Raw genomic sequence first — 57,140 nt, forward strand, 5'->3', positions numbered from 1 at the left:
GGGAAAACGACGTGGCTGCGGGCGACGGCGTGGGAGATCGACCCGACCGAAGTGATCACGACGATCGAGTCGGACTTCGAGCTGAACATCTTGCAGATGGGCAAACACCCCTACGTCATCGCCTACCAGAAGCGGCTCCCGACAACGATCGACTCGAAGGGCTACACGCCGGGCGAAGCAATGCGCCCGGCAATGCGAACCCGTGCGCATTGGATCATCGTCGGCGAGGTCCGTGGCGGCGAGGGAGCGCCCCTCGTCCGGGCAATGCAGACGGGTCAAGGCGCGATGGGAACCGTGCATGGCGGCGACTCCGAGGATGCGCTCGACAACCTGGTCAACCTGATCGCGTCGGATTCGGGCCAGCACGCCCGTGACGTGAAGACGCAGGTGTACCGGGCCGTAGACATCGTGGTATCGCTCGACGGCTCGAACGCCGAGGGCCGCTACGTGTCCGAGATCGTCGCGCCGTCGGTGGAGAACGCGGGGGAGCGCTACGTGCTTCACCGGATCTTCGGTGAGGTCGATGGCGCGCCGGATGCTCGTGCTCGGGCGCTCAACGAACCCCAGACAGCCATGATGCGCAAGCTCGTTCGCCGATCGCCCGGCTTCTCGAACCAGTGGTGGACCCGCCCCGAAGACACCTACAAGCCACTCGACTTCAGCGGGGCAAGCTGATGTCGGCGCTCCCCATCGCCCTCCTCGCTGGCCTCCTGGCCTGCCTCGGAGTGGGGGCTGTGTACCTCGCGTTCAACCCGCTTCCAATGTCGTCTGGACCGAAGCGTTCGATGTCTGCGAGCGGTCAGCGCGATCTGCTCACCGCCGTCGTGGTTGGTGGTGTAGTGCTGTTCTTGACGCGTTGGCCGACCGCAGCGGTCGCTGTGACTGCGTTCGTCGTGTCGTGGCGGTGGTTGTTCGCGACGTCGGAAACGAAGGTGGAACGGGCGAAGGTCGAAGCGATCGCACAGTGGCTCGAGGACCTCCGTGATGTGGTTCGCCGTTCGAGCGTGGCGATCGAGAAGGCAGTCGAACTCGTCGCCGACGACTTCACCGGCGTCCTTGCCGAGCCGATGAACCGATTCGCTCTGCGGCGCCGGCAAGGGGTCCGTCTTCCCGAGGCGCTCGCAGGGCTCGCCGATGACATTGCCCATCCGACCGCCGATGCTGCCGTTGCAGCAATTGTTCTCGTCGTCGGTGGAGCAGCGGGTGGCGGGCGGATCTACGACACGCTCGATGAACTCTCTGCTGCTGCGCGTGACGAGATGCGTGCTCGCGACGAGATCGACCGAACCCGTCGCATCTTCCAACGTGCGATGCGCCGGCTCGTCTCCCTCACGATCCTGTTCGTTGGTGGCCTCGCCATCTTTGCATCGGATCTGTTGTCGCCCTATCGGACGGTGCCGGGTCAGATCTGGCTGCTGATCCCATGCGGTATGTGGGCGACTTGCCTCGTCTGGTTGCGCCGGCTCACCCGTTACGACCTCGGCGCCCGCTACCGACTCCGCCTCCCCGAGGACGTGACGTCATGAGCATGTGGAACGCCGCCGTCCGCTCTGGCGTCGTCGTACTGCTCGGCCTGTACTCGCTGATCCGAGCAGTTCGCCGACCACGACTCACACTGCGCGCAGTTCGAGCGCGTGTCGAACGACCTCACGGCACGAGGACATCGCAACCGGGGACGGGCAGGGCGATGTCGTCGAGGGTCGGGGGCGCGCTGGCGTCGGGTCCGCTGGGTCGGCTCGTGGACGAACGGCTGGGCAAGTCGCTTCGCCTCGCTGGGCTCACCGTGCCTCACGTGCTCGGTCAAGTCGTGACCGCCGTATTCGTTTCGGCGCTCTCGATGGCGATGCTCGTCTCGTTCCTCGTCGCCACCGGGTCCGTGTCGCCGTCGCCGCTCCTCGGTCTGCTGTGTGTCGGTGTGATTGCATTGTTCGGGTGGCGTGTCATCGCCGACGCCCGATCCCGGGCGATCCGGCGGCAGCGGGCGTTGCGGCGGGTGGTGAACGACTTCGTCCAACTGCTCGCCATCGCGCTGACCACGAACCGTTCGGTCGAAGACTCGATCTTGTTCGCCGCCGACGCTGGAGACGGCGACGGTTTCGAACTGCTCCGCCAAACGATTTCGACCGCACAGCCGATGGGCATCAGCGTGTGGGACGCCCTCACGGCAATGGCGAATACCTACGACCTTCCCGAACTGCACGGGCTCACGACGTCACTGCAACGCCAGGCCGGGGTCGGTGTCTCGGTCGCAGCGACCATCCGGTCCGAGGCGAAGTCGATGCGCGACAAGCAACTCTCCGACCTCAAGGACCGCGCCGACAAGGCCAACTCGAACCTCTCACTTCCGACGATGGGGATGGTGTTCGGAATGGTCATGTTCCTCGCCTACCCGATCATGCGCCAGATCTCTGACGCCTTCGCCTGAACACCCACACCAACAAGGAGAACACCACAATGACCACCAACACCACCCGTCACGCATCGACTGCCATTGCGGTCTGGCTGACCCTCACCTACCAGCACGGCCGAGAACAGGCCGACCACGTCTGGGCTCGCCTCAGCGACGAGTCCGGCGTCGAAGACGCTCCATCGAAGCTGATCTACCTTGCCGTCGCGGTCGCCGTGGCGATCGCTGCCGGCCTCTTCATCATCGGTGTCTTCAACGATGCCCAGACAGGCGTACCCGACCCGGTCGCACCCTCCCCGTGATCGCTCGAAGATGACGACAGCGACGACGAACCGAAACGAGCAATCGGGCCGACCGGTTCCGTCGCGCTTCCGGGGAGATCGGGGAGCGATCGACGGCGGGTTCGAGATCATGTTCGGTTCGGTCGCGATGATCTGCTTCGTCCTGCTCATCGTCGAGTCGGTCAGCTTCTGGCATGCCCGCAACGTGTTCGACGAAGCAGCAGCCGAAGGCGTCCGCGTCGCCGCAGCGTTCGACGGCACCTGTGCGGCAGGCACGTCCACGGCCCAGTCCCTTCTTGATCGACGAGCCGGAGGATGGTCGTCGGGTGTGCAGGTGTTGTGCTCAGAGGCCGACGGAATCGTGACCGTCACCATCAGCGGAACAACCCCCGGCGTGCTGTTCGACAGCGCCGGGTTCCGAGCATCCGTCACCGAGTCAGCACCGAGGGAACAATGAGACGCCAGGCCAACCGACCCGCGCCTCGAGATGCTGGCTTCGTCAACGCCGTCGAGGTCGTCTACCTCGGCATTGCCGCGCTCGTTGCCATCACCTTCCTCGGGTTCATCGGCCGACTCTCTGCAGCCGGCGTCCAAGTCACCAACGCATCACAAGACGCAGCACGCGCCGCGGCCATCGCACGTGACCCAAACGAGGCCCGCACCGCTGCGAACGCCGCAGTGCAACGATCCGGACTGCCTGGTCGGTGCCTCGGCGACCCATCGGCCTCGATGAGTTGGAGCCCCTCCGACCTCGGCACGTGGCAGGGCGGAACCGTCACCGTCACCGTTTCTTGCAACGTCTCCAACCAGGCCCTCACCGGTGTCTGGACCCCTGGCGAGCGAACCGTCACGGTCAGCGATACCCAAGTGGTCGAGAGGTTCCGCAGATAGGGCCATGAGTTCAGCATTTCTGAAGCCTTCGTTGCCGGGAACCCAAGGGTGGGTGGCGGCCTGCGCATGGTGCGGGCGCTGGCGTTCGGCGAACTCGGACGCGAAGGGTTCAGCAGCAGTCGTCGAGGCTGTCGGCGGTGAGTGCTTCGCGTCCTTCGAGGCCGAGGAATACGACGACGCCGAGTGCTGCGATGGGGTCGGCCCACCACCATCCGAAGGCTGCGTTGAGCACGAGGCCGCCGAGCACGACTGCGGAGAGCCAGACGCATGCCCAGGTCTGGTTGCTGTCGGCTTCGGCGGCTTTGCTGGCGAGCGCGATCGCCACACGCTTTTTGCGGCGGGCGAGGATCGGCATGACCATCAGCGAGGTGGCGGTGAGCGCGATGCCGATGATCGAGGTGTCGGGTTCGTTGTTGTCGACGAGCGCGTTGATCGCGTCGTAGGCCACGAACGCTGCGAGCAGCAAGAAGCTGACGCCGATCACGCGGGTTGCGATGTGTTCGACTCGTTCGGCGCGCTCGGGGTTGCGTCGTTCGACATTGAGACGCCAGAGCAGGACGCTTGCCGAGATCGATTCGACGGCGCTGTCGAGGCCGAACCCGATCAGTGCTTGGCTATTGGCGAGCGTTGCTGCGGTGATCGCGACGATGCCTTCGGTGACGTTCCACGCAATGGTGAAGATCGCGAGTCGTTGCGCGATGACGAGCAGTCGGGAGCGCTCGGCGGTGTCAGCGATGACGTGAGTAGCGGTGGGCTGGTCCATGGGTCAGTTGGTGCATGTGCCGTCGAGTTGGAGCCGGGCGAGGATTCGCAGGGCGTCACCGAGTTGTGGGTCGGCGTGGGTGTAACGGACGTGGCGCCCCTCGTTGGTCGCGGTGACGAGGCCGCACTCGCGCAAACAGGTGAGGTGGTTGGACAGGTTCGCCCGGCTGGTGTCGAGACGTTCCGCAAGCTGTGCGGGGTAGCCGGGTTCGTCGAGCAGGGCGATGAGGATCTGGCGGCGGGTCGGGTTCGCCAGGGCCCGGCCGACACGGTCGAGGGTGTCAAGATCAACGGTGCGGGTGAGTGTGTCCACACCTCAACAGTACATGCCCTGCTGTATTGTTGCGACTGCTCAGTTGTCGAGGTCGGGGTGGTTGACGGTGTCGGTGAACTTCGAGGCGGCGGTGATGGAGAGTCCGAAGAGGTCGCAGAGTCGGCGGGTGTCGCCTCCGGTGGCTTCGGCTTCGTGGAGGATTCGGTCGCGGCGGAGTGCGTTGACGCCGCCTGGGTAGTCGACGGTGGTCTTCATCCAGCGGCCGCCGACGGGTTCGAGGCGTTGGTGGTTGCGGAAGTGGATGAACAGGTGCGGGTTGATCGCTCTGGGCCAGCGTCGGGCTCGGTCGGCGAGGTAGGCGTCGATGCGCCCATGGACGGGTGCAGCGAGGGGGATGGTGCGAGTGCCGATGTGAAGTCGGCGGTCGTAGAGATCGATCAGTCGAATGTTGCGGAGCTGGCCAGTGTTGAGGCCGTGGTAGATCGCGAGCGCAGCGACGGCGGCGCGAGCCGAGTTGGGGTCGTTGAGCGCAGCGTCGATGAGGGCGAGGTCGGCGGGCGTTTTGGGTTTGTCGGTGTCGGCCCCGGTGGAGATCCGGGCGGTCGGGTTGACGAACACGAGACGGCGGGCTTTGAGGACTCCGAACAGGCTGCGCAACGCGAGACCGGTGCCGTGCCGGTTGATGCCCTCGACAGCGAGCGCAACGATCACGTCGTCGCGGGTGATGGTGCGCAGCGATGTCGTGCCGGTGGCTGCCCATCGGGTGAGGGTGGGGAGGAACCAGCGGGCGTAGAGCCGGATGGTGACCTGGTCACGAGGACGGCGCCGAGGCGCGGTGGTGCTGCCCGCGTGCATGATGTCGAACCACACGCCGATCTCGCTGCGCATCTGATCGGGCAGGTGGTCGACTCGAGTGTCGAGCCAGCCGACGATGGCGGGTGTTCGGTCGTCGTCGAACATGTGGACTTCGTCGAGGAGGTCGCGCACGACTCGGGCGGGCAGGCCGAGTTGTTGGAGCACGGAGATTTCGGTGGCGGTGATCGCAGCGCCGGGGGTGTGTTGGAGATCGAGCAGGATCCGGACCGAGCTGCGCACGTTGGTTTCGTGTTGAGGGTTCCAACGCAGCCGCTCGGCAACCGCGGTGACGTGCTCGCTGAGCGCGGCAGCCAGGACTGGGTCACGGGGCGTGCGCGGTGGCGGGCGACCGTTGCGCAGGTCCGGCGTGTGATCGAACAGGACAAGTTGTTGGTGTGGGACCGGCCGGTCGGGCCAACCAGCGGTGCGTTCAGGGACCGGCGCCGATGGAGGGGCTCGGCCGGCTTTGACCATCTCGGTGAAGACCAGTTGCTGTCCGGTCGAGCGAAGACTCGTTGCTGGGATCTTGAGGCCGTGTGCTGCGCGGTGTGCGGCAAGGTGTCGGTAGCAGCATCGACACAGTCTCTGGCTGTCTCGTGCGAGGTTCCGGTCGCACCCAACGCAGACACCAGTCCGATGGTTCTTTCGGTAGCTGAAGCACGGCCGGCAGACCCAGCGGCCCCGGCGAGTGACGCCCCAGGCGTGGCAGTCGATGCAACTTCCGGGTGGTTGGGGAGCGTCCCGGGCGCACAACACGCACTTGCCGCCAGTGAAGTAGTTGGTGGTCGAGCCGCACCCGTCGCAGGGTGGCTCCGGTTGCGGACCGCCGGGCTGGCACCGGTAGCAGAACAGGGTGCGGCGATGCGCCCGTGGCCGCTCGAGACACGTCGGACACGTCGGTGTCGAACTCACGCGGGTGGAACGGTTCTGTTCCTTCCGTGCCGCGGAACCCTTGCCGACGACGTCTCATTGACCGCTTCTTGGGTGGCGGGTCGTTGGGCGTCGACCTTGTCGGGTTCGCGGATCAGCAAATCCTCGGTGGTGCAGTCCAGGACCGAGCAGATCACGTCGAGGTCGTCGAGTCTGATCGTGGTCGGGTTCCCGGTCCACAACCCCGACATCTTCCCGGCCGAGATATGCAGACCGGCATCGGCGAGCTGGCGGCGCAGTTCGGTCGATTTCCAGATGCCGCGTTCAGCTGCGGTCATGCGCAAGTTCCAACGCATCGCGATCTCCTTCGTGTTGGTTGAGGCGGGTGGTGACCCGCTCGTTGGCCGACGTCCACGCTTGTTCGATGTGGTCGTCGTGGACATGGATGTAGCGGGTGGTCGTGGACAGCCAGCTATGGCCGAGCAGTTCCTGGATTGCCTTCAGGTCGATGCCGCGCTCGTAGAGCGACGACGCACAGAAGTGACGCATCCCGTGCGGCGTGAGCCGGCCGGCCCAGTCCGGCAGCCACGTCTCAACGGCCGCGACGAACCCGGTGCGCAACTGGTTGGTGCCGATCCGACCACAACGCCCCGTGGTCGAATCACGTCGTTCGCTCGGGAACATCGGCGCGGCCGGATCGTCCCAATCGTCGCCGAACTGGTGACGGACATCGTTCATCCACCACTCCATCAGCGCATCGATGCCGTTGATCCCCGGGACCAGTCGAACCTTGGCGCCCTTGCCGTGATGGCCCTTGCCGAACCGGACGTGCAACTTGCCGTGCGGACCCAGGTCGCGTCGCCAGTCACCGATGTCGAGCATCTTGGACTCGTTGATCCGCAACCCGCCCCGCCGCCACAACGACGCCGCCGTGTAGTCGCGTGCCGCCGGCAGATACTTGCGGGCGTGGGGCAACGTTTGAGCCCACGCCGTGAACATCGTGTCGATCTCAGCCGTCGACGGCGGGACACGGATCGAGTCCCGGTCCGATTTGGTCGGCCGGTTGAACTCATCGATCGGCTGCACCACCACGACACCAGCAAGGGCGTGGATGTCGCCCTGATAGCGGGCGATCACGAACTCGAAGAACGACGCCACCATCCACGCCTTCGTCTGCACCGTCGAGCGGGCCTGGCGACGATCGCGTCGCAGCCACGTCAAGAACCGGTCGCCGTCACTCGGTGTCGCGGTCCACATCGGGCGGCCGAGGAAACGGACGAACTCGAACACCGTCGAACGCTGCGACGAGATGTAGTGGTCAGTCACTCCCGACGCGACCGCTGCAAGGCAGAACTGGTCGACGAGTTCCTGCTCGAGATCCTCCAACCCACCCAACGTCTGGAAGCTGCGCTGTGAACCCAACGACCGCACCACCGCCAACCCGCCCGACATCAGCGTTCACGCAACCCGATCGAATATCACAGAAACACGAGAGTAGTCGACAATCCCGAACACTCTTCACAAAAGCTCGGCAGTCTCAGAAGCCTGCCCCGTCCCAGTCCGCCGGTCGATCAGGCGCAACGCGCCCCGACCAACTCAACACATTCCCCACATGAGTTCACGCCGCATCCAGAGTGACCAGGGGTCGGCATCGGTAGGTCTCGTACTGCTTGTCGTGATCGTGATCGCCGGGGCCGGGCTGATCTTTGACGGAGCCCGCTACCTGTCGGCCGAACGACATGCCTCCAATACTGCGGAGGGTGCTGCGCGAGCGGCTGTCGCCACCGGCTCACCGAGCGACGGCCTGCAAGCCGCCGACGCGCGCCAAGCCGCGGTTGCTCATGCCACCGCCCTCGGCGTGCCAGCCGCCGATGTCAGCGTGTCGTTCCCGTCGCGGGACACCGTTGTCGTCACCATCACCGAGCGTCGCTCGACCACCTTCGCGAAGTTCGCCGGCGCATCACAGATCGTCGCCACGGCGGAGGGCCGCGCCCGATTGGAGTTCTCATGAACAACGCTCGACAACTCGTCGCCCGCATCGGCGCTGCGCTCACATTGCTGGTCCTGGTCGTCGTGCCGCCCGTGCTGGTCGTTCGCCTCATCGGTCGACCGTGGCCCGACTGGGCGACGCTGCGCAGCCAGGTCGACGGCGGCCGACTGACCAACGACACCACCATGCGGATTGCCGCTGCCATGTTCATGGTCATCTGGATCTGGGCCATGATCCAGGTCGCCTCCGAAGTGTTCGCCATCCTCCGAACGCGCTCGGTGCCGATCGGCCGAGCCACACATGCCTCGCTGCCGACGCCGACCGGCGGAAACGGTGCCCTGCACCGACTGGTCCGCATCGCACTCCTCGGCTCGGTTACCACCGCTGCCACCGTGTCGAGTTGGTCGAGTGCCGGCATTGCCGCAGCGCCCCCACTCGCGCACCTCACCTACCCACTCGATGCCCCGGCTACAGCACCGGCCGACCCGACAGAGAGCGTCCCGTCCGAATCATCGAGGACAACGATCGTCACGACGGGTCGCGAGACGCCGCTCTCGCTTGCAGTCGACCTCGGCGATGAAACACTTCGCGATGACATTATTGCGATGAACCGGTCGAGTGACTGGTCCGGAGGGGTGTTCCCGGCCGGAACCCGAGTCACCGTGCCCGTCGCCGCAGGTGCGGCAGCCACGGTCTCGACCGTCGCTCCTGGTCTCGTCACCGAGTACGAGGTACAGGCCAACGACGGGATGTGGGATGTCGCCGAAGCCCTCCTTGGCGACGGTTCACTTCACCACGAACTCCGCGAACAACTCATCGGCCAAGAGGTCGCACCCGGCATCACTTTCGATAACGACACCTGGGTCATCCATCCCGGATGGGTGTTCGCCGCGCCAAGCGTCCAGCCGAGCAACGCCGCCCAAATCAGTACGTACACGGTCGTCGACGGTGACACGCTCTCGGGCATCGCCGAGACCCACCTCGGTCACCCGGACCGGTGGACCGAACTGTGGGAACTGAATGCCAACCAACCAATGAACGACGGCCGGACCTTCACCGATCCCAACCTCATCCTTCCCGGATGGAACCTGACCCTCGAAGCCCCGGATGCACCGATGCTCGACGAGCCGACCGTCGCCGAGCAGCCCGCACCGACCTTGCCGACACCGACCCTTGACGAAGTGGAGATCGCAGAATCACCGGTGCCCGGCAATATCGAGACCGTCCCCGAAGTCGCAATGCCGGCGCCTACAAACGTCCCGCCGCGAACGGCGACGCCGGCACCGGCGTCGGTACCCACCGAGGCGACACCTGTTCCGACCAGCAACGTGTCCGAGAACGACGATGAGCCGGCGAGCGAGTTCGGGTCGGTCTTCGCAGACGAGCAGCGATCGGTGTGGCCGACGCTCGCTGCCGGAATGCTCCTCCTCACCGGCCTCGCCGAAACCGCCCGCCGGCTGCGACGCCGACGTATGACGAGCGTTCCCATCGGAGAGCAACTCATCGAGCCGCCACCCGTCTCAGCAGGAACCGAACTCGCCATAGCCAACCGAGAGGACACCGACCGGCTCTCCACGCTGCGGACCCTGCTCCGACAGTTCACGCCCTACGCACGTCAGTACGCCGAACCACCACCGGTAAGGGCCGTGCAACTCGGCACTGACCGCCTCGAACTTCTCTTCACCCAACCCGCCCCGTCACCGCCGAGTGGATGGTCGAGTGTCGACGGCGGCCGGTCGTGGACACATCGGTTCGAACGCGACGCCAGGCAAACATCGCGCCAACTCCTCACGCCGGCACTCGTGACGATCGGTACTCGCAACGACGAGGACGGCCACGAAGTACTGCTCGACCTCGAAACAGCAGCGCGCGTAGCCATCGTCGGTGACCGAGAAGCAGCGCTCGGACTGGCCCGATCGATGGTGCTCGAACTCGCCACCCGACCACTCGGTGTCCCCATCGATGTCTGCCTCGTCGGGTTACACGTTGACTCCACCGACCTGTGCGACCGGGTGTGGACGAACACGACCGTCGAACGCTCAATCTCGGCCGCTCGACAGATGCTCGCACTCCACGGAACTGGCGACGCAGACACGATCATCGCCGCCCGCGCAGAACTCGACGAAGACGACGGTGACCACGACCCCCAGATCTTCATCATCGACGGAGCAGCACTGAGCGACGCCGACCAGGCGTTGCTCAACGGACTCATGACCCTCTGCCGACCATCGTCCGGTAACGCCGTGGTGCTGATCGGAGAACACGCCGACGCCATCGAGCGGATCACCATTGATGGAGAGATCGGATGCTGGGAGCAAGTCGAACTTCGAGTCCCCAACGTCACACTCGAAGCTGCGGCCCAAGCGGCGGTCATGCTCGACTCGGCCGCCCACGGACCCACCGAGCCGCTACCCAGAGCGGCCGCAACCGATACGACCTCGAACGTCGATGCGCTGGCATCCGAGTCGGAGCCGACCGCTCACGTCGGAACAGCCCCATCGATGCCCGGACCAGAACTTGAGAACGAAGAACCGACTGACGACGAGCAATACGAACCGCCGCCCTACGAGGTACTGATCAAGGTCATGGGCACCGTCGAGATCGACGGTGGCGATCGCAAGTTCAGCTCCCAAGAAGTCGAGATGCTCGCGCTGTTCACTTGCCTACGGCACCGGTCGATGCTCACCAAAGACCTCGTCCAAACGAATGTGGGCGACGAGATCAGCGACCGCACCGCCGGCAATCGCGTCTCCGGCCTTCGACGCACGCTCGGCGCCGGACCCGACGGCAACGACCTGCTCTCGAAGGCCCAGGCTGGCCGCTACTCGAACGGCGCCATGCATCTCAGCCCGCTCGTGCTGACCGACTACGACCTCCTCCGGCACCGCTACGACGCATCGCTCGACATGACCTCCTTCGACGCGATCAACGTCCTCCGAGACGGTCTGCCACTCCTTCGTGGTCCGCTGTTCCGGGTTCGATCCGGGTACCGATGGGTCAGCCCGGAAGGGATCACCAGCCAGTTGCAGAGTGGCGTGATCGACTACGCCGCACGCCTGATGGAACTCGCCATGGAAGTCGACGACATCGCTCTCGTCCTCAAAGCCACGAGCATCGCTGGATGCGTGCTCGACGACCCGATGGTTGAACTCCCGATCCGCAACGTCGAGAAGCACTACGCCGACGCCACCGGTAGCCCCGAACTCGCCCAGTCCGTCCTCGCCGCCAAGCACCGGTTCATGGACTACGTCAACAGCGAAGACGCACTTGCCGAGGGGTGATGCTCGAAGATTCCCTCAGCGCCGAGGCGTTAGGCATACGTCATCTCGACGGGAGAGCGATCGACGCCGTATCGCTGTGAGACGTATTCGACTCGGACCGTCTGCTTCGCTCGCGTGAGCGCTACGTAGATCGCCCGGTGGTTGTCGTGATCGATGTTGAGGCGATTGATGATTCCGTCTCGAGTCGCCAGTTCCGACGTGAGAAACAACACAGCGGGCCACTCGAGGCCCTTCGCCTGGTGGACACTGAGTCCCAGAACAGGCGTTTCCCCCGCCGTGGCGAGGCTCTTCAAGCGCTCCATGCATTGGTTTGCGATTCCTCCTGGCTTCTTCCAGCGTCGATTGACAATGGGTTCGAACTCGGCGCGCACGGTGTCCCAGACCTCACCTGGCGAAGTCGAGGGGTCCTTCAAGACAGCGACGACGGTGGCGAGTTGACCTTGGATGTCCTCGGATCCGATTCGGCGCCGAGCCTCGCCCACGCCCGTCGCATCAACGCCGAGCATGTCGTGAACAATTTCGTTGAGAACCAGTACAAAGCAAGATGCTGCCCAGCCGCCATCCATTCTGCTGGGCCGGCCAGCTGGGAGCACCGGCCTGGCGTCATAGGTCCACAGGTCGAGCCAGTCCTGTGCGATCACGACGTCGAACTCGTCGTCGAACCCTGGAGGCTCGACCGTAAACCAATCCCCGTCGAACAGCAGATCTGCGAGATCCCTCATCTCAGCGGTCTCAAATCGACGCGATCCACGCATCGGGAGGCTGACGAAGCTGTGATCTGTGATGAGGTCATTGACCACTTTGGGGGTTGAACCTCGGAACTCGTAGAGCGTCTGCCAAGGGTCGCCGACCATCGTCACCGTGAGTCCAGCTTCGATTGCTCGCTCGACAATGCGAGCGTCGAGGGGGTTCATGTCGAACGCCTCGTCGATGAGAATGTGGCACGCGCCAGCGGCGAGGCACGCCCTCATAGCTCGATTGAACGTCGGGTATCGGGCGTCGTCCAGGGCAGCGGACAGCACGCTCCGAATCTCCGCATGCGTGCAGATCCCGTCGGAAAGTGCTTCGAGGTACTTTTGCTGGTCCGTGAAGCAGGGCGAGGGAGCCGTGATGTTGGATCTCGTCGTGCCGATCGACACCGATCCTTCGTCGTCGAGCGACAGCACACATCGATCCTTGTTCCTCAACCGATTCGTGGAGTCTTCGTGCTGATTCCATGAGTCGCCGATTCGAGTGGGCGCGACTCCGCCAGGCCATTCGACGAGGCCCTCGGCGATGAGGTAGCGCACGAGCCGTCGGTGGAGGTCGTCGAAGGTGTGTATCCCGTTCGGCGTTCGCACTGCTCGATTTCCCCAGCGTCCAGCAACGCGCGTCTCAAGCTCTCGGCGTGCCGAGCGAGCGAAGGTGACGCCGAGGACACCGCGCGGATCATCCGCAAATCGGACGTGGCGGAGATGTCCGAACGCCTCCGTTGCCATGAAGGTCTTCCCCGACCCAGGCCCAGCCCGGACGTACAGCCGAGGGTGGCGGCTCGTGGCAGCACGAAGCTGCTCCGGGGTCATGTCGTGCCGGTTCATGGTTCGTCGTCGAGATCAGAGTCGGGTGGGAGGAAGCCGTCCCAAACGAAGTCGAACAGATCGACGAAATGTGCTGGGACCGTTACGTCGTCGGGATCCGCGGAGATTGCGTCCGCAACCTTCTCTGCGAAGGTGGCCTTCTTTCGTCTGCCTACTTCGCCGAAATACTTGTACACGGCCTCCGCCGTGATCTCATCAGGGTCGACAAGCTCCTCGTCATCGACGTTCATCTCGGCGAGTACATCTGCCACCAACTCTTCGTTGCCGTCGACGAGTGATGGTTCAAGAGTGGGTTCGTTCCAGAAAGCGTCGAAGTGTGCGCTTCGCTTCTTGTCGACCCATGGCGGCTCAGCCTTCTCGTCGCTGTCTCCAAGAACGCCCAGCTTCGTCGAGATCTCTTGTCCTGGCCTGGTGAGGAGTCCAGGCAGCCACGGCCCCACGCGGCTGCCAAGAACCGTGATGGTCAGCGCTTCGATGAAGCGCCGCTTCTGGCGGTCACCGTTCGCCCACACCCGGCCGAACTCTCGAACCAGGAGTGCGTCGGTGATCCCTTCGACGAGCACGACTCGATCGGAGAACAAGCCGGCTGCCCGGGCGACATCGAGATGTCGACGGACTCGATCGAGCTGACTGGCGGGAAGACCGAACGACTTGACCGTACGGGCGACAGGCTGTCCGCCCGAGCGAGTGAACACCACAAGCTCATTCGGGTCGCACGCGGAAACAATCTGATCGGAATGCGTGGTGATGATCACCTGTACCTCCGGACGTTCGTTCACCACCTCTCGGAGGTACTGCACGAGACCGTGCTGCAGCTGAGTGTTCAGGTGCGCTTCGGGCTCCTCCAGGATCACGAGTGCATGGAATTGGCGAGCGAACAGCGTCTCGTCTTCGAGGGAGCGAGCCAGTTCTGCATTCTCCATCTCCTCGCGCCGCTCTTCGTCGTCAATATCGTTGTCGAGATCCGCTTCGTTGTCGGGATCTGACTCATCGCCTGGGTCTTGTTGGTTGGGCGGAGGTGGGACGTGGGTGAGGTCCGGGATTGCTGCGAGCACCACGGCGATCTCCAGCAAGTTTGCGTAGCCGAGTCCTTCGCCCTCGATGCGGTAGGCGTTCGCCCTCGATTCACCGACGGTCGCCATCAGGAAGTCGAATACCCTCGCAAGCAGTGTGTCATCGACTGTGGTGGTTCCCAGATACGGGGTTCGCCCGGCGACGCCCACGGTGAGCTCCTCAAGGTGTTCGGCGACTCGTTCCTCAGCGTCACGCACGGGCCAAGCTCCGGTGAGATTCGCGATTAGGGTTCCGAGCCGGCCTCGAAGCTCGCCGAGGGATCGATCGCCTCGCGTGCGAAGCGCCTGAGACTTGAGCAGCTCGACGATGACGCGAGAATCGCGGCCCGCCAGATCGCGATCCGGATCGCGTGTTGGCGAGAGGTACATCACGGGGAGCTGGCCAGGCGGAATGGGTGAATCGCGGTTGACCTGGATACGCCCCATCGAACTGCTGAGGGCCGTCTGCCAGGTCGGTGCTCCACCGGCTCCCCGGAGGGTGTCTCCGAGGGGTGAGGCTCCAGGCGGCCCGAGTTCGTAAGTGATATCGATTGTCGGCGACGTCACCGACCGTGCCAACGCCGCTGATGACAGCCGACCGAAGTACGGGAACACATCCGGATGCGACATCGCTATCGAGTCAATGATCGTCGACTTTCCATGCGAGTTGCCGCCCGCAAGGACTGCAAATCGGCCCGGTATCACGCATTCGAGCGGTGTGTCTCGTGCAGAGCGATACCCGTGTGTCTCGATTCGCGATAGATGCATTCTGGGTCCCGCTCTCGCCGTTTGGTTGCGGTCTCGAACTCTACGCAGGGGGAGTGCGACGGTCCCGGACCGTCAGAAGAGCGTGCCCTGATCGCCGTCGGGTGGCCCGGTGCGCGGTGGACGGGGGAGTTTGAAGTTGCGGGCGAGTTCGTCGATGGCGGCGGTGAGGTGTTCGGGTCCGGAGTGCCAGGCGTCGTGGTCGATGTAGGCGGTCAGCCAGTTGTTGACTGGCGGTTCGCTGCTTCGGCTTGCTCGGACGAGGGTCGTGTGTGCGGCGGCGATGTCGACCGGGCTGTGGCCGGCGTCGGGGTCGCGGACGGCTTGGTGGATCATGGCGACGGCGGCGCGTATCTCGGGTGTGGTGGGCATGTCAGGGCTGGAAACTGCAGCCGCTGGTCGGCAGGTCGGCGGCGAGCGGGATCGGTGTTCCATGCCAGAGGGCGTCGAGCAGTCGTTGGGGGCAGTGGCGGACGCCGTTGATTCGGAGTTCGAGGTGGAGGTGTGGGGTGCCGGATCGACCCGTGTCGCCGGAGTCGGCGATGTGTTGACCGGGCGCGACGGTGTCGCTCTCGGCGACGTGGGCTCGGCTGTTGTGGCAATACGTATGGCGGAGTCCGTCGGGGTGTTGGATCGTGATTCCGACACCGCATGAGGTGCACGCGGTGGGCGGGTTCGAACCGCCGCATCCGGCTCGCCACCAGTTGCCGGTCCAGGTGCCGACGTTGGCGACCGTGCCACCCGTCATTGCGTAAATCGGCGTGCCGGTCGGGATGAGGAAATCCCATGCCGGGTAGTGGTGGTGTGGGTCGTCGAGGGTGCCTTCGCCGATGACTTCGCGAGGTGCGGGCAGTGCCCAGTCGCCGGTGACGGCGGTGGGCCCGCATGTGATTGCGTTCTCGCCGCTGGCCTCGGCCTTCTCGTTGTGGGTGTCGAGCCAGCGGGTTTGGTACTCGCGGACGGTGAGGGTGTTGCCGGCCGATGGTGCGGGGATGCGATCCATCCAAGAGGGGTCGTCGAGGGCGGCGGGGTAGTACCAGACGATGGGGACGGCATCGACGGAGTTGTCGTTGTCGGCGAGGATCGCAGACACGTTGACGCCAGCAACTTGGTCTTGGATGAAATCGGGCGCTGAAGCGGCGGTGGGGTAGAGGTCGGTGGAGACGTCGGCTTCGTCAGCCCAGTAGCGCCAGGTGCTGTCGATGTACTGGTACGCGCCAGAGGCGCTCGAGCCAGCTGCTTCGATCTGGTAGTCGCCCCCTGATTCGAGGGTGCGGATGGTGTCGAGGATCGTTCCGAGCTGCCCGCACGCATACACGCCGGTCGAGTCGCCGCCGTTGGCGAAGACGAGCGGGATCGACAGGACGAATCCGATGGATCCGAAGATGAGGGCGGCGATGGCTTTCACGTGTGCAACAGGCCCGTGAATCTCCGGATCGTTTCAGGAAGAGTTTGTTGAAACGATCGGCGCGATCTGGGGCCTGTTGGGGTTTGAAGCGGTGCCGCATCGGGCGGCGTCGCCGGAGTCCGTGGAGGATCCCCATGCACAACATCCGCCGTCACCTGCCGTCGTCGGCTGATCCGACCACCGCACGGCCGGTCACGCCGACGCCCGGCGGCCGGCGCACGGGTCCGCTTCGTCGTCGGTTACAGCTCGTTCGTCGCCTCGGGGGTGTCGTCGTCCCAATTGCGACGGCAGCGTTGTTCTCGAAGCCGTCAGGAGTGGTGTTGGCCTCGCCGCTCGATGATGTGTCGCCGACGTCGGAGGGACTGCCGGGCGCCGAGTTGTTCCAGAACATCTTGGGGTGGGCGTTCTGGGTGGCACTGGGCGTGTGCGGCCTCGTGATTCTGTATGGGGCGGCGACGTGGCGGGGGATGAACGGCAATTCGGGTCGAGGTGTCGAGGGCAAGATGTATGTCGCCGCAGGGGCGATCGGCGCAATGGTCATCGGCCTGGCACCGACGATCGTGTCGGTGCTGTTCGATGCCGGCCAGGCCGGGTGATCCGAGATGTCTCGCCCCAAGCTTGCGGCGGCTGCGCTTGTGGGCCTGTTGGTCGCGGTGTGGGCTGTCCGCTCGTTCGTTCTCGGTGAGGGTTCCTCCGATCGGCCCGTCGCCGATCCACCGCCATCGGCCGTGGTCAACACGTCGCCGAGTGAAGGCAATCCCGTCGCTTCGGAGTCGGTCGTTGCGGCGGGGGAGTTGTCCGGGATCCCGGTCGGCTACCCGCAGACGGATCAAGGCGCTACGACCGCTGCGGTCAACTGGGTGGCGTCGTTTCCTCGGTTGATGCGGATGGGTCCGCTGCGGATGTCGAACACGCTCGGTGAACTGATGACCGAATCAGCGGGCCCGGCAGGTGTCGCTGAGGCAGTCGCTGACTACTGGGTGTTGTTCGACGAACTCGGACCAGAGTTCCGAGAGCGGGTGTGGATCGAATCGCCACTGCAGACCGACGTGACCTCAGCGTCGGAGTCGGTTGTCGAGGTGCGGGTGTGGTCCGTCGTGACGACCGGTGATCCGGAGTCGGGTCCGGTCGAGTCGATCTGGCGAACGCATCTGATCACGTTGGAGTGGGAGCGCGACGACTGGCGTGTCGACAACGTCACCGTCATTGAGGGTCCAACGCCCGTGCCGGCCGAGGCGTTGCTGCCGTCAGCGCCGAGCGACTTCGACGACGTCGATTCGTGGACGCCAGCTGTCTTTGCTGACACGACTCGAGGGGAGGGCTGATGGGCATCTTCGGATCGTTGATTGGGTGGATCGCGACGCCGTTCACCGCTGCGGCGGGTTGGGCGTGGGACACCGTGGTCGGTGGCATCACCGACTGGATCATGAAAGGTGTCCTGTCGCTGTTGATGGCGATGTGGAACTTCATGGACACCGCCTCGTCGCCGAGGTTGAAATCGGACTGGTTCTACTGGGCCGAGTCGTCACCATTCCGGATCGCGCTCGGCATCGGGATCGCCATGTCGGGCCTGCTGGTGCTGCTCGCCATCACGCGCGCTGTCGCGGCTGGGTCGCCGGGCGCTGTACTGAAGTCGGTCGGGTACGACCTGCCGCTGGCCGCGCTGTCGATGTTCATGCTGGTCACGATCACCGCTGCAGCAGTCGATGTCGCCGACGCCTTGTCGGACTACATCTGGCAACAGACCCGTGACGACGCCGAGGACGCTCTGGCGGCGCTCGGCGACGTGATGATCGCAGCGTCGGGCAACTGGTTCTTCGTCGGCCCGCTGATCGGCATCGTGATGATCATCGCAATGTTGTTCATGTGGGTCGTGCTGTTCGTACGGGAATCGCTGATCTACCTCGTGGTGATCTACGCGGTGGCGTTCGGCTTGCCGTCGATGATCTTCCCACCGCTGCGCGACACATCGAAGAAGGTCCTCGAACTGCTCGTCGCGCTCGTGATCGCCAAGCCGGTGATGATCCTGGCGATCTCGGTCGGCGTGTCCGCGCTCGGCGGCATCGGCGCGACCGGTGAGCCGAGCGAAGGCGTCGGTGACAACGCGGCAGCGGAGTTGGGGACGTTAATCGTTGGGGTCGTGACGTTCGGGATGGCGGCGTTCATGCCGTTCCTGTTGTTCAAGCTGATGCCCGTCGTCGCTGCCGCTGTCGTAGCGCAGGGCGTCGCGTCGGGTCCGATGCGTGCCGGTCAACAGGGCATGCAAATGCAGTACTACGGATCGAGCACGATGCGCCGACTCGGTGGCTCCAATAGCGGTTCGGCGAGCAAGTCGGGAGCCGGGGCCGCTGGACCGTCGGGTGGCGCCGGGCCGGGTGGCCCCTCTGGTGCGGCTGGTGGTGCTGGCCCGGCGGGTGGCTCCGGTGTCGGCCTCGTGGGCGGTGGTGGCGGTGCGGCAGTCGGCTCGTCTGGGGGAGCGGTGTCGACCGCTGCTGCGGCTCCCGCTGCTGGCCCGCTGGCTCCGGTCGTGGTCGCGGCAGCAGCCGCCAAGGCGGGGGCCGACGCTGTGAAGTCGACTGCCAAGCAATCGGCCGGATCGCTTTCGACCGAACCTGGAGGCTCGACGCCGAGCCTCGACCTGAAGGGAGGCCAGTGATGGCCACGAACGACGAGTCCGTGCGCGGTTACCGGTTCGGCGAACGCCGTCGGTCGGGAATGTTTGGAACGATCCCTCCATCGCTCGCTGGGGTGGGGGCAGTGGCCCTCGGAGCGGCATGGTGTGCCATCGCCGGCTACGTGCCGATGCCGATTGCAGGGGCCGTGATGTTGGTGTGTGGGTGGTTGTGGTTCGGCAAGCTCCACGACCGACCGGCGCACGAGATCCTGCCGGCGCTGGCGACGTGGTGGTGGCGTCGACTGCGGTCTCGCAACCGTTGGTACCGACCAGTGGCACTCATCGTCGATGGCGAGCAGCCGACGGCGCTCCCACCGGTGCTGTCGGGGATCGATCTGTTCGAGTTCGACGTCGACTGGCTGTCGCCCGGAGAGAACGTCCCGATCGGTGTAGTTCGCGATCGTCAGGCAGGCTCGCTCACCGCAGTGCTCAAGGTGTGCGGTGACGGGCAGTTCGCTCTGGTCGACTCCGCAACGCAGAGCATGCGGATCGACGAATGGGGATCGGCGATCGGCGGTTTCGCACGTGAGAACTCGCCCGTTGCTCGGGTGACGTTCCACGACTGGACCTCGCCGGTGCCTATCCGTGACACGGTCGCCCAACTCGAATCACGGTGGTCCGACGAAGCCGAACACCCCGCACGTGAGGGCTACCTGCAGTTGCTGCGGGACACGTCGGCAACCGTCGTCGACCACGAAGTGCTCGTCGAGGTGACCGTCGAGCTCTCCCGACTCTCCAAGCCCAAAGGTGAATCCGTACTCGCTGCCGGACTACGAACCGTGGCCGAGCAAAGCCGGCTGTTCGCTCACCGGTTGAACGGGGCCGGGCTTCGCGTCGAATCGGTGCTGTCCGGCTCGGACCTCGTCACTGCAATGCGGGTCCGTTCCGACCCCTCGGTGGTCGAGCAGTTGGCGACCTTGAAGCGGTCGCTCGCTGCCGCTACCGGAGTATCGGCTCCGACGTTCGGGCCGATGCACGTCGACGACCAACTCGGCCACGTCGCCGTCGATGGAGCGGTGCACCGTTCGTGGTGGTTCGCATCATGGCCACGGCGTGAAGTTCCAGGCTCGTGGCTGGATTCGCTGATGTTCGAGTCGGGCTGCACGCGGTCGTTGACGACGGTATTCGAACCCGTGCCGCCGTCGAAGTCCGATTCCGACGTCGACCGGGAGCGCACCCAACGCGAGGCGAACATGGAGACCCGTCGCCGCAAGGGGTTCATTGTTCGCCGTGCCGATCACAAGGCCATCGGCGAGGTCGAGTCACGCGAGAATGAACTGTCCGCTGGGTTCGTCGAGGTTCGGTACACAGGCCTGCTCACCCTCACAGCCACCACGGTTGACCAGCTCGAAACCCAGGGTGCCGATCTCGAGCAGGCGGCAGCGAACGTCGGTGTCGAGTTACAACCGTTGTGGGGCCGACAGGGTGACGGCTGGGTGTCGTCGCTCCCGCTCGGCCGGAACCTCGCCCGCCGGTTCGGAGAACACTGATGCGCTCGCCGACCGACTGTTTGCGTCGACCCACCGAGACCCATCCCGACATGGGAGGGCCAACGCCTGCAATCCGAGGTACTGACCCGATTTCCCGTTCCGGAAATGGACTTCGGCTTCCTCGTCATCGAGGGACGACGGCACACGCTGCATCGATCTACCCGTTTCACGGTGGGCGGGCGTTGCAGGACACGGCGTCGCCCTATGTCGGGGTGAACGTGACCGACGGGAACAGCGCATGGTCCTACGACCCGTTCGAACTGTACGGGCGCGACCTCGGCGGCGGCGTCGTGCTGACGAACTCGAACATGCTCGTCCTCGGCGAACCCGGCAACGGCAAGTCATCGGCAGTCAAGACGATGCTGTACCGCCAAGCAGCGTTCTACGGGCACCGCAGGTTCTTGTCGATCTCCGATCCGAAAGGCGAGTACGGACCGCTCGCCGCGGCGCTCAACATGCCCGTCGTCAAGCTCTTTCCCGGCGGAGCAGACCGGCTCAACCCACTCGACCCGGGACCCGGCGACCAGTTGCGTTCGCTGATGAACCGCCAGATCCTCGTGACCGGGCTGCTCTCGACCGTGATGAAACGGGATCTCGACCCGATCGAGGAAGCAATTCTCACCACCGCGATCGAGGTCCTCGACGACACCCATGCCTCGTCGCTGATGCCCGCCACATTGGTCGACCTCGCCAACCTGCTCGGCGAACTGCCCGCACGAGTCCGCCACATGGATGAGTTGAAGTTGCTCGACGACAACGACATCGCTCACGCCGTCACCGCGATCCGCCTCGCCCTGTCAAAGCTTCTGCAGAAGTCGTTGCGCGGCATGTTCGACGGCCAATCAACGGTGTCGATCGACCAGATGTCGGGCCAAGGCGTCGTCGTCGACCTCTCCGCCGTGTTCTCGAACCTCGACGCCCTCCCACTCGTGCAGATGGCGACCGCCGCATCGCTCGCCGGGCAGATGGCCGCACTCAAAGACCAGGGTCGGCGCGGCATCCTCGTCGACGACGAGGTCTGGGCGACGATGGCATCAGAACGCGCAGCCAAGACCCTGCAAGAACGGCTAAAGCTCTGCCGGCTCTGGGGATTCTGGAACATCCTCATCACCCACCGCCTCTCCGACCTCCAGGCACAAGCCGACACCGGTACCTCCGCATCCAAGGTTGCCGAAGGACTCCTTGCCGACGTGCAGACCCGTGTCGTGTTTCGCCAGGCCACCGACCAACTCGCTCGCACCGGTGAGTTGTTGCGCATGAACCAGCGCCTCGTCGACCTTCTCCCACGTCTGACCCGTGGCCGCGCTGTGTGGAACGTCGCCGGCCGCGCCGCTGTTGTTCAGCATGTCATCGCAGCCCACGGAGCGGAGCGTGAGATCTGCAATACCGATTCGGCCATGGTGGCATGACCGGTGGCTCGACCTTCCGAATCGACCGGGACGAGTTGCTCGGGCGCGTCGAGTTGACCGAAGTTCTCGATGCGCTGTCGGCGGGCGGATTCGAGCGGCATGGACGAAGGGCATGGCGATGCATCGACCCGGCACACCCAGACGAGAACCCGTCGGTCAAGGTGTCGGTCGACCGGACCGGAACGCAGCGTTGGCGATGCTGGTCGGGCGGGCATGGCGGCACCGCGATCGACGCAGTGATGGTTGCCAAGTCGATGCCGGTCGGCGACGCGATCCGCTGGCTTAACGACCACCACGCACACCTCGACACCATCACCCGCCAACCCGCACCGCCGTCCAAGCCGATTGGTCGGCCGGACCCTGAAGTTGCAAGCTATGTCCACAGAGCCCACCGACTCCTGTGGACAACGGCCGGAGAACCGGTCCGTGACTGGCTTCATCAGCGCGGCCTGGCCGACGACGTCCTCAAGGCGAACGTCGTCGGAGCGGACCCCGGTCGCCGCTACTTGCCACGACCGAAGGGTTTCCCCGGCGGCTCGCCAGCAGCGGTCTACCCGGCACTCGACACGAACGGCGATCCGGTCTACTTCCAAGCACGATTCCTGGACCCACCAGACGGACGACCCAAGTACGACAACCCCGCCCGCCGATGGGCAGCCAACCCGCGCGTGGCCTGGGTGAGCCCGCCCGACGGCGCGACCGAACGCAGTCCGCTCGTGGTCACCGAGGGAATCGCCGACGGACTCATCGCCGCACAAACAGGCTTTGCTGCAGTCGGCGTGCTCGGCTCTCAGTACCCCGACGCCCGAGTCGCCGATGCCATCGCCGAGCACGCTCACGACCGGTCCATCGTCATCTGTTTCGATGCCGACAACGCCGGCCGGCGGGGTGCAGAACGCCTCGCCGAGATCCTCAACGAACGCGGAGTCGCGAACCCCACCGTCATCGAACCACCACCGGAGCAGGACCTGACCGACTGGGCACGACACGACCCCAACTGGGCCGACGCCATCGACCCCCAGATCATCCCGCACCTGGACACCGGCCGCCTTCAACCCGTCGGAGACCTCGGCGTCGGTCTACCCCTTCCAGGATGACTCGAACTCGCGTACGATGGCAGAGACTTCCGAAGACACCCATGAACAGATGGTCGTTGTTCGGCTCGATCGACGACATCGACGAAACGCAAGGAGTCGAAGATGTTGGAACTCTCACGACGCCATCTCAGGACAGCGATCTGGATGGCACTGGAAACGGATCACCCGATCCGGCACCGCTGGCTGCAGGAGCACTCACACTCGGCGTCGATGATGAACCAACTTGTGACCGACGCGACCGACCTCTGGATCGCAGCCGACCAGCAACGCCAAGACCCTTCGACGGCACCCTCGATCTGGACCGCGATCGAACCCGACGAAATCGAAGCAACGGTGATCTCGACCCTGCTCGAAACACCGGACCTCTGGCCGGAACTCGAAACACAATTTCCACGGACCGCGACGACGGAGCAGGCGAGCAGCGGGGTCGAGTCGCCGATCCCGGCTTCCGGCCCGACCCGGCGCGGCTGGCACCAACCGGCCTGACCCAACGCGTCGAACGCAACGTCGCCGTCGTCGAACTCCTAGACCAACTCCGGTCGAGCGGACGCGACATCACCCACGCCGATCGGCAGGTGCTGTCGGGCTGGACCGGATGGGGCGCCGCACCCCGACTGTTCGAACCGGGTGATGAAACGCTCGCCTCGGCACGCAAGCAGCTCGACGAGAAGTTCGACGACCGGGCGTGGGCGGCCGCGGCGCATTCGACGCTCAATGCTCACTTCACCGACCCGAACATCACGGCGGCGATGTGGGATCTCGTCACCGCCACCGGCTTCGAGTCCGGTCGCGTGCTCGAGCCCGGCTGCGGTTCGGGGAACTTCATCGGCACCGCACCCCAAGCGGTGAGAGAAGGTTCGGAGTTCGTCGGGATCGAACTCGAACCGATCACAGCGGCCGTCGCTCAGGCGCTGTACCCGATGGCCGACATCCGGCCCGTCGGCTTCGAGACCGTGCGTGACATCGACGGGTCCTACGACCTGGCGATCGGCAACGTCCCGTTCGGCAAGTACAGCGTCTTCGATCCGCTCCACAATCCGGACCGACTGTCGATCCACAACCACTTCCTCGCCAAGAGCCTCGCCCTCACCAAACCCGGTGGCATCGTCGCCGCGATCACTTCGCGTTACACACTGGACGCCCGCAACCCGGCACCACGACGATTGCTTCAGTCTCACGGAGACCTGATCGCAGCCATCCGTCTCCCGAGCGGCGCGCACCAACGCCTTGCCGGCACCGCAGCGGTCACCGACATCCTTGTCTTCCGGCGGCGAGGCCCGGACGAGACACCGGCCGCTTTCGACTGGGAAACGACTGACGCCGTTCATGTGGTCGACGGTGAGGTCCGTACGAACTCGATCTTCACTTCGCACGGTCGAGGTGTCGTGATCGGCGCGCTCCGATCGGGACGGGGCATGTACGGCAACAATGAACTTCTCGTTGATCAACCCGACGGCGGCTGGCAACCAGCGCTGCAATCAGCCGTCGACCAACTCACCCACACAGTCGACGGCGCGTTCGACCCGACGCCGCCACGCCCGCAGCCTCCACCACCACCCGACATTGCAGGGCACACCCTCGTCGCAGGCGAACTGTTCATCGGTGACACGGGCCGAGTCATGGAGTACCGGCCTTCCGGCCCGACCGCCGTGCCCAGCAAGAACCGCTCGCTTCTTCGCCGGCTCCGCAGCCTCGTCGAACTTCGCGACACAGCCCGCTCCGTGATGGATCTCCAATCGCACGGCACCAGCCCGGGCGCGGTGCTGGCCTGGGAGGACGCCCGAGCCGGCCTCAACGATCGCTACGACAACTACGTCCGGATCTGGGGACCGATCAACGCGTTCACGCTCACCTCGTCGGGTCGCAGGTCGATGTCGAGCCCGCAACGCTTCCGCAAAGACCCCGGATGGGGCCTCGTCTCGGCTCTCGAAGTCTTCGACGACACCTCCAAGACTGCTACCAAGGCTGCAATCTTCGAACAGTGGCTGATCACGCCACAGCGCACACACGCCGGAGCCGAAACATTGCCCGAAGCCCTCGCCACATCGCTCGCGACGCATCGCAGTGTCGACATCGACTTCATTGCCGGGCTTCTCGCCAGCGACGCCGACGACGTGCTCGCCGAGCTACGTCAAGCGGGCCTCATCCACCTGTCCCCACCGAATCCCGAGGACGACGGCGACGTGTGGATCGACGCACAGAGCTACCTCTCCGGCAACGTTCGAACGAAGCTCCGCACCGCTGCGACCGAAGCAGAAACCGACGACAGATATCAGATCAACGTCGAAGCACTGAAGGAAATCGTGCCGGAGTGGATCCCAGCAGAGGCGATCAGCGCCCGGCTCGGTGCAGTGTGGATTGACGAAGACACCGTCCGGCAGTTCCTGGTCGACACACTCGCCGCACCCGACTACGTCAAGGTCGAACACGCCGCCCTCGTGGGGGAGTGGTCCGTGTCTGCCGCATGGTCCGCCCGCTCCGCAGTCGCTGCATCCACCGAGTGGGGAACCAGCGAAGCCGACGCCTACCGGCTCGTCGAGGACGCCCTCAACCTTCGCGCCACGATCCTCTACCGGGAGGACTCAGACGGCAAACGAGTCAAAGCCATCCAGGAGACGATGGCCGCCAACGACAAGAGGACCGAGATCGAGGACCGCTTCGCCGACTGGGTCTGGGAAGACCCCGAACGCGCCGCCCGACTCGAAGCCGTCTTCAACGAACGCTTCAACTCCACCGTCCTGCCGACATGGGACGGCACTCACCTCGGCGAACTCGTCGGCCTCTCCGCCACCTTCCAACCCCACAAGCATCAGACCGACGCCGTCTGGCGAATCATGGGCACCGACTCATCCACACTGCTCCCACACCGGGTCGGGGCCGGCAAGACCGCCGCCATGGTCATCGCCGGACGTCAACTGAAACGAACCGGACAGATCACCAAACCGCTGTACGTCGTGCCGAACCACATGCTCGACCAGTTCTCCCGAGAGTTCTCACAGCTCTACCCGACCGCACGAGTCCTCGTCGCCGGCAAGGACGACCTCGCCCGAGACACCCGCCGCACGTTCGTCGCCCGGTGCGCGACCGGCGATTGGGACGGCGTCGTCATGACCCAATCGACGTTCTCGCGAATCGAGACATCGATCGAGACTCAGACCGACTTCATCCGCGACCAACTCACGATCTTCGACGAAGCCGCCCACCGAGCATCTGAGGGCGACAACCGGGCCGCAGCGAAAGCGATCGAGAAGGCCAAGGCCCGATTGAACTCGTCGCTCGCCACCTTGTTGAACACCGATACCGACGTCCAGTCAGTGACGTTCGAGCAACTCGGCGTCGACTACGTATTCGCCGACGAGGCCCACGCCTACAAGGGGCTGCCGTTCTTCACGAAGCTGCCGATCGGCACGTCATCGTCGAAACGGGCGACCGACATGTGCATGAAGCTCGACTGGCTCCGCTCCCAATACGGGCCCAAGGTCGCCACCTTCGCCACTGGGACACCGATCGCGAACTCGCTCGCCGAGATGTGGGTCATGAAACGATTCCTCGCCCCCGACACCCTCGATGAAATGGAGATGATGTCGTTCGACTCCTGGGCCGGCACGTTCGCCCGCTCCGTCACCAACATGGAACTCGCCCCCGAAGGAGGACGCTTCCGACTCAACACGCGCATCGCAAGCTTCGACAACGTCCCCGAGCTACTCACCATCTTCCGATCCTTCGCCGACTTCCTCCCAGAGAACGCGCTCGACTCACTCAACGTCCCCGACCTACTCGACGGGCAAGCCGAAACCGTGCTCGTCCCCGCCACCGACCAACTCCGCAACCTGATCGCCGAACTCGGCGAACGCGCCGACGACATCCGAGGACGCGGCGTCGACCCGACCGTGGACAACATGCTCAAGGTCTGCAACGACGGCCGACTCGCATCGCTCGACCTGCGTCTCATCGACCGAACCCAACCCGTCGACACCGGCAAAGTCGACCACGTCGCCCAACGAGTCACCGACCTCTGGCAGCAATACCGGAACACCGAGTACCTCGACACCACCGGCGCACCGTCGACCCAGTCGGGCGCGCTGCAGGCCGTGTTCTGTGACAAGGGCACGCCCGGCTCCGCACGCAGCTTCACGGTCTACGACGAACTCAAACGACAACTCGTGCAGCGAGGCATGGATCCGGAGCGGATCGCGTTCATCCATGACGCCAACAGCGATACCGCCAAGGCCCGACTGTTCACCGCCTGCCGAGACGGCGACATCGATGTGATCGTCGGTTCCACCGACAAGATGGGCGTCGGCACCAACATCCAGAACCGGCTCGTCGCACTCCATCACATCGACGCCCCGTGGCGACCCGCCGACATCGAACAACGCGAAGGCCGGGCACTCCGCCAGGGCAACCAGAACCCCGAAGTCCACATCATCCGTTATGTCACCGAAGCCTCCTTCGACCCGTACATGTGGCAGACGCTGGAACGCAAAGCGCGCTTCATCGGCCAAGTCACCCGCACCGGCGAGATCGACCCCACCATGCGCTCGGTCGACGACCTCGACACCGACGTCGTGCTCTCCTACGCAGAACTCAAAGCGATCGCCACCGGCAACCCCCTCGTTCAAAGACACGCCGAAGTCGCATCCGAACACGCCCGCCTCACCCGTCTCGCAGTGAACCATGCGAAGACACAGCGAGAACTCCCGCGCCGAATCGCCAGCCTCCAACGACAGCACACCGAAGCGACCGACCGCATCGAAAGACTCACCGAGATCGACAGTCGACGGCAGATCACCCAAGGCAATGACTTCGCGTACACCGACGCCGACGGCACGGTCCTCGGCGAACGAGCAGACGGCGGGCGACGGCTGCGTGAATGCCTCGTCGCACTGCGTGGAACGCACGACTGGGCACCCGTCGGGACGCTCGGTGGAATGCAACTCACCGGCAGGCAACGACCCTCGCACCTGATTCCCGGGTTCGAGGTATCGATCGACGACACCGGCTTCTCGCCGACCGGATGGAACACGGCCGCACTGTGGGACGCCGCACCTCACACCCTCATGACCACCCTCGAACGGCGCATCGAGAAGATCCCCGAAGAGATCGACGTCTCGAAACAACGTCAAGCGACGTGCGAGGAACAGATCAGCCGGGCTACCGAACTCGTCGGCCACATCTTCCCGCACACCGAGCAGGTCGACACACTCACCGCCGAACTGGAGGCACTCTCGACCGAACTCGCCGGCCTCGACGCTCCGCCCGAACCGCCGCGCCGTCCATCGCCCGATCCGCCGTCGATCGGCCTGTAACCGGGTCCGAGTGATCGCTTCGAAGCAGTCGAGTCAGAGTCTTCGCTGACGACGCAGAAGTTCGTTCAACTCCGGCAGCGCCTCGTTGTCCTTCGCGCGACCCGCGAACTCTTTCGAAGCAACAATGTCGTCCAGCGACGCCAGGAGCACCGACAGTTCGCCGACCTCGTAGCCGACCGCACGAGTCACGAGGTCGGAGTAGCCGTGCCGATCACCGGATCGGTCACGAAGCTCGACCAGGAGATCGAGAGGCCCGGCATCAGTCATCCAAGTCGACGACCCGAAAGCCAACAGTGTCTGAGCGTCGATCGTGACCGGCAACTGGCTTGCTTCCTCGTCAGACATCCCACCGACCCGCAATCGCGCATTCAACTCGACAAGCGCACCCGCCATCCGTCCAAGATTCTCAGTCGTCGTATTCGGAACGCAATCGACGTCGGCTGTCTGTCGCTGAGCGCCGTGCGCCCGAGCGGCAAGTCCTCCGACGAGCAGGTATTCAACCCCGTGGTGGTCGAGCGTTGCCAGGACCCGGTCCGGGTCGAATGCAGTCCCGACCTCGTCAGGCACCGGACGCCGCAGGCGCGCGGCTTGCGTTGATCTCGTCGACGAATGCAATCACCTTCGCCGGCGTGTCGAGCCGGCGGCCGTCCCGCGTAATCGAGACATCGTCGTCCGTGGGCGGCTGGTCGCCGGCGAGGTCGCGGGCACTCTCAGTACTGCCGACGGAATCAATGCTCATGAGAATATCGTACTCGTCGAGCGAACACCGCGGGATGGTGGCTCGTTGAGATCAATATCGAGCGGGCGTCAAAGAGCACCTGCAGCCGACCATGGTCGTCCGATCACCTACATCCTGCCGGGTATGGGCGGCCCACAGCGATGTCGGTCCGAACGTTCTGATCGGGTCTCGAACGGGACTTCGAGAATCGCTCGGTCGATGGGGACTGCGCTCGGAATTCTGGTTGCTGAGGTCGAAGCCTGGCCGAGTCAGTGACTACGTGACGCCCGCTGGAGCAGCATCGCCGATGACCGAGACCCGCTCGCCGTATCGGCTGTATGGGTAGTAGTCCCACACGACGTGATGCTGGGTGCATCGGTTGTCCCACAACGTCAGCGTGTTTGGCCGCCACTGAACCCGACAGTGCAGGCGTGGCATGGTTGCGATGTGAGCGAACAGTGCGTCGAGCACGGCACGGCTCTCCCAGGGCTCCAATTCCTGGATGTGCGAGGTGAACCCGCTGTTGACGTACAGAATCTTTTTGCCCGTCACGGGGTGCACGGCCACAACGGGGTGTTCGTTTCGCGGGTATCCGCCCTCGGGCGGTGTCGATTTGTAGCTGCCGACGTAGGGGATCCCGCCATCGTGCACTGCCGTGAGCCCCTCGAGAAAGGTCTGCATCGCTGGCGAGAGCAGGTCGTAGGCCAGGTACATGTCGGCAAAGAGGGTGTCACCTCCTCCACACTCAGGAGTCTCGGTGATGTAGAGCGCCGACGCGAGAGGAGGGATCGCGTCGCATGTCACGTCGGTGTGCCAGGCGTTTCCCCTGACGTACGGCGAGTCTTTCTTGGTCTCGATTGCCAGGACGGATGGGTCGGCTTGGCTGGCGTTCAACGGGTGAACGTGCAGCGACCCAAAGTGTCGAGCAAAGCCCTTGTGTGCAGTGCGGTCCAGGTGCTGATTGCGAAAGACGAGCACACTCCAGTCTGCGAAAGCCTGGCGCACGTCGCTCAGTTGCTCAGCGGTGAGCGGTCGTGCTAGATCCAAGCCCTCGACCTCGGCCCCCAGGTGTGGCGTGAGCGAGGTGACGTCGAAACTCCCGTAGGCGGCGCCACGCTCGGCCGGGCGACTCTGTTCGTCAACAGACATGTGGGTTCCGTTGCGCTACGAGGGCGGCGCCGATCCGGCCAAACGTTCCCATGGTCATCGTGTAGCCGCTCACTCCGGGAGTCTCTCACCGATACTCCACACCCGCCAGACGTCAACACCGACATACACCGGTCGCACCGTCCGAGAACGAGGGACACCGTGGGCAGCGTGTTCCGAGCAGACTGTGCAGCCGTCGCAGTGTCCGCACCTCGCTGTCGGCTCAGCGGACTGGTCGAGGAGCGATCGACGTGAAGATGTAGTGATGCCCGGGTTGTGTGCCACGCTTCGGTTCATGCTGTGGTCGGTCGTCGAGGAGTTCGTCGAGGGCAAGTCCGTGGAAAGGGCGTGCGAGGACATCATCGTCGTCACGTCAGACTTTGCGGCGGTGATCGATGGCGCCACCGATGAAACCGGAGCGCTGTTCGACGGAAAGAGCGGTGGACTGGTCGCTGCCGAGACACTCGCATCGACGATCGAGGGGCTCGATCAGACTTCGACCGCTCGCGAGTTCGCTGACGAACTCTCGGGCAGTCTGAGGAGAGCAACGGGGACAACCGGGGATGATGTCTCCGCACCGGATCGATGGCCGTCAGCGAGTCTCGTGTGTCTGTCCTTCGCCCGTCGCGAGGTTTGGCGGATCGGCGATTGCAGCTTCTTGGTGGACGGCGAACCCCACCTTGGAACGAAACGCATCGACGACGCCGCGTACGGTTTCCGTGCAGCCATCAACGCAGCGCTGATCGCTGCGGGCACCTCGCTCGATGAGATTGTTCGCACTGATCCCGGAGCCGGATTCGCTCGACCACTCCACGATCTTCAACAACAGCTCTCGAACCTGGAAGGCCCGTGGGGCTTCGGCTGCGTGAACGGGCGAGTTGTCCCCGATCAGTTCGTCGAGGTGTTCCCCGTCGGTCCCGACGTCGATGAGGTCGTGCTCGCCAGCGACGGCTTTCCAGATCTGCGCCCCACGCTCGCGGCGAGCGAAACCCGGTTGCGGGAACTCCTCCAGGTCGACCCTGCCGCGATCGCAGAAATCTGGAGTGTCGGCAAAGCCCTCCGGCCAGGTGCGAACTCCGTCGACGACCGCGCGTACCTCCGGCTCAGCAGCCCTCAGGATTGGGCCTGATGGTGACGGCGACGACCGCAGTATCGAGTGGCATGTTCTGTTCCTTCTGCGGCCAAGCGCTTGCGGACCTTCCTCCGACGCAGTGCCGGCACTGTGGTGAGCACCACTGGAACAATCCAAAGCCCTCAGGCTCTGCGATCGTTGAACGCGACGGTAGGGCACTCCTCGTGAAACGCGCTCGGGAGCCGTGGCGCGAATTCTGGGATGTGCCTGGAGGCTTCTGTGACCCGGCCGAGCACCACGCCGATGCGGCACTTCGCGAGGTGACTGAAGAGACCGGGCTCGTCGCTCTCGAACTCACCGGCTACCTCGGAGCTTGGATGGACGTCTATCCCGATGAGCGAACTGAGCGAGGCGAACGGCCCGTCGAGTCCACTCTCAACCACTACTACGTCGCCCGACAACTCGATGACGGGCCGCTTCAACCCGACGCCGGCGAAGTGCTCGAAGCGCGATACTTCCGAGCTGACGAACTCCCCGACGACATCGCGTTTCCCGACCACATTCGACCAGCGCTACAGGCCTGGATCGAAGGACTCCATCCCGACGCCGAGCAGCGCCGCTGAACCGCAAACGCAGCGCATGTCGCCACGGCGGCCCACCCTCCCAAACCGCTCATCAATCAGGCACGTAGGTACTCGCTCACCTGCACAAGATTGCGCAACCGGGCTGCGGCTCGTGACTGGCTACGTGGGGGCACAACCGGTCGATTGCCAGGTCCTGCGGTCGAGAGACCAGACGAGACCTCGACCGGTGTGGCCGGGCGTAGAGATCGCTCGGCTTTGCTCGCCGATCATCTCGAACCCGACCTTGCCCGGAACGTGAACACTTCCAAGGTTGGCACGGTCCATCCGCACCTGGATCTCGTCAACCCAATCCAAGAACCCAAACGCAACGTCGACGAGCGCGGCTGCTGCCTCCGTGGCGTAGCCGCGACCCTGGCGATCAACGTGGGTCCAGTACCCGATCTCAACCCGACCGGCTGTCTCAGTCCGGTGCAGCCCGCAGCCCCCGACGAGGGCACCACTATCGATCTCGAACAGCGAGAACTGCCAGTCCGTATCGCGATCGAAATCGACCACGCCGGCCTCGAACGCACGCAGCTCTGCGTGTCGGCTCGGTACTCCGTGGGCGGCCCACGGCATCCAGAGCCGAAGCGACTCGATACTCGCTGCGATGGCTGCCATCACGGGATCGAGGTCATCAACGCTCCAGCGACGAAGCTCGAGTCGAGGCGTCCTCAACGACGCAGGCACAGACGACACCGGCACAGTCTCGCGCTCCGAGCCGAGGTTGAAGCGCTCGATTTCGTCACCCAGAACCTCATCACCGAAGCCAAGGACTACGGCAGATTCGATCAAGCGTGCCCGATCAGAATCGCATGATCTGGCCGCACCGGCAGAACGGCTGTCCGGTGTCTATGGTCAGAGGGTTCGACCCATGAGACTGAAGGTCTGTCCGCTGGGTCCGTTGTTTGGGAAGCGGGCGAGGAGCAGGGCGAGGTCGGTGACGTCGTCAGGTCGTTTGAACCAGTCGGATTCTGCGTCAGCCAGTGCGGTGGTGTCCGTGTCGTTGCCTGAATCGCTGGTGTCAACGGGGCCGGGGATCAGTTCGTTCACTGCGATGTTGCTGCTTCGGAGTTCGACTGCGAGTGTCCGGATCAGTGACGCGAGCGCGGCTTTCGCCGCGGCGTAGGGGCCGAGGCCGGGGTGTGCTTGGTAGCCGGTTCCTGAGCCGATGGCGATGATCTTGCCGCCGCGCTCGATGAGGAGGGGAATCGCAGATCGGGCGCAGTCGACGACGCCGAGGAGGTTGACGTTCAGGCAGTGTCGCCAGTCGTCGAGATCGCTCGTCGCGACGGATCTGGGCTCGACGAAGACTCCAGCGTTGAGTACTGCGATGTCGAGGCGTGAGCGGGCGATGTGGTCGAAGCCCGAGCGCACGGAGGTGTGGTCAGCGACATCCATGACCAGAGCTTCGGCCGAACCGCCAGCACTCTTTATCGACGCCACGACGTCACGGAGGAGCTGTTCGTTTCGAGCCGCTGCGATGACGTGTGCGCCGTCTGCTGCATAGGCGGTAGCGATTGCTCGGCCGATTCCACGGCTGGCGCCCGAAACGAATGCGGTCTGGCCATCGAGATCTCCCATCCCGATCACCGTAGGTCTGGGACGTCAACGAGCGATACCTCTGTCAGCATGACCTCTCTTTGATGGGAAGCTGAGCAGGTAATGCACGCTCAAGACCTGACTATTCCGAACTGGATCAGCGGAGGGTGAGATCGCGTGTGCTGGGTCGTCTGACTCCTGAGGCTGCGACCCCCGATGCCACCGTGCTGTTGCAGACGCGGGCGGTACGGGCGTTCGGCGACGGCCTCGTCAGCGTGGTGCTCGCCGCATACCTGACGATGGTCGGGCTGTCGGCGACAGAGATCGGGATCGTCATCGCCGCCACGCTCCTCGGGTCGGCAGCGTTGACGCTCTACGTCGGTCTGCGCGCGAACACATACCGCCGACAACGGCTGCTCCGGTTGATGTCGCTGCTGATGGTCGCAACCGGGATCGGGTTCGCCGTGTTCGTCGACTTCTGGCCACTCGCACTGGTCGGCCTGATCGGAACCCTGAACCCGTCCGGCGGCGACGTCAGCGCGTTCCTCCCCACCGAACAAGCAGTACTGCCGAGCACCGTGCCCGACTCACAGCGAACAGCTCTCTTCGCCAGGTACGGCCTCGTCGGGATCCTCATCGCCGCACTCGGCGCAGGTCTCGCCGGCATCCCCGAAGCGGCGGCCGGGCCTCTCGGGATCAGCGAGGCCACCGCGCTTCGATCGGTGTTTGTCGTCTACGCGGTCCTCGGTGGAATCGTGTTCTTCCGATACCGGCGACTCAGCAACAACATCGAGCGATCCGATGGCGCCCCACCAACCGCACTCGGACCATCACGACGCACCGTCTACCGACTCGCAGCACTGTTCAGCCTCGACTCCTTCGGCGGCGGATTCACCATCACCGCCATCCTCGTCCTCTGGCTGCAACTGCGCTTCGAACTCTCCCTCGCCCTGACCGGCGCCGTGTTCTTCTGGGCGGGGCTCCTCGCCGCCGGATCACAACTCCTCGCGCCGCGCATTGCCCGTCGTATCGGCCTGATCCGCACCATGGCGTTCACGCACCTCCCAGCCAACGCCTTCCTCATCTCAGCTGCCTTCGTGCCCACAGCAGCGCTCGCTGTTGGTTGCCTGCTCGCACGCGCCGCACTGTCGCAGATGGACGTCCCCGCACGCAGCTCCTACGTGATGGCCGTGGTCACCCCCGACGAACGGCCAGCAGCAGCCAGCATCACCAGCGTCCCACGAAGCCTTGCCGCCACACTCCCACCCATCGCAGCCGGATGGATGCTCAGCCAAACCAGCTTCGGCTGGCCCCTCATCGCCGGCGGCATCATCAAGATCATCTACGACCTGCTCCTGCTCGCCCAGTTCCGACACCTCCGACCACCTGAAGAAGCACCAGCATCTCCAACCACCGACTCCGGCGCTCCATAACGTTCGCTCTCCCGGAGGCCCTTGACCGCTGGACAACGGCACGACCGCGAGTGGCAACCCGCGCGATAATGCGTTGGCTCCACCGAATGGCAAGCACCGTCGAGACCGCTCGTCGTGCCGGATAGCGCGTGGGGTAGCGCGGCTTCACGTGATCGTTCTTGAGCGGGTCGGTGCTTCGCCCTGAGATGCGTCGGGCGTGGATGTCGAAGCCTTATGGATCAGGGTCGAGCGAGGTAGGCGGTCTTTGCGTCGGCTGAGAATCCGGACGCTCGACAGAACGCGTGAGTGTTCGGATTGCTCGAGCCGGTGAGCAGCATTGCCTTGTAGCAGCCGGCTTCCCACGCACGAGTGAGCGTTGCGTCCATGATCTTTCGGCCGAGTCCGGTTCCACGGTGAGTCTCGTCGACGACGACGTTCTCGATGACTGCGTATGGTCGTGCTGATCGGGTCAGGTTCGGGATGATGTTCAGGTAGGTGGTCGCCACCACCTGGCCAGAGAGTTCCAGTACCAGTAGGTCGAGCCCGGGCTGTTCGATGATCTGCAGGAAGACAGCTTCGTGGGTGACTGGCGGGTCCGCGGGTTGAAGCTGGGCGTAGAGACGCTTGATGGCGACAAAGTCACTTGGCGAAGCGCTTCGAATCATGGTGAGAGTCTCGCGCTCTCGGGGCCCGGCGATTCGTACGGCCGTAGCATTTGCGCCGTTGCTGCGGTCGGCGCGGTCTCGGCTTGGCCGATGGAACTACCGTGCGGTGATGAGTCATCAGGTGAGGGCGGTGGTGTTCGACTTCGACGGGCTGTTGATGGACACCGAGTCGACCAACATCGCGAGTTGGGAAGCCGAGTGGTCCGAATGGGGCCTGAAACTCGACCGCCGAACGTTCTTCGTGCCGCACGGCGGCGACGTGACCGAGCACCGCTACGAGTTGCTCGCTGCTGCAGTGGGCGACTCATTCGATCGTGTGCTCAGCCACGAACGGCGCACGGCGAGCAGAGACGCGCTGAACGTGGCGCTGCAGCTTTCGGCCGGCATCGACGCCTGGCTGGCCGAGGCAGCCGAGCAGGGGCTGGCGACGGCCGTGGCGTCTTCATCGCCGATCTCCTGGGTCGAACGGCACCTGCGCGGTGTCGGGGCTAGCGACAGATTCGAACTGATCGTCGGTGGCGATCAGGTGCCAGCCCACAAACCAGCGCCCGACATCTACCAACTCGCCGTAGCGAGTCTGGGAGTCGACCCGACGGAGGCTGTCGCTGTCGAGGACACTGCACACGGTGTCGATGCGGCCCAATCGGCGGGTCTGGCATGCGTTGCGATTCCGAACCCGCATGTCGACCCCGAACGCGTTTCGCACGCCGATTTGGTCCTGTCGGGCGCCGACGAGTGCACGTTGACCGAAGCGATACGTCGTTCAACTGAGCGCCAATGACGCCGTCCCGACGAAGGTGGACCACCCCGACCAAGCGGCGCCTCGGACCGCTCGAAGCCGATCAGGTCGTGCGAGACGTCGACGCCTTCGTCGAGGCGATCTTCACTGGCGGCTATCGCTTGGGCTCGACGTCTGACGAATCATTCGGCGGTACCGCGAGCGCCATCCAGTTCTGGGTCGGCCGGAAGCCGGCCGACTCGTGTAGATGCCGGCCCTCATCGGTCGAGTTCAGCGCCAACTTGCTGACGCCAAGTTCTCTGGCACCCTCGAGGCACTGCAACAACAACCGCGCGCCAACGCCTCGTCGCTGTCGATCGGGCCTGACGAACATGTTGATGATGTACTGCGAGACGCGGCGCGCGCTCTGAGTGCCTCGGTGCGAGTGCGCTGAAACGGTCAGTGCTGTAGATTCGGGCGTGAGTCGTGACTGGCGCTGACAGGTGGAACACCACCGTGGAGCGGCTCGCTACAACGCCGTGCGCCTGGGCATTCATCGCTGATCCGAAATGAGGAGCCATGACCGTCCAGGACCAATACGCCGTACCCAGCGCAAACACTCGAGAGGCTGAAGCTTTCCGCGCCGCGCTCGATGTGATTGGAGCAGTTGAGCCGACCGTCGCCGGCTACATCCGAGGCGAGCTGGGCAATCAGCGAAGCCAACTGAAGCTGATCGCGTCCGAGAACTACGCGAGCCCGGCCGTGCTGTTGGCGATGGGCAACTGGTTCTCCGACAAGTACGCGGAGGGAACGCCTGGGCATCGGTTCTACGCCGGATGCGAGTTCGTCGACCACGTCGAGACGCTGGCGGCCGATCACGCCAAGGCACTGTTCAATGCGGACTACGCCTACGTTCAACCGCACTCGGGTATCGACGCCAATCTCGTTGCGTTCTGGTCGGTGCTCGCTCAACGGGTCGAGGCACCGTTCCTTGTCGATCGCGACCTACGCCACGTCAACGATCTCACCGAACAGGAGTGGGAGTCGCTGCGACAGGCCCTTGGGAATCAACGACTCCTGGGAATGAGCCTTGACGCCGGAGGCCACCTCACGCACGGCTTCCGCCCGAACATCTCGGGAAAGATGTTCGACCAACGGAGCTACGGGGTCGACCCCGAGAACGAACGGATCGACTACGACGTCGTCGCATCGCTCGCCCGCGAGTTCAAGCCGCTGATCCTTGTCGCGGGGTACTCGGCGTACCCCCGCAAGGTGAATTTCGCCAAGATGCGCGAGATCGCCGACGAAGTTGGCGCCACCTTGATGGTCGACATGGCCCACTTCGCGGGTCTCGTCGCCGGCAAGGTGTTCACAGGCGACTTCGATCCGATTGCGAACGCCCACATCGTCACCTCGACGACCCACAAGTCGCTCCGCGGTCCTCGCGGCGGCATCGTGCTGACCAACGACGACACACTCCCCGAATTCATCGACAAGGGATGCCCGATGGTCCTCGGCGGGCCCATGAGTCACGTGATGGCCGCCAAAGCGGTCGCATTCGCCGAAGCGCGCCAACCAGAGTTTCGGGACTACGCACAGCGCATCGTCGACAATTCTGAGGCACTTGCCGAGGCGATCGGGAAGCGAGGCGGACGAATCGTCACCGGAGGCACCGAGAACCATCTCGTGCTCGTCGACGTCAGCGGTTTCGGGCTCACCGGACGCCAAGCCGAATCGGCACTCGAACAGTCCGGCGTCATCGTCAACCGGAACTCGATCCCCAACGACCCGAACGGAGCCTGGTACACGTCAGGCATCCGCCTCGGAACCCCCGCCTTGACGACGCTCGGTATGGGCACCGACGACATGGACGAAGTCGCCGACATCATCTGCTCTGTTCTCGACTCGGCCGAGCCCACGACCATCGCATCGGGCACCTCGGCAGGCGAGAACTCGAGAGCAAAGTTCGACTTGTCCGGTGACGTGGAATCGGACGCACGCACACGATCCGCCTCGATCCTCGCCGCCAACCCCCTCTACCCCCAAGTCGGCGCTCTCTAACGGACTTGTCCGGTGCCTCAGGTGCGCAACAGCGCCCTACGCACCGCACCGCTCGCACTGAGCGAGATCGGCGCGTTCGATCGGTGGGGCCCGCTCAGATCGCGCTGCGTGAATTCCCCGAGATGTCATCGATCGCAGGCGTGTTGTCGGCTACTGGTCGCAGTCCTCGCCCCGTCCCATTGATTCGACGATGTCGAGCACGCTTGTGAGCCGATGCAGTGCCGGGATGTCGTGCTCGAACGCCGGGTCGACAAGGAACGCGCTCATGCCGGCTTGGAGCGGGCCGGAGTAGTCGGCTTCGTAACTGTCGCCGACGAACGCGACCTCTGCGGCTGGGCAACCGATCCGGTCGAGCGCGGCCGCGTAGATTGACGGGTGCGGCTTGAGCCGTCCGTGTTCTACCGAAAGCACGACAGCTGAAACGTGACCTTCGATGCCCATCTTGTCGAGCATGTTCGGAACCATGCTGGAATCGTGAGTGTTCGACACGACCGCAATCGTGTACTCCTCGGCGAGATGTCGGATCAGGTCTGACGCGCCGTCGATCGGAGTGATGTGTTGTGCCCACTCGGTCACGAAGCTCTGCCCGAGTGCGACGGCCAGGTCGTGGGAAAGTGGAATCCCGGCTGCAGCGCCGAACGCGTTCGCTGCGTCGGTCATCGAGAACTCCTGCATCGTATGACGGGCTGCTTGTTCGAGCCCGAGCGATGCCGCGTCCCAGATGCGAACGAATCCCTTGTGGTCGCCAGCGAAACCCATCGAACTCGCGAGTTCGTACGTGAGCGGCGAGCCGAGGCGGGATCGGTCCGGCTGGTACTCGACCAGCGTCCCGAAGAAGTCGAACATCAGCGCCCTCATGCGCACCCTCCGGCAGCCCGCAAGCGCAACCCCGGCAACCGGATCTCGAGGTCAACATTCACTTCGCAGATCTTGCCACCATCAGCGAACCCCGCCGGCAATCCACTCGTATCGCTGGTAACCCAACTGCACGTTTGCCGAGCAGTACGGCAGGTACCGATCGGGCAGACCCTTTCGAGAACGTGCAGTACTTGAGGATCGGTGATCCGCCCAAGGTCAGTCGGTGGAGCCCATCGTGAAGTAGGAGTACTCGTGGACCGTGGTGAAGCCTCCCCGTTCGTAGAGGCCCGTGGCTCCGCTGTTGTCGCTCATCACAGCTAGGTACATGTTCTGGGCACGCTGACGAAACGTCTCGTTGCCCAGTTCGTGAAGAACTGCGACGCCGACTCCCTCGCGGCGATGTGCGCGATTGGTGGCCATGCACTGAACTCCGGCCCAACCACGCTCGATCACGATCTGCCCCACGCCAACGACGTCAGAGTCGCGGCGGGCCGCTGCAAAGGCTGCCGGCAGGCCGGGAGCCAGAAGAGAGTCACGACAAACAATTGCGTCCGCATCACTCCGGCCTCGACCTGATTCGATCGACCAGTACGCGTCGAACCACTCTTCGGTGGGCTCCAACGTGATCTCGACGTCGAGCGTTGCGTTGGTTCGTTCGAGCACCTCGCTGGTCGGTGCCTGTTGGACCAAGGTGCGGGCAGACGGGCCGTACCCCCGAGCTCGGAGCTGGGGTACGAGATCCGGGGGTGCCGAAGCGCTACTTACCTGCAGGAGCGGCGCCGCTCCACGGTCGCGGTAGAAGGCTTCAGCGAAGTCAATGAGGTCACTCGTGTCTCCACCGGCATCGAGCGCGAGCACAGAGTTCGCTCGGCGCGTCACACCATCCGCCCACCGGTAACGCCAGCCCCCGACCGTCTCGACAAACAGCGGTCGCCAAGCATTGGCCATGAGTTCATCGAGCACCGCTGCTCCCTCCATCCCGAGATCGTAGGTCCCAACAATCACCCGGTCGTCGGAGCCTTGTGATGATGGCCGGGAACGTGTCGAAAGCGCTCGATATCGTGCGGCCATCAAGGACAGGCCCACCGACCGGCAACCTCGAACGCTACGACAACCGCCGCAACGTCATCACCAGTCTGAATCAGGCACTTATTCGCTACGGGGCTGTCCGAACTCTGCGCTCGCTGAGCCCCATAACAACAGCCCGGGATGACGTCAGAACAACGGCCCGATGTCGAGTGGTGGGGGAGGCGCCTGTTGAGCCCGTGCCGCCGCTGGAGCGGCGCAGAGTTGGCGGTCGGTGACGGCGATCTCGGAAACCGCATCGAGCCAGGCGAGGCCGTCCGGGTCATCGTGGTGTTTGGACCATCCGTTGATGGCGTTCTCGACGTCGGCTTCGTCCTTGAAGACGCCGAGGACGGTGACGGTGCTGGTGCGGTGGTTCACGGTGTGTAGTTCGCCGCTTCCTGTATTCCAGCTCAAGCGCCACCGGTCGACGCTTCCGCGGGACTGCCAGGCGTGTCCGAAGTCGACGTCGATCGCTCGCCGTGATGCGAGATCCATGTGCCGAGCGGTTCGCCGCCACGATCGGGTCGTCTCGGATTCTTCATGAGCTGAGCAATTCGCCCATCGCGGTCGACGTCGGGTGGGTCGAAGCGCAGTGCGTGGCCGAGGGTCTGGGTCCATTGTCGGTCCGCGTACTTCTCGGTCCAGATGACGTCGCCGACGTGGATGCAGTCGCCTCGGGCGGACTCGAAGCCGTCTTCGTAGCCGTCGAACTCTTCGCTGTAGTAGCGCTCGACGGTGGTCTCGTAGCTCTCGTCGGGCCAGTCGAACCAGATCGGTTCGCCAACGTCGGGCATTGCGTTGAGTTCGCTGAGCCGGGATTGACGTTGGAGGAAGGTCCCGGTGTCGATCGCCTGGCCAACGCGTGGGTCGTGCGGCATTGTGGCGTAAATGCCGGCGTGCGCAGAGTTCACGATGTCGTCTTTGGCGAGCCAGGCATCGGGATGCTGGACGACGATCAGTGCCGTCGGTGGTGCCGGGAGTGATCGCAGGTGTTGGGCGTCGATGCGGCTGAGGCGGGTGACGGCGATGGACTCATCGGCGACCTCCGTGAGCGTCGAGGGTGGCGGGCCGGTGCCGGCATCGACGATGACGACGCCAGGTTGCTCGCGGATCCATTCGGCGAGGTCGGCGAGCGGGCCGTCGCCCAGCGCTTGTGGGCCGTCGGGGTCGCCGTATGGGATGAGGGACACGCGTGGGCCGATCTGAACGATTGCGGCAGCGAGCACTTCGGCAGTGGTCCGGCCGGTGGGTTCGTTGAGGTCGACGAGCGTGACGAGTCGTGGGTGTTGGAAGGCGAGCTGGATTGCTGCGACGGTGGTGCCGACGCCACCTCGTGCTCCCCACAGGATGATCGTCTGGCTTGGTGCGTTCGGCATAGTCATGCCGCCTCGTGGCCAACGAGATGCGCAAGTTGGGCGGTCGTGCGGTGAGCGTTGATCCGGAGTGCGTTGCTGCGGGGGACATCGCCGAGGCGATGTTTGAGGAGTTGGTTCCATTGATGGCGCGAGATCTGGCCGGTGTCGACGATGAAGGCCAGTCGTTCGAGTTCGAGTCGGGCGAACACCTGTGATTCGAAGTCCCGGGCGGCGGGATCGATGCGGCTCGCGTCGAGACTGACCACGGTCGGAAGGCCGTCACGTTGGTATCGGCGACAGAGGTTGCGGTGTTCGGGTTCGAGGGAGCGCTTGCTGGACCGCAGGCGGGTGGCGAGATGGGAGATGAGCGCTCGTGGGCAGCCGTTTGACGAGGTCGGCTCGTACTCGGGATCGACTGTCGCGAGCAAGTGCCCGGCGGCGGCCCAGAGCGCAGAGTAGGCGTCGTCTCTGCGCTGGCGTGGCGTGAACGTCGACTCAATTCGTGTGAGCGATGGGAGCAGAGCGATCAGCAGGATGGTGGTGGCGTCGGTGTCATCGTCCTGGTGGCGGGCGATGAGTGCCCGGACGATCGGATTCTGCGCCTCTGTGGGTATGGCGCAGATGTCGAGGATCTCGTCGATTCCCAGACCGGCGAGCGCGGGCTCGGTCGACCAGCGTTGCTTGATTCGGGAGTGGCGGCTGGGTGCGAGACAGCGGTCGTACTGCCGGTCGAGTTGTTCGTGGATGGGGTGGTTGTGCGGGTGGTGGATGGCCATGGCTCGAACTCCTGGTGGACGTGGGTGGATGGGTTCGAGTGCCACGGTGAGCTTGTTCGCTCACGCCAACCCGCACGTCGGGCGTTCCGGCGAAACATCGGCGACTGAGGTGACGAATAGGCGTTGAGCAGGGAGAATGCGCGTTGGCGTGTGTATTGGGCGCAACTTCTTCAGAGAATTTCTCGCACTGTGAGGGTTGGCGTGAACGATGTTCGGCTTCATCGCTGCCATGAGTTCCCAAGCGTCTGTGTCCTCCGCTTCGTCCGGATCGATGTCGCCAATCGAGACCGTGCTGCTCTCGCTGCTCGCAGCTGCAATGGCCGGCGCCGTTGCAGTCTGGGTAGGTGCGACGGTGTCGGCCGTCGTCGTCCGCAACGGAGTGCCGCCGATCGGGCTCGGTGACGCCCTTCGTGCGATCCCGTCGTTGTTCAAGACTCCCGGCGATCCGGCGGCTGCGTGGCCCGCCGAAGTTGGGCCATTGATCGCAGGTCCGGTGGTCTATTGGACAGCGACCCTGCTGGCCGTTGTTCTGTTGGGAGCAATCGCCGTCGGGTTCCGCATGCTGTGGCGATCGTTCTCATCGGGTCGTCGGCGGCTCGGCGTCGATGCGCATGCCCGTTTCGCGACTCGACGAGAACTGCGGCCGTTGATGATTCGAGAGCCGGTTCCTGGTCGATTCGTGCTCGGGGTCTGGGGGAAGTGGCTCCTCGCCACCGAGAACCGCCGGTGGGCGACATCACAACACACCGGTCTCAGGAAGCTGATCGCTCGGGTGACGGGGGAGCTGCGATCAGGTCAGCAGGGAGATGTCACCTCGATCGCGATTGCGGGACCGACTCGATGCGGCAAGACGTCACAGTGTGCGATCCCCGGGCTGCTCGACTGGAGGGGCCCGGCGATCGTGCTCAGCGTCAAACGCGACTTGATGGACGCCACGATCACCCGTCGCCGCGACGTGGGCAGCGTCCGAGTGTTCGACCCCGGCGGCTTCCTCAAGGAGAACCGAGGCGCAGTCCAGATCAAGGAGGTCGAGATCGCGAAGTGGTCGCCGCTGCGATCGGCACACACCGCCACGGGAGCCAAGAAAGCCGGCGAAGCGATGTCGTCATGGACACCGAAGGCCGGCGTCGACGGCGGCATGGACTTCTGGACGACGCAAGGAAAGTTGCTCTTCACCGGACTCCTCGGTGCCGCCGCGTTGTCGGCGCGGCCATCGATGCGCGAGGTCGCCAAGTGGGTCTACGACATGACCCGTCCAGACCCGAACGCCTCCGACACGCCGAGCGGCAAGAAGAAGGAAAAGCCGTGCCCGCCACTCGACCGGTTGAACGCCGCGTTCCAGAACCCGGCAACGAAGGAGGCGGCCGACTCAGGCATTCGGCATCTGCGGTCGATCTGGAACAAGCCCGACGACCGGATCATCGCATCCGTGTACGCAACAGCCCAGACAGTGTGCGACCCGTGGCTGGACCCGAACGTCGCCGCCGCAACGGATCTCACCGACGGCAAGGGCGAGTGGATCGACCTCGACTGGCTGATGGACACCGGCCCCGAGGGCGAGGACGCCAACACCCTCTACCTTCTGGTGAGTCTCGATGACTACAAGCGTCTCGCCCCGGTGCTCGCCGGGCTGCTCTCGGACCTGAAGTCGCAGGCCTACGAGTGGGACATGCAGGGCCGCCCATTCCCGGCGCCGCTGCTGATGCTGATCGACGAGGCCGGCAACATCCCGCTGTCGTGGCTCCCCGAAGTGTCGTCGACATGTGCCGGCATCGGCATCCAGCTCGTCACGGTGTGGCAGTCACTCGCCCAGATCCACGAGGCCTACGGCAAACGCGCCGACATCTTGCTCACCAACCACGCGACCAAGCTGTTCTTCCCTGGAGCGTCGGACGACTCGACCCTCGGGTACGTGTCGAAGATCGTCGGCGACGAAGAGATCGAACGACGCTCATGGTCCAACGACCTCGGCGGTGGGCGACGATCGATCTCAGGCCAACAGAACCGGGAGCCGCTCGTCCCGTACTTCCTGGCTCGCCTCCCCAAGTACGGGTCCGCGCTGTTGATCCACTCGAACCTGCCGCCCGCTCACGTCCAAGGCCGCGAGTGGTGGCGAATCAAGCGACTCGCCGACATGGGGCCACCGACACCGGAACGGTCGACGACGCCCGTCGGCTCGGGTCCGTGGACACCGACCCCTGAACGACCTGTGGAAGTCGTCGCAACTGTCGGCCCAGGCGAGCAAGCAACGCTCTTCGCTGACGACGCCGTGCCCGTCGAGGTGGCGTCATGAAGCGGCAACGAGTCGATCACGCCGCCGTGATCGACGAACTCCACAGCCAGTTGACCGAACAGGTCGGCGCGATGACATCGACCGACGAGTGGCTCGCGTATCTCCAAGCCGCCCGAGCGTTCCATCGCTACTCACCACAGAACCAGATGCTCCTCGCGCTCCAGGGAGCGCAGGGCTACGTCGCCTCGTATCGGAACTGGAACCGCATCCCTGCGACCGACGGCGGAAACTGCCAGGTGGCGAAAGGCCAGAAGGGTCTCGTGATCCTGGCGCCGATGATCTCGAAGTCCGTCGAAGTTGACGATGACACCGGCGAGGAGACCAGCCGAAAGCGACTCCGAGGTTTCCGCACCGTCAAGGTGTTCCACCAGGGCCAGCTCGTGTGGCCACCGGCGATCCCCGAACCGCAGATGCCCGAACTCCTCACCGGTGACAATCGGTGGCAACACGTGTGGGCTGCAGTCGTCGGCCAACTCGAAGACGACGGTTACACCGTCACCCTGCACTCACGGACCCCCGTCGAGAAGTGGAACGGCATGACGACTTGGGGCGAGCGTTCGGTCAAGGTCGCTGACGACCTCGAACCACCGCAACGAATCAAGACGTTGCTGCACGAGTGGGCCCACGTGCAACTCGGACACGAACACCGACTCGGTGCCGAGCGCGACACCAAAGAAGTCGAAGCCGAGTCCGTCGCCTATCTGCTCTCGCAGACGATCGGCCTCGACTCCCAGAGCTACTCGATTCCTTATGTCACCGGTTGGGCTGGTGGTGACGTCGAACTCATCCAGTCCACGGCCGAAGCGGTACTCACGACCACCAAGCGTCTGGTCGACATCCTTGAAACGGACCTCGGTATCGAACTGACCCCCGATGTGCTCGATCACGCCATCCCAGTCGACAACGTCACCGAGCTGAGAGCCGCCGACTCGCACGAGTCGGCCACGCCGCAGGCGGCCGATCCGACAGCGGTCGAGACGGTCGAACAGTCGACACTGGCGCTCACTGGGATGCCGTCCGATCGTGCTGCTCGTCCCGGGCTCGATCCAGCAACAATGACTGATGCCGAGTTCGTGCTGGCCGTCAAGAACCGTCTCGAACCGGAACCCGCTCGCCGGCTCATGGTCGTCGTCTACGAACCGGAAAGCGCAGGCGAGGCCGCTGTGCTGATGGCAGAGGCGGGCATCACCGCGGGCCAGACCGTGCGAGTGCTTCGACACCTCGGCGTCGACGACTCGCGGATTCGAACAGCACTCGCGACACCGATGCCACACGACGCAGAGCAGCCCGAGTTGTGGCCGGCCGCCGCCATCGCCGTTGCATTTGGCGACGAGCGAGCACTGCACGCCGAGTCTCGAATCGTGCGAGCCGAGGACCGGGCGAACCACGACCTCATTGTGCAGACCTACCGCACCGCAGAACCGGCCCGAGTCGCTGCGCTCGCCTACGGCCTCGGCATCGAATGCGACGAAGTCATTCGACTCTGCGCGAACAGCAGACCGGACCCGACCGCCGCGTTCGAGATCGCGATCTCGATGCACCCGGGCGACACGGACGCTGCGACCGCAGTGCTGCGGCGGACATGGCCGAACCCTCCGGGCGGCTGGGACGCCTACCTGCCCGGCCCGCCAACAGTAGCCACGGCCGCGAGTGCCGAGGTCGACGACTACGCATCGACCCAAGCCATCCTCGATGAGTGGTACGGCCTCGACTCCGTTGCCGCCCCAACCCCGACACCGGAACACTCGATCACATGAACGCGACCATCGATGACGGACTGCTGCGGAGCCTCGATCTCTTCGTCGGGACCGTGTACTGGCTCGAGCAACCGATCACGATCGAAGCGGCGCTCGCAGAAGCGATCGAGGACTGGGTTGCTCTGGCGTCGGCGGAGCACAACGACTCGGAGGCGTGGGGCGATTCGGCCATGACCGACTCCGTTGGTGTCCCGCTACTTCAACTCGTCGAAGCGGTCGAGCGTCTCTGTGCCACAGATGGTCGGACTCTGACGGTCGCAACGGCGCTCATGGACGCGCTCGAGGACTGGTGTCGAGATTCGAGCGGACCCGGGCGATAGAGCGTTCGCCGCCGGTACCACCTACTCAGCGGTTGGATGCTGCCTCGCGCCGCACGCGCTGAGTGTCGAGCCGGGGAAAGGCAACGTTCGCCCCCGGCAGATCGAACATGGTGATGACGGCATTGGCGTCTCGGGTATCGACCCAGCCGATCGCCGACAGCGCCGAGCCGAAGGTTGGCGGTACGTGATTGTTGTGCAGCGTCGTCGACCAGTCGGCCAGCAGGGGATCCGTTGGCGCGGTCGGGATCGCGATCGAGACGGATTGTTCTCCACGGAGAGTCGACCGAAGCAGATCGAGATCGAGCGGTTCACTCGGCTCGGCTGCCAAGACCACCGCGAGTGCACAGCCCGAAGCGCTTGCCACCTCTTCGTACTTGCGGGACTTCTCTTTGATCTGCTGGACGGCCTTGCCCGTATCGAACGCACCGCCCACCCCTGGCATTGCGAGCCGAGCTCGCATTCCGACACCAGTCGGCCCGAGGACTCGGAGGCGGTATCCCTCGAACTCGAATCGCAGCCCCTCGGAACGGGGTGCTCGGAGCAGCCATCGCCGTAACTCCTGGCTGAGTCGCTTTGCGGCGGATGGATCGGGAGGTCGAAAGCCTGATCGGGACGGCTCGATCACAAGCGCAACGTCAACAGGGATCTCGGCGATTCGGTCCAAGAGGCCGATCCACCCGCGCCGTCTCTTGGCGTCTCCTTGGCGTGGCTGCTGTGTCCACACTTCGATGATCAGTCCAGGTGAGTCACCTGTGGGACCGACGTACCAGTCGGGCGTGACAGTGTCGAACGGCGTCTCGTAGTGTGGCGTCAGTCCGGCGTCGAGGAGGACGCTCGCAACGCCCAATTCACTGATGGCGGTGATGAAGTGACGGTCCTCTCGAAGTCGCTTGGAGATCGCAGGCTGGCTCGATGATGGAAGTCGGGCAACGGTGTCGTTGACCCATTCCCGCAGGGCCTTGCGGTTCGGTGACGTTGCGACGAAGTGCAGGTCCAGCCGGTGCGAGCGTGGCTTTCCGTCGTACTTCCTCCGCTGGGTGGCAATGAAGTCGTCGTCGAACACATCCACCTCGCGAGGATGCCAGATCGACCGCTCTCGGAGCTCTGGCGCTGCGGACTACCCGGTGCGCTGAACTTCAACTTCAGGATTCGAGGCGGTGTCGAGCTGGTCGCTGAGCCGTCGATACTCCGCCCGATTCGGCCCACCCGCTGGCTCGGGGCCGAGCGGATCTGGACTGACGTGGTGCCTCCGTTCGCGGTATGCGGCGACCTCGTGAATCAGTCGCCGGAGACTTATGGCGTCCAGGCTCGCATCACTCGAGTACTTCGTTCTCAGGAGATTTTCGATCCAGGGCTCGTTGTCGGTGATCGCTGCGTAAGCGAGGTGATTCGATCGCCGGTTGTGTGCGGCGGCGAGCGTTCGGTCGGTGCGTTGGCCCCAGTCCCACATGGCCACGTCGGCTTCTGTGTGTTCGATTCGCGTGTCGAGGTCGTCGAGTCGTTCGTGGAGGCGGGCGATGTGTTGCTCGACGATCTGGGTTGGCATGTCGGGGTCGTCGAGGGTGCTGCGGAGGGCGAGGAGTTGGCGTTCCAGTGGCGCTCGTTGGTCGGTGAGGTGGCGGAGCAGGTGGTGTGGGTTGTGTTGTTCGATGGCTGCTTCGATCTCGCCGATGGTGGCGTCTTCGGGGGTGTCGGCCATGGTCGCTCGTAGCTCGTCGAGAACGGCTTGGACTGTGGGTGCGAGCGGCTCGGGCCAGTGGTGGAGCGCGTCGGCCTGGTCGGAGATTTCGGTGAGTTCGTGGTGTTCGACGACGTGGGGCCAGTGTTCGAGGATCCAGTCCCGGCGCTCCTCTTGGGATGCCGAAGCTGCTCGGAGGGCCTCGGTCTTCTGGTCGATCGTGAGGTTGCTGTGGATGAGCGCGTCGATGACTTTGCGTTGGTCGGGGGGTGCCGTGGCGAACAGGGCGTCGAGTTCTTGGAGGCGTTCTCTGGCAGGCCGGAGGTCGATCGGGTCGGCCTGCTCAACGGATGGTGCTGGGTGGTGTTTAGCGAGCCAGTTTCGGGCCGTGAGTGTCCGGTCCATGTGGTTTCGCCATTCGTCGGCGAGCGCACGGTCTGTTGGGGTGGGTCCGTAGCCGGGTGTGATGGCATCGAGCTGGTGGGTGTCGCGCCAGGCGGCAAGCGAGCGGATCTCGTCGTCGTAGACGGCGGTTCCTGTCGGGTCGGTGGGGCGTTGGCCGAGCCATGTGTTGAGCCACGGTGGTGGTGTTGCTCGGAGCTGGTGGGTGAGCTGTCTGGTGCGATGTTGGATTGCTGATGGGATGATCTCGGGTTCGTCGGGTGCGATGTCGTGGTGGGCGAGGGCGATGTTCCATTCGTCGAGGTCTTGGGCAACTCGCCTCCCCCATTCGTTGAGGAATGCGCCAGCGGCCTCGCCGGCGTCAGCGGCGTCTGGATGATCGATGGGCTTCAGGTTCGACCATGGCATGGTGCGGCTGCGGGTGTGTTTGCCGTCGCTGGTCGTGAATTGGACAGTGGCTGCTCCGGTCGTGTCGTGGAGGTGGGTGATGGTGCCGACGTTGTCCCAGTCGAGTGCGTTGACTCGGCCGCCGACGTGCATCAACGCCCGGTGTGCTGTGGCCCGGGCGAGTGCTCGTGCGGCGTCGGTCGGGTTGGTGTGACCGCTTGTTTCGAGCTGGCGGATCGTGTCTCGGATGTGTTGCTGGCGAGCAGCCAGAGTCGCGAGGTGGTTGTCGTGTGCGGCGGCAGCGATCTCACTGAGGTGCGGTGCTTGGGACGTGGCGAATGATTTGGCTTGGGAGCGTTCGAGGACGTTGAGGAGGTCGTGTTCGGGGTCGTCGGCATATTCGGTGGGCAGTGGGATTGCGTGGTCGGTGTGGGGGCGTTCGCCGATGGTGGCTGCGTCGCGACTGGTGGCGTAGAGGCGGGCGGTGTTGCGGGCGCGGGAGAGGGCGACGTAGCCGGCTTCGCGGTAGAGACCAGCCGGTCCGACGACGAAGATGTCGTCGCAGGTCATGCCTTGGGCCTTGTGGATGGTGGTGGCGTATCCGTGGTCGATGTGGCCGGCTCGGACGTAGGCGCCGGTGAGCCGGATGCGTCGCTGGTTGCCGAGTCGGAGGTCGATCTCTTCAGTGTTGGGGTTGATGGCGTCGATGGTGCCGATCATCCCGTTGTCGACTCGGCAGCGGCGGTGACTGTCAAGGTCGTAGTGCCCGACGTCGTTGCGTCGCAGAACGATGCGATCGCCGACCTGGAACTGGTCGTCGTGAACCTGGAGCGGGGGTCCGGTGAGAGTGCCGGTTTCGGCGGCGTGTTGTCGGGCGAGGGCGTTGAGGGCTCTCGCTTCGGAGCGGGTGCCGGCAAGGAGGTGTGCGTTCGACCCTGAGTTGTGTGCCGCCCACCAGTCGTTGACGGCGCGCCGGTGGAGGTGTTCGCTGGTGTCGGTGAGGGTCACTCGGTCGTGGTTGAAGTAGGTCTTCCATGCGGTGGCGATGTCGCCGTTTCGGAGGTGGTCGAGGGCGTGGTGTTCCCATTCGTGGCGCTGTCGCCGGTTGATCGTGAGGTGTGCTGCCTGGTCGCCGAGTGCGTCGAGAGCAGCGGCGAAGCCCCCGCCTGCGTTGACTTCGGGGAGTTGGTGGTGGTCGCCGACGAGGATGACTTTGGCCCCGACTTTGCGGGCGTCGTTGCAGACGTTCCAGAGGTCGATCGTGCCGGTCATCGCGGCTTCGTCGATCACGATCACGTCGCTCGTCGACAGTGTGTCGAGACAGGAGTTTCGGAATCGTGGAACGGTGTAGGCGTCTATTCCGGCACCGTCGCCGAGTTCGCGTGCGGCTCGCGCTGATGGTGCGACGCCGATCATCCGGTGTCCGGCGGCTTCAAAGATCTGGCGGACAGTGTTCATTGTGTATGTCTTGCCGGTCCCGGCACGACCGACGACCACTTCGATCGGCAAGCCTTGGGTGCAGACGCGCCGGATCGTGTCGGCCTGGTCGAGTCCGAGTGGCCGGTCGATGATGTCGAGCATCGAGTCGGCGAAGGCCGGGTCGATCGCGTGCCGGGGCGTGGGGTGAGGGGCGAACATCGTGGTGAGGTCGGCCTCGATGTCGAGGAGACGTTGTGTCGTCCACCGCTGTTCCCATCCGGCGTCGGCTCGGTCCTCGGTCGGCAGCGGAACGAGTTCTGGAGATGAAAGAACGGTGTCAGTGAGACGCTCGACGAGCCTGGTGTTGCCGTGCTTCGAGAGCTGCGAGGCGACGGCGTTCTGGACGTCGTGTCGGCTCACGACAGCATCAGTTTCGGGCAGACTCCAGGCAACCAATGCGACGAACTCGTCGAGCGTGAGAGTCCGTTCGATGCGCTCGCCGGTCTCGCTATCGAAGGAACGAACAGCGATCCGGGTGTCGGCGGTGAGTGGTTGTTGACGATCGAGCGGGCTGGCGTGGGCGAGCAGCCTGGTGATGTCGGCGGGGGAGTAGTCGACTGTTTCGGCATCGGTTCGCCAGTGCTCGTCGAGGGTGTCGTGGTCGATGTCGAGCTTCTTCGTGCGGGTGGCGAGCATTGCGTCGCGTGCAGCGTCGGGGCCAACGACCCCGAGGCGTGCGAGTTCGTCTTCGATCTCGGTGCGTCGCTTCGAGAAGTGTTTGACGACCCGACGGGGTATGCCCGCAATGTCGGCAACGTGGTTGTTGACCGTGTTCCACTCGACGCCGAGACGGCGGGACAACTCGTTGCGCAGGACGCTCTGGTACAGCGCTCCGGCGGCCAGCTTCGAGCGGTAGAGGGCTTGGCCGTCGAGTGCGGACCACTTGCCATCGGGCCCGCGAGTCAGGTTCGCAACGAGGACATGGGTGTGCAGATGCGGGTCGCCAGCACGGCTCGTTCGGTGCCGGAACCCCGCAGCGATGAACCCGACACCAGGGAGCCGTCGCGTACCGAACTGCTCGAACGGAGCCGCCTTCGACTCACGATTGTTCGACCCGCGACGGACGAAACAGGCTTCACGCTCCAACCAGCGGACGGCTTCTTCGACGGCGATGTTGGTGGCCTCGACGACCTCGGCACGCACGAGCGGATCCCCAAGTGCATAGAGCACACTCACCGACTTCGGAGCGGAGAACGTCAGGTCAAAGCCTGGGACGCGGTTCTTCCACGACTTGACCTGGTCACCGTTCGGGGTCAGGCCGGTCCCGGGGTTGAGGCCAGCAAGGACGGCTCGAAGCTGATCACCGGTGACCTCGTCGTCAAGATCGAGCGCATGGTTGGCGAGTCCGAGCCAGCGGCCACGGGTCTCGCCGGCGCCGGAGTAGTAGTCGTCGATGCCGTCGGCGACCTGGCCGAGGTAGTACTCCTCGGCACCCACACGGAGCTTCCATAGCGACAACATGACAGCCCCAACAGGCCCCGATTCGCGCTAATCGTTTCAACAAGGTTCGGCGCCGAAGCGCCGGTGCAGCACCCCTGGTGCATCTGTGCGACTCCAGATTGCGGGCGGTAAGCGGGTTCTTGTTCGGTTCGGCCGTTCGGCAGCCGTGCGTATTGATGCGGGTCGCAGCCTTCGTTGAAACGATTGGCGAGAAATGGGGCCTGTTGGGGGTGAGTGACCGTCGGCGTTCGGAGTCGGCGGGCTCGACGACAGGAGAACGAGAATGCCGAGACGGAATGAGACGCAGGCAGAACGAGAAGCGCGAGAGCGTGTGAAGCAGCGCTACGAAGTTCAGCTCGCAGCGATCAACGAGTTCTTCACCCGAGAACGGCGTATCGACACGCTGCGAGCTGACGTCGCAACGCTTGAAGCCGAGCAAGGGGAAGCAGCGTCGAACCTGGTGGACGCAACGAGCGTCGCACTGGCGGCGGAGATCATCGGATGGTCGCAATCGCGCGTCAGAGAAGCGATCGGTCCACGTCGCTCGACCGGAGACTCACCAGCCCAAGTTGACCAAGTATCCGGATCGGAGGAGTTGTGACGCCCGAGCCGAGCGCGCAAAAGTTCGCGCCGTGGATCTGCCCATGTTGTGGACACTTCATCGTCCGGCGGGAAGGGGCAAGCTCTGCCCGACACTGTTGCAATGGATCTACCGACGCAGTCGAACTGATTCCATATATTGATGCCGCACAGGCGATTGGGATCCGGACCGCTGAGCGCGGACAAGACGCTGTTTGAGAGCGGCAGAATCAGCGCTTGGGCCCACGAACTTCCGGGCCGGCTCGTCAACCGCGCCGCAGAACCGACCAAGCGCCACAACCACCCCGCCGACACCGGCTTCGCCATGCCCCGTCGACAGCCGGATTGACCCCCACGCAACGACCACCAGACCACCGCCCGTCAACGACTGCTCACCGAAGCCGAGTCGGTGGATCGAGGTTCAGATGGCATCGCCGTCATCACTTTCAATCGGCCTGAAGCCAAGAACGTCCTCAACCCCGAGCTTCACGATCGGCTCAAGGAGTTGTGATCGAGGCCGATGGAGCGCTCGAGTCGTTCCATTGTCCTCACGCCACCCGGCCCCGACGAGGTGATGGTCGCCTCGCCTCTGTGAGCGATCAGGCTGGGGGATCGAGGATCGCAGACCTAGGTTCAGGCGTCCGTGATCCGAGCTGCATTGAGGAAGTCGGCGACTGCGTTGGTGAACGCGTCGTTGTCGTCGCCGGCAACCATGTGGCCAGCACCGCGAATGTCGACGTATGCGGCGTTGGGGAGACGGGCACGGAACTCTTCGGCGACCTCTTCGGAGACCAGGTCTGACTGCTGGCCGCGCACGAGCAGGATCGGACCCTCGACCGCGTCAGCCCCTTCGTACATTTCAAGTGCCATGCGGTCCATGCGGTCTTGAAACCCCGTTGGTGACGCACTGTTCTGTTCCTGTCGCCACGTGACGAACTTGGGATCCCAACGCCAGGCCCATCGGCCGTTGTTGCTCTGTCGGAGCACGCGCTCAAGCCCCGCTGACGAGCGTGGCTTGTCGCGGTGAGGGTTGTAGCCGGCGATTGCGGTAGCTGCTTCGTCGAGATCAGCAAATCCGTCGGGATGGGCCGACATGAACTTCATGATGCGCGCAACGCCGTCGAGATTCATGCGCGGTGTGACGTCGACGAGTACCACGCTTGCAAAGAGCTGGTGGTGAGCGAACCGTTGTGCGAGGAGCGAACTCATGCCGCCCATGGAGGCGCCGACGACGGCTGGGGGTTCGGGCATGGTGGCCACGATTTCGACGATGTCACGACCGAAGTCCTGCATGTCGTATCGGCCGGTTGGCGACCAGTCGCTGTCGCCATGCCCGCGTGAGTCGACGGCTGTGACGCGGAACCCCTTGGCTGCGAGCACTTCACCAGTGTTCTTCCAGGCGTGACGGCTCTGCCCGCCGCCGTGTAGCAACAACACGTCGGGGCCGTCGTCGGGTCCCCAGCGGTCGGCGACGAGAGACAGGTCGTCGTGTGAACGGAATTGAATGGGTGTTGTGTGCATCGGGTCTCTCAGGTGGAGGTTTTGGAGTTGGCACGGTCGGGGAGTGGGAGCACCCACGAGGCGGGTCGTCGTTCAAGGAATGCCGTCATTCCCTCCCTGGCCTCGCTGGTTTCGAAGAGTTGAGCGGACAGTTGTGATGTCCACGCGAAGGCGTCGGCGGTCGACATCGTCGGCACATCGTTCAATACCTGCTTGGCCGTCGCCAACGCGTCCGGACTGGCGGCGAGCAGGTCGGCAATGATCGCGTCGATCTCGGCGTCGAGTTGATCGCGCGGGACTGCGGCATTGACAAGCCCAATCCGGGCGGCCTCGGTGCCATCAAAGCGATTGCCACGCAGGAACGTGGAACGGGCGTCGGCGGTGCGGAGCTTGGGGAGACAGACGACGGAGATCATGGCTGGCGCCACGCCGATACGGACTTCGGTGAAGCCGAATTTGACGTCGTCGATTGTGACCGAGATGTCCATCGCAGCGGCGAGGCCCATTCCTCCTGCGACGCAATGGCCGGCGATCCGGCCCACATATGGCTTGGGGGAGTTGGCGAATCGTCCGAAGAGTTGCATCGGGTCGCTGAGGGCCCCGGGAACGTCTGTGCTACTTGATCGCTCGGACAGGTTGGCTCCAGCGCAGAACGCTCGCCCTTCGTTGGTGAGGATGATGACGCGGACGTCGTCGTCGGCTTCAGCGGCGTCGAAAGCCGCCACCATCTCCGCGACGAGTTGGCGGCCGAGGGCGTTGCGGTGCTCGTCGTCGCACAGCGTGACGGTGCAGACCCCTCCGCGGGTTTCACTTCGCACGACCGACATCAGGCCGCTCCCGGCGGTGCTTGGAGTGTCGGTCTCACTGGGGACCGCCGAGTGGCGAGGGTTGACGATCTTCGACGATGTCGTTCATCCGGGTTCGCACACGCTCATGCGTGGACTCGGGGTGGGTGAGGATGTAGAAACGCTCGTCGATGATGGCATCGAAGACATCGTTCGCGACGGCGTCGGGCGTGATCATCCCGTTGAACGATGAACTCGCGTCGCGGTGGGCTTGCTTGTCAACCCGGCTCATCATCCCCTCGAGGCTCGCCGATCCTTGATCGTCGGCTGTGGCGGTCAGGTCGGGCGGACGGTTGCGCTGTGACTCGAAGATGTTGGTCGACACCAACCCGGGACACAGTACGGACACTCCGATGTCGTGCCCGGCGATCGCCAGGTCGCGTGCGAGGGTCTCACTCATCGTCACCACGCTGTGCTTGGAGACGTTGTACGCGGCCAGGTTCGGTACCGAGATGAGACCTGCCATCGAAGCCGTGTTCACGACGTGCGCCGGTAGACCCTGCTCGATCATCAGTGGCACGAATACCCGGATCCCGTGAATCACACCCCACAGGTTGACTCCGAGCACCCATTCCCAGTCGGCGGTCGAGTGGGTCCAGATCGGACCGCCGATTCCCACGCCGGCGTTGTTGTGCAGAATGTGTACAGCCCCAAACTTGGCGATGGTCAGATCGGCGAGTGCCTGGACTGAGTCGCCGTCGGATACATCGCAGCGAACGCCGAGTACTGCATGGCCGGCTCGGCCGAAGTCGTCAACGGTTTGGTCGAGGGCGCCCTGTTCGATGTCGGCAATCACCACGTTGGCACCAGCCGCGGCGAAGCGAGCCGCGACAGCGCGTCCGATTCCGCTTGCGCCGCCAGTCACCACGGCGACCTTGCCTGCAATACTCTTCATGTTGAGCCTCTCGTCGTTGATCGGGTCCTCGTTGCTGTGGATCTCACCGACGCCTTGCCGCCTCGCAACCCGCCGGCTCGACATCGCAGCGTCATCGCGTCATCCTGCTTCGGTGGAACGGGTGGGTCCCTGGGCGAGTTCGAATCCGCTGTAGCCGTTTGCGGCACTGGTTCGGCACTGGTCGGCGTAGAGCGGAATCCCGCCGGGATAGTTGAGAAGCTCACGTTTCTTGCCGGGAATGTTGGCGCCCATGTACCAGGAGTCGGCTTTGGTGAACAGACTCATCTCACTGATCATCGCGACCTGCTCACTCCATGCCTGCTCGGCCTCCTGGGTGGCCTCGATGCGGGTGACGCCGCGGTCGCGGAGATGGGTGAGTAAGTCGATGACCCAACCGCCCTGGACCTCGGCACATGTCGGTCCGTTGCAGAAGCCTGATGGGCTTTGTGGGCCGTACAGGTAGACGAGGTTCGGGAAACCGACGCTCGCGAGTCCGAGGTGGGTGTGGACGCCTTCGGCCCACGAGGCTTTCAATCGGCGTCCGTTGGTCCCTTCGAAGTCGATGCTGGTGAGACCGCCCGTCACCGCGTCGAATCCGGTCGCGAGCACGATGAGATCGAACTCGTGCTCGGTGGCAGCGGTCCGTACACCGGCGGCCGTGATCCGTTTGATCGGGTTCGCCTGTAGATCAACCAGTGTGACATTGGCCTGGTTGAACAGGTCGTAGTATGTCTGCTCGAGCGATGGCCGTTTCACGCCGAACGGGTGGGGCGGTTCCGTGGGGGCGAGAATTTCGGCGACCGCGGGATCGTTCACCCGTTCGTGGACTTTGCCGCGCCAGAAGTCGTAGGCGGTTCGATTGGCTGCCTCGTCGATCATGACGTCGCCATAGTTCCCGGCCCAGAACGTGAAGCCCCCGGCCTGCCACATCCGTTCGAAGCCGGCGCGCCGTTCGTCGTCATCGACGTCGAATGCGCCGTGGTCGCTTCTGATGATGTCGAATCCGGCGAACGTTTCGGTTCGAGTCTGGAAGATGGCGGGATAGCCGGCCTTGGCGTGGTCTTGCTCGTCGCGGGTGAGGGCGCGCTGTTGCATGGCGAGCGCCATGATTGGGGTCCGCTGGAACACGGTGACGCTCGCGGCGACCTTCGCGGCTTCC

54 protein-coding genes and 1 riboswitch (2 of these 55 only partly in view) are annotated in these 57,140 nt (G+C 64.4%); of the genes, 27 read left to right on the forward strand and 27 right to left on the reverse strand.

The window, feature by feature from the left end:
- From ACE37B_RS01245 to ACE37B_RS01270, 6 genes are all read left to right on the forward strand, one after another.
- Positions 1-675: the 3' portion of an ATPase, T2SS/T4P/T4SS family gene (locus ACE37B_RS01245; RefSeq protein WP_409921473.1), read on the forward strand. Its footprint begins 669 nt before the window's first position; 675 of the gene's 1,344 nt are visible here — the last part of the coding sequence; its start codon lies off the left edge, out of view; the stop codon is at positions 673-675.
- On the forward strand, positions 675-1,526 hold the full coding sequence (locus ACE37B_RS01250; RefSeq protein ID WP_409921474.1) for a type II secretion system F family protein: 852 nt from the start codon (positions 675-677) through the stop codon (positions 1,524-1,526). The genes ACE37B_RS01245 and ACE37B_RS01250 overlap by 1 nt, the downstream gene beginning before the upstream one ends.
- Positions 1,527-1,738: 212 nt before the next feature.
- Positions 1,739-2,425, forward strand: a complete 687-nt coding sequence (locus tag ACE37B_RS01255) for a type II secretion system F family protein (protein WP_409921475.1) — start codon at positions 1,739-1,741, stop codon at positions 2,423-2,425.
- Positions 2,426-2,454: 29 nt separating this feature from the next.
- The gene (locus ACE37B_RS01260) at positions 2,455-2,709 is read left to right on the forward strand and encodes a hypothetical protein (protein WP_409921476.1); all 255 of its coding nucleotides are present in this window, start codon (positions 2,455-2,457) and stop codon (positions 2,707-2,709) included.
- Positions 2,710-2,719: 10 nt separating this feature from the next.
- Positions 2,720-3,145, forward strand: coding sequence for a hypothetical protein (locus ACE37B_RS01265; RefSeq protein ID WP_409921477.1), 426 nt, complete (start codon positions 2,720-2,722; stop codon positions 3,143-3,145).
- Positions 3,142-3,579 carry a hypothetical protein gene (locus ACE37B_RS01270; RefSeq protein ID WP_409921478.1) on the forward strand — a complete coding sequence of 146 codons (438 nt, stop codon included), beginning with the start codon at positions 3,142-3,144 and terminating at the stop codon, positions 3,577-3,579. Before ACE37B_RS01265 ends, ACE37B_RS01270 begins: the two co-directional genes overlap by 4 nt.
- A 109-nt stretch (positions 3,580-3,688) precedes the next feature.
- Here ACE37B_RS01270 and ACE37B_RS01275 read toward each other — a convergent pair whose 3' ends face one another.
- The 5 genes from ACE37B_RS01275 to ACE37B_RS01295 form a co-directional block, all read right to left on the reverse strand.
- Positions 3,689-4,342 (reverse strand): cation diffusion facilitator family transporter, encoded by a 654-nt coding sequence (locus ACE37B_RS01275; RefSeq protein WP_409921479.1) that lies wholly within the window; start codon positions 4,340-4,342, stop codon positions 3,689-3,691.
- A 3-nt stretch (positions 4,343-4,345) separates the two neighbouring features.
- Positions 4,346-4,654 (reverse strand): ArsR/SmtB family transcription factor, encoded by a 309-nt coding sequence (locus tag ACE37B_RS01280; protein ID WP_409921480.1) that lies wholly within the window; start codon positions 4,652-4,654, stop codon positions 4,346-4,348.
- A gap of 39 nt (positions 4,655-4,693) precedes the next feature.
- Positions 4,694-5,710, reverse strand: a complete 1,017-nt coding sequence (locus ACE37B_RS01285; RefSeq protein WP_409921481.1) for a hypothetical protein — start codon at positions 5,708-5,710, stop codon at positions 4,694-4,696.
- A 668-nt stretch (positions 5,711-6,378) separates the two neighbouring features.
- Positions 6,379-6,696 (reverse strand): helix-turn-helix domain-containing protein, encoded by a 318-nt coding sequence (locus ACE37B_RS01290; protein WP_409921482.1) that lies wholly within the window; start codon positions 6,694-6,696, stop codon positions 6,379-6,381.
- Entirely contained in the window at positions 6,665-7,792 is a 1,128-nt protein-coding gene (locus tag ACE37B_RS01295; RefSeq protein ID WP_409921483.1) for a tyrosine-type recombinase/integrase, read from the reverse strand. Before ACE37B_RS01295 ends, ACE37B_RS01290 begins: the two co-directional genes overlap by 32 nt.
- A 160-nt stretch (positions 7,793-7,952) precedes the next feature.
- Between ACE37B_RS01295 and ACE37B_RS01300 the strand changes: the two genes are divergently transcribed.
- Positions 7,953-8,351, forward strand: a complete 399-nt coding sequence (locus ACE37B_RS01300; RefSeq protein ID WP_409921484.1) for a pilus assembly protein TadG-related protein — start codon at positions 7,953-7,955, stop codon at positions 8,349-8,351.
- Positions 8,348-11,611, forward strand: coding sequence for a hypothetical protein (locus ACE37B_RS01305; RefSeq protein WP_409921485.1), 3,264 nt, complete (start codon positions 8,348-8,350; stop codon positions 11,609-11,611). Before ACE37B_RS01300 ends, ACE37B_RS01305 begins: the two co-directional genes overlap by 4 nt.
- A 29-nt stretch (positions 11,612-11,640) precedes the next feature.
- Here the strand turns inward: ACE37B_RS01305 and ACE37B_RS01310 are convergent, their stop codons facing one another.
- Together ACE37B_RS01310 and ACE37B_RS01315 are read right to left on the reverse strand one after the other, a co-directional pair.
- On the reverse strand, positions 11,641-13,188 hold the full coding sequence (locus ACE37B_RS01310; RefSeq protein WP_409921486.1) for an ATP-dependent helicase: 1,548 nt from the start codon (positions 13,186-13,188) through the stop codon (positions 11,641-11,643).
- Complete coding sequence (locus ACE37B_RS01315; RefSeq protein WP_409922867.1) at positions 13,185-14,042, reverse strand: ATP-dependent nuclease; 858 nt, start codon at positions 14,040-14,042, stop codon at positions 13,185-13,187. The genes ACE37B_RS01310 and ACE37B_RS01315 overlap by 4 nt, the downstream gene beginning before the upstream one ends.
- On the opposite strand from ACE37B_RS01315, the gene ACE37B_RS01320 reads away from it, so the two are divergent.
- The gene (locus ACE37B_RS01320) at positions 13,926-14,174 is read left to right on the forward strand and encodes a hypothetical protein (RefSeq protein ID WP_409922911.1); all 249 of its coding nucleotides are present in this window, start codon (positions 13,926-13,928) and stop codon (positions 14,172-14,174) included. The two genes, ACE37B_RS01315 and ACE37B_RS01320, sit on opposite strands and share 117 nt — an antisense overlap.
- A gap of 906 nt (positions 14,175-15,080) precedes the next feature.
- On the opposite strand, the gene ACE37B_RS01325 is transcribed toward ACE37B_RS01320, so the two are convergent.
- Positions 15,081-15,377: a hypothetical protein gene (locus tag ACE37B_RS01325; protein WP_409921487.1), complete on the reverse strand. Its 297-nt coding sequence runs from the start codon at positions 15,375-15,377 to the stop codon at positions 15,081-15,083.
- Position 15,378: 1 nt separating this feature from the next.
- Entirely contained in the window at positions 15,379-16,413 is a 1,035-nt protein-coding gene (locus ACE37B_RS01330) for a peptidoglycan DD-metalloendopeptidase family protein (RefSeq protein ID WP_409921488.1), read from the reverse strand.
- Between the two features lie 134 nt (positions 16,414-16,547).
- Between ACE37B_RS01330 and ACE37B_RS01335 the strand changes: the two genes are divergently transcribed.
- From ACE37B_RS01335 to ACE37B_RS01370, 8 genes are all read left to right on the forward strand, one after another.
- Positions 16,548-17,009: a hypothetical protein gene (locus ACE37B_RS01335; RefSeq protein ID WP_409921489.1), complete on the forward strand. Its 462-nt coding sequence runs from the start codon at positions 16,548-16,550 to the stop codon at positions 17,007-17,009.
- A 6-nt stretch (positions 17,010-17,015) separates the two neighbouring features.
- Positions 17,016-17,738, forward strand: a complete 723-nt coding sequence (locus ACE37B_RS01340; protein ID WP_409921490.1) for a hypothetical protein — start codon at positions 17,016-17,018, stop codon at positions 17,736-17,738.
- Entirely contained in the window at positions 17,738-19,069 is a 1,332-nt protein-coding gene (locus ACE37B_RS01345) for a hypothetical protein (RefSeq protein WP_409921491.1), read from the forward strand. Before ACE37B_RS01340 ends, ACE37B_RS01345 begins: the two co-directional genes overlap by 1 nt.
- The gene (locus ACE37B_RS01350) at positions 19,069-20,577 is read left to right on the forward strand and encodes an SCO6880 family protein (protein WP_409921492.1); all 1,509 of its coding nucleotides are present in this window, start codon (positions 19,069-19,071) and stop codon (positions 20,575-20,577) included. The genes ACE37B_RS01345 and ACE37B_RS01350 overlap by 1 nt, the downstream gene beginning before the upstream one ends.
- A gap of 182 nt (positions 20,578-20,759) precedes the next feature.
- On the forward strand, positions 20,760-21,986 hold the full coding sequence (locus tag ACE37B_RS01355) for a hypothetical protein (RefSeq protein ID WP_409921493.1): 1,227 nt from the start codon (positions 20,760-20,762) through the stop codon (positions 21,984-21,986).
- On the forward strand, positions 21,983-23,083 hold the full coding sequence (locus ACE37B_RS01360; RefSeq protein ID WP_409921494.1) for a toprim domain-containing protein: 1,101 nt from the start codon (positions 21,983-21,985) through the stop codon (positions 23,081-23,083). The genes ACE37B_RS01355 and ACE37B_RS01360 overlap by 4 nt, the downstream gene beginning before the upstream one ends.
- Positions 23,084-23,293: 210 nt before the next feature.
- On the forward strand, positions 23,294-23,569 hold the full coding sequence (locus ACE37B_RS01365; protein WP_409921495.1) for a hypothetical protein: 276 nt from the start codon (positions 23,294-23,296) through the stop codon (positions 23,567-23,569).
- An 89-nt stretch (positions 23,570-23,658) separates the two neighbouring features.
- A complete protein-coding gene (locus ACE37B_RS01370) occupies positions 23,659-28,392 on the forward strand; it encodes a DEAD/DEAH box helicase family protein (protein ID WP_409921496.1) in 4,734 nt (1,577 codons plus the stop codon).
- 33 nt (positions 28,393-28,425) lie between these two features.
- On the opposite strand, the gene ACE37B_RS01375 is transcribed toward ACE37B_RS01370, so the two are convergent.
- The gene (locus ACE37B_RS01375; protein ID WP_409921497.1) at positions 28,426-28,581 is read right to left on the reverse strand and encodes a hypothetical protein; all 156 of its coding nucleotides are present in this window, start codon (positions 28,579-28,581) and stop codon (positions 28,426-28,428) included.
- 15 nt (positions 28,582-28,596) lie between these two features.
- On the opposite strand from ACE37B_RS01375, the gene ACE37B_RS01380 reads away from it, so the two are divergent.
- A complete protein-coding gene (locus ACE37B_RS01380) occupies positions 28,597-28,989 on the forward strand; it encodes a hypothetical protein (RefSeq protein ID WP_409921498.1) in 393 nt (130 codons plus the stop codon).
- Here the strand turns inward: ACE37B_RS01380 and ACE37B_RS01385 are convergent.
- On the reverse strand, positions 28,952-29,131 hold the full coding sequence (locus ACE37B_RS01385) for a hypothetical protein (RefSeq protein ID WP_409921499.1): 180 nt from the start codon (positions 29,129-29,131) through the stop codon (positions 28,952-28,954). The genes ACE37B_RS01380 and ACE37B_RS01385 overlap by 38 nt on opposite strands.
- Before the next feature lie 255 nt (positions 29,132-29,386).
- Complete coding sequence (locus tag ACE37B_RS01390; RefSeq protein ID WP_409921500.1) at positions 29,387-30,259, reverse strand: TauD/TfdA dioxygenase family protein; 873 nt, start codon at positions 30,257-30,259, stop codon at positions 29,387-29,389.
- A gap of 262 nt (positions 30,260-30,521) precedes the next feature.
- Here ACE37B_RS01390 and ACE37B_RS01395 point away from each other — a divergent pair, with 262 nt between their 5' ends.
- Positions 30,522-31,385, forward strand: a complete 864-nt coding sequence (locus tag ACE37B_RS01395) for a hypothetical protein (protein WP_409921501.1) — start codon at positions 30,522-30,524, stop codon at positions 31,383-31,385.
- A gap of 32 nt (positions 31,386-31,417) precedes the next feature.
- Complete coding sequence (locus ACE37B_RS01400) at positions 31,418-31,951, forward strand: NUDIX domain-containing protein (RefSeq protein WP_409922868.1); 534 nt, start codon at positions 31,418-31,420, stop codon at positions 31,949-31,951.
- A gap of 120 nt (positions 31,952-32,071) precedes the next feature.
- On the opposite strand, the gene ACE37B_RS01405 is transcribed toward ACE37B_RS01400, so the two are convergent.
- Positions 32,072-32,656, reverse strand: a complete 585-nt coding sequence (locus tag ACE37B_RS01405) for a GNAT family N-acetyltransferase (RefSeq protein ID WP_409922869.1) — start codon at positions 32,654-32,656, stop codon at positions 32,072-32,074.
- A 153-nt stretch (positions 32,657-32,809) separates the two neighbouring features.
- Positions 32,810-33,535: an SDR family NAD(P)-dependent oxidoreductase gene (locus tag ACE37B_RS01410; RefSeq protein ID WP_409921502.1), complete on the reverse strand. Its 726-nt coding sequence runs from the start codon at positions 33,533-33,535 to the stop codon at positions 32,810-32,812.
- Positions 33,536-33,672: 137 nt separating this feature from the next.
- On the opposite strand from ACE37B_RS01410, the gene ACE37B_RS01415 reads away from it, so the two are divergent.
- Positions 33,673-34,926, forward strand: a complete 1,254-nt coding sequence (locus ACE37B_RS01415; RefSeq protein WP_409921503.1) for an MFS transporter — start codon at positions 33,673-33,675, stop codon at positions 34,924-34,926.
- Between the two features lie 218 nt (positions 34,927-35,144).
- Here the strand turns inward: ACE37B_RS01415 and ACE37B_RS01420 are convergent, their stop codons facing one another.
- Positions 35,145-35,570, reverse strand: coding sequence for an N-acetyltransferase family protein (locus ACE37B_RS01420; protein ID WP_409921504.1), 426 nt, complete (start codon positions 35,568-35,570; stop codon positions 35,145-35,147).
- Positions 35,571-35,679: 109 nt separating this feature from the next.
- Here ACE37B_RS01420 and ACE37B_RS01425 point away from each other — a divergent pair, with 109 nt between their 5' ends.
- Positions 35,680-36,351: an HAD family hydrolase gene (locus ACE37B_RS01425; protein WP_409921505.1), complete on the forward strand. Its 672-nt coding sequence runs from the start codon at positions 35,680-35,682 to the stop codon at positions 36,349-36,351.
- 112 nt (positions 36,352-36,463) lie between these two features.
- On the opposite strand, the gene ACE37B_RS01430 is transcribed toward ACE37B_RS01425, so the two are convergent.
- Positions 36,464-36,751, reverse strand: coding sequence for a GNAT family N-acetyltransferase (locus ACE37B_RS01430; RefSeq protein ID WP_409922870.1), 288 nt, complete (start codon positions 36,749-36,751; stop codon positions 36,464-36,466).
- Between the two features lie 13 nt (positions 36,752-36,764).
- Positions 36,765-36,846: riboswitch (ZMP/ZTP riboswitch) on the forward strand.
- A 21-nt stretch (positions 36,847-36,867) separates the two neighbouring features.
- Between ACE37B_RS01430 and ACE37B_RS01435 the strand changes: the two genes are divergently transcribed.
- A complete protein-coding gene (locus ACE37B_RS01435; RefSeq protein ID WP_409921506.1) occupies positions 36,868-38,349 on the forward strand; it encodes a glycine hydroxymethyltransferase in 1,482 nt (493 codons plus the stop codon).
- Positions 38,350-38,499: 150 nt separating this feature from the next.
- Here ACE37B_RS01435 and ACE37B_RS01440 read toward each other — a convergent pair whose 3' ends face one another.
- The 5 genes from ACE37B_RS01440 to ACE37B_RS01460 all read right to left on the reverse strand — a co-directional run bounded on the left by ACE37B_RS01440 (position 38,500) and on the right by ACE37B_RS01460 (position 42,406).
- Complete coding sequence (locus ACE37B_RS01440) at positions 38,500-39,207, reverse strand: HAD family hydrolase (protein ID WP_409921507.1); 708 nt, start codon at positions 39,205-39,207, stop codon at positions 38,500-38,502.
- A 216-nt stretch (positions 39,208-39,423) separates the two neighbouring features.
- Positions 39,424-40,185: a GNAT family N-acetyltransferase gene (locus tag ACE37B_RS01445; protein WP_409921508.1), complete on the reverse strand. Its 762-nt coding sequence runs from the start codon at positions 40,183-40,185 to the stop codon at positions 39,424-39,426.
- A gap of 237 nt (positions 40,186-40,422) precedes the next feature.
- Complete coding sequence (locus ACE37B_RS01450; protein ID WP_409921509.1) at positions 40,423-40,653, reverse strand: hypothetical protein; 231 nt, start codon at positions 40,651-40,653, stop codon at positions 40,423-40,425.
- 32 nt (positions 40,654-40,685) lie between these two features.
- Positions 40,686-41,657 (reverse strand): hypothetical protein, encoded by a 972-nt coding sequence (locus ACE37B_RS01455; RefSeq protein WP_409921510.1) that lies wholly within the window; start codon positions 41,655-41,657, stop codon positions 40,686-40,688.
- A complete protein-coding gene (locus ACE37B_RS01460; protein WP_409921511.1) occupies positions 41,654-42,406 on the reverse strand; it encodes a hypothetical protein in 753 nt (250 codons plus the stop codon). The genes ACE37B_RS01455 and ACE37B_RS01460 overlap by 4 nt, the downstream gene beginning before the upstream one ends.
- Positions 42,407-42,677: 271 nt before the next feature.
- On the opposite strand from ACE37B_RS01460, the gene ACE37B_RS01465 reads away from it, so the two are divergent.
- Genes ACE37B_RS01465 through ACE37B_RS01475 form a run of 3 tightly spaced genes read left to right on the forward strand, consistent with a single transcriptional unit; the run spans position 42,678 to position 46,776 of the window.
- Positions 42,678-44,699, forward strand: a complete 2,022-nt coding sequence (locus ACE37B_RS01465; RefSeq protein WP_409921512.1) for a type IV secretory system conjugative DNA transfer family protein — start codon at positions 42,678-42,680, stop codon at positions 44,697-44,699.
- Positions 44,696-46,456 carry an ArdC family protein gene (locus ACE37B_RS01470; protein ID WP_409921513.1) on the forward strand — a complete coding sequence of 587 codons (1,761 nt, stop codon included), beginning with the start codon at positions 44,696-44,698 and terminating at the stop codon, positions 46,454-46,456. The genes ACE37B_RS01465 and ACE37B_RS01470 overlap by 4 nt, the downstream gene beginning before the upstream one ends.
- The gene (locus tag ACE37B_RS01475; protein WP_409921514.1) at positions 46,453-46,776 is read left to right on the forward strand and encodes a hypothetical protein; all 324 of its coding nucleotides are present in this window, start codon (positions 46,453-46,455) and stop codon (positions 46,774-46,776) included. The genes ACE37B_RS01470 and ACE37B_RS01475 overlap by 4 nt, the downstream gene beginning before the upstream one ends.
- 25 nt (positions 46,777-46,801) lie before the next feature.
- Here ACE37B_RS01475 and ACE37B_RS01480 read toward each other — a convergent pair whose 3' ends face one another.
- On the reverse strand, positions 46,802-47,209 hold the full coding sequence (locus ACE37B_RS01480; protein WP_409921515.1) for a hypothetical protein: 408 nt from the start codon (positions 47,207-47,209) through the stop codon (positions 46,802-46,804).
- 684 nt (positions 47,210-47,893) lie between these two features.
- Entirely contained in the window at positions 47,894-52,183 is a 4,290-nt protein-coding gene (mobF, locus tag ACE37B_RS01485) for a MobF family relaxase (protein ID WP_409921516.1), read from the reverse strand.
- Positions 52,184-52,445: 262 nt separating this feature from the next.
- Between mobF and ACE37B_RS01490 the strand changes: the two genes are divergently transcribed.
- Positions 52,446-52,763: a hypothetical protein gene (locus tag ACE37B_RS01490; RefSeq protein WP_409921517.1), complete on the forward strand. Its 318-nt coding sequence runs from the start codon at positions 52,446-52,448 to the stop codon at positions 52,761-52,763.
- A gap of 611 nt (positions 52,764-53,374) precedes the next feature.
- Here ACE37B_RS01490 and ACE37B_RS01495 read toward each other — a convergent pair.
- From ACE37B_RS01495 to ACE37B_RS01510, 4 genes are all read right to left on the reverse strand, one after another.
- On the reverse strand, positions 53,375-54,262 hold the full coding sequence (locus ACE37B_RS01495; RefSeq protein WP_409921518.1) for an alpha/beta fold hydrolase: 888 nt from the start codon (positions 54,260-54,262) through the stop codon (positions 53,375-53,377).
- Between the two features lie 8 nt (positions 54,263-54,270).
- On the reverse strand, positions 54,271-55,068 hold the full coding sequence (locus ACE37B_RS01500) for an enoyl-CoA hydratase/isomerase family protein (protein ID WP_409921519.1): 798 nt from the start codon (positions 55,066-55,068) through the stop codon (positions 54,271-54,273).
- Positions 55,069-55,102: 34 nt separating this feature from the next.
- On the reverse strand, positions 55,103-55,981 hold the full coding sequence (locus ACE37B_RS01505; RefSeq protein WP_409921520.1) for an SDR family NAD(P)-dependent oxidoreductase: 879 nt from the start codon (positions 55,979-55,981) through the stop codon (positions 55,103-55,105).
- Positions 55,982-56,080: 99 nt separating this feature from the next.
- Positions 56,081-57,140, reverse strand: the 3' portion of a protein-coding gene (locus tag ACE37B_RS01510) for a flavin-containing monooxygenase (protein WP_409921521.1). 578 nt of this gene lie beyond the right edge of the window; the window shows 1,060 of its 1,638 coding nt (coding positions 579-1,638); the start codon falls outside the window, past its right edge; its stop codon occupies positions 56,081-56,083.

Origin of the sequence: Ilumatobacter sp., from assembly GCF_046290335.1 — a bacterium.
Taxonomy (GTDB): domain Bacteria; phylum Actinomycetota; class Acidimicrobiia; order Acidimicrobiales; family Ilumatobacteraceae; genus Ilumatobacter_A.

Coding starts and splice junctions, on each gene's coding strand:
- ACE37B_RS01495 (WP_409921518.1), bottom strand. CDS start 54,262: ATGCACACAACACCCATTCAATTCCGTTCACACGACGACCTGTCTCTC.
- ACE37B_RS01400 (WP_409922868.1), top strand. CDS start 31,418: ATGTTCTGTTCCTTCTGCGGCCAAGCGCTTGCGGACCTTCCTCCGACG.
- ACE37B_RS01395 (WP_409921501.1), top strand. CDS start 30,522: ATGCCCGGGTTGTGTGCCACGCTTCGGTTCATGCTGTGGTCGGTCGTC.
- ACE37B_RS01475 (WP_409921514.1), top strand. CDS start 46,453: ATGAACGCGACCATCGATGACGGACTGCTGCGGAGCCTCGATCTCTTC.
- ACE37B_RS01425 (WP_409921505.1), top strand. CDS start 35,680: ATGAGTCATCAGGTGAGGGCGGTGGTGTTCGACTTCGACGGGCTGTTG.
- ACE37B_RS01320 (WP_409922911.1), top strand. CDS start 13,926: ATGCGTGGTGATGATCACCTGTACCTCCGGACGTTCGTTCACCACCTC.
- ACE37B_RS01440 (WP_409921507.1), bottom strand. CDS start 39,207: ATGAGGGCGCTGATGTTCGACTTCTTCGGGACGCTGGTCGAGTACCAG.
- mobF (WP_409921516.1), bottom strand. CDS start 52,183: ATGTTGTCGCTATGGAAGCTCCGTGTGGGTGCCGAGGAGTACTACCTC.
- ACE37B_RS01270 (WP_409921478.1), top strand. CDS start 3,142: ATGAGACGCCAGGCCAACCGACCCGCGCCTCGAGATGCTGGCTTCGTC.
- ACE37B_RS01465 (WP_409921512.1), top strand. CDS start 42,678: ATGTCGCCAATCGAGACCGTGCTGCTCTCGCTGCTCGCAGCTGCAATG.
- ACE37B_RS01290 (WP_409921482.1), bottom strand. CDS start 6,696: ATGCGTTGGAACTTGCGCATGACCGCAGCTGAACGCGGCATCTGGAAA.
- ACE37B_RS01360 (WP_409921494.1), top strand. CDS start 21,983: ATGACCGGTGGCTCGACCTTCCGAATCGACCGGGACGAGTTGCTCGGG.
- ACE37B_RS01435 (WP_409921506.1), top strand. CDS start 36,868: ATGACCGTCCAGGACCAATACGCCGTACCCAGCGCAAACACTCGAGAG.
- ACE37B_RS01390 (WP_409921500.1), bottom strand. CDS start 30,259: ATGTCTGTTGACGAACAGAGTCGCCCGGCCGAGCGTGGCGCCGCCTAC.
- ACE37B_RS01460 (WP_409921511.1), bottom strand. CDS start 42,406: ATGGCCATCCACCACCCGCACAACCACCCCATCCACGAACAACTCGAC.
- ACE37B_RS01500 (WP_409921519.1), bottom strand. CDS start 55,068: ATGTCGGTCGTGCGAAGTGAAACCCGCGGAGGGGTCTGCACCGTCACG.
- ACE37B_RS01310 (WP_409921486.1), bottom strand. CDS start 13,188: ATGAACCGGCACGACATGACCCCGGAGCAGCTTCGTGCTGCCACGAGC.
- ACE37B_RS01490 (WP_409921517.1), top strand. CDS start 52,446: ATGCCGAGACGGAATGAGACGCAGGCAGAACGAGAAGCGCGAGAGCGT.
- ACE37B_RS01445 (WP_409921508.1), bottom strand. CDS start 40,185: ATGGAGGGAGCAGCGGTGCTCGATGAACTCATGGCCAATGCTTGGCGA.
- ACE37B_RS01365 (WP_409921495.1), top strand. CDS start 23,294: ATGATGAACCAACTTGTGACCGACGCGACCGACCTCTGGATCGCAGCC.
- ACE37B_RS01325 (WP_409921487.1), bottom strand. CDS start 15,377: ATGCCCACCACACCCGAGATACGCGCCGCCGTCGCCATGATCCACCAA.
- ACE37B_RS01505 (WP_409921520.1), bottom strand. CDS start 55,981: ATGAAGAGTATTGCAGGCAAGGTCGCCGTGGTGACTGGCGGCGCAAGC.
- ACE37B_RS01345 (WP_409921491.1), top strand. CDS start 17,738: ATGGGCATCTTCGGATCGTTGATTGGGTGGATCGCGACGCCGTTCACC.
- ACE37B_RS01470 (WP_409921513.1), top strand. CDS start 44,696: ATGAAGCGGCAACGAGTCGATCACGCCGCCGTGATCGACGAACTCCAC.
- ACE37B_RS01250 (WP_409921474.1), top strand. CDS start 675: ATGTCGGCGCTCCCCATCGCCCTCCTCGCTGGCCTCCTGGCCTGCCTC.
- ACE37B_RS01340 (WP_409921490.1), top strand. CDS start 17,016: ATGTCTCGCCCCAAGCTTGCGGCGGCTGCGCTTGTGGGCCTGTTGGTC.
- ACE37B_RS01275 (WP_409921479.1), bottom strand. CDS start 4,342: ATGGACCAGCCCACCGCTACTCACGTCATCGCTGACACCGCCGAGCGC.
- ACE37B_RS01350 (WP_409921492.1), top strand. CDS start 19,069: ATGGCCACGAACGACGAGTCCGTGCGCGGTTACCGGTTCGGCGAACGC.
- ACE37B_RS01335 (WP_409921489.1), top strand. CDS start 16,548: ATGCACAACATCCGCCGTCACCTGCCGTCGTCGGCTGATCCGACCACC.
- ACE37B_RS01385 (WP_409921499.1), bottom strand. CDS start 29,131: ATGAGCATTGATTCCGTCGGCAGTACTGAGAGTGCCCGCGACCTCGCC.
- ACE37B_RS01295 (WP_409921483.1), bottom strand. CDS start 7,792: ATGTCGGGCGGGTTGGCGGTGGTGCGGTCGTTGGGTTCACAGCGCAGC.
- ACE37B_RS01410 (WP_409921502.1), bottom strand. CDS start 33,535: ATGGGAGATCTCGATGGCCAGACCGCATTCGTTTCGGGCGCCAGCCGT.
- ACE37B_RS01455 (WP_409921510.1), bottom strand. CDS start 41,657: ATGACTATGCCGAACGCACCAAGCCAGACGATCATCCTGTGGGGAGCA.
- ACE37B_RS01305 (WP_409921485.1), top strand. CDS start 8,348: ATGAACAACGCTCGACAACTCGTCGCCCGCATCGGCGCTGCGCTCACA.
- ACE37B_RS01260 (WP_409921476.1), top strand. CDS start 2,455: ATGACCACCAACACCACCCGTCACGCATCGACTGCCATTGCGGTCTGG.
- ACE37B_RS01300 (WP_409921484.1), top strand. CDS start 7,953: ATGAGTTCACGCCGCATCCAGAGTGACCAGGGGTCGGCATCGGTAGGT.
- ACE37B_RS01420 (WP_409921504.1), bottom strand. CDS start 35,570: ATGATTCGAAGCGCTTCGCCAAGTGACTTTGTCGCCATCAAGCGTCTC.
- ACE37B_RS01265 (WP_409921477.1), top strand. CDS start 2,720: ATGACGACAGCGACGACGAACCGAAACGAGCAATCGGGCCGACCGGTT.